At 67.9% G+C, this 55,397-nt stretch carries 57 protein-coding genes and 10 pseudogenes (2 of these 67 running past the window's edge); 32 read left to right on the plus strand and 35 right to left on the minus strand.

The features are described 5' to 3' along the window. Positions 1-21, plus strand: a pseudogene (locus OHB49_RS45660) (transposase) (its annotated part extends 69 nt beyond the left edge of the window); the annotation flags it as partial. Between the two features lie 782 nt (positions 22-803). Here the strand turns inward: OHB49_RS45660 and OHB49_RS00490 are convergent. Together OHB49_RS00490 and OHB49_RS00495 are read right to left on the minus strand one after the other, a co-directional pair. Further along, positions 804-1,460 carry an FMN-dependent NADH-azoreductase gene (locus tag OHB49_RS00490; protein WP_329156953.1) on the minus strand — a complete coding sequence of 219 codons (657 nt, stop codon included), beginning with the start codon at positions 1,458-1,460 and terminating at the stop codon, positions 804-806. A 111-nt stretch (positions 1,461-1,571) separates the two neighbouring features. Next, complete coding sequence (locus OHB49_RS00495) at positions 1,572-2,441, minus strand: DsbA family oxidoreductase (RefSeq protein WP_329156955.1); 870 nt, start codon at positions 2,439-2,441, stop codon at positions 1,572-1,574. Between OHB49_RS00495 and OHB49_RS00500 the strand changes: the two genes are divergently transcribed. Further along, on the plus strand, positions 2,365-2,784 hold the full coding sequence (locus OHB49_RS00500; protein ID WP_443079463.1) for a winged helix-turn-helix transcriptional regulator: 420 nt from the start codon (positions 2,365-2,367) through the stop codon (positions 2,782-2,784). The two genes, OHB49_RS00495 and OHB49_RS00500, sit on opposite strands and share 77 nt — an antisense overlap. Before the next feature lie 490 nt (positions 2,785-3,274). Next, positions 3,275-3,586: a hypothetical protein gene (locus OHB49_RS00505; protein ID WP_329156959.1), complete on the plus strand. Its 312-nt coding sequence runs from the start codon at positions 3,275-3,277 to the stop codon at positions 3,584-3,586. Between the two features lie 220 nt (positions 3,587-3,806). On the opposite strand, the gene OHB49_RS00510 is transcribed toward OHB49_RS00505, so the two are convergent. The 3 genes from OHB49_RS00510 to OHB49_RS00520 form a co-directional block, all read right to left on the minus strand. Next, positions 3,807-4,277, minus strand: coding sequence for a transposase (locus OHB49_RS00510; RefSeq protein ID WP_329156961.1), 471 nt, complete (start codon positions 4,275-4,277; stop codon positions 3,807-3,809). Between the two features lie 15 nt (positions 4,278-4,292). Beyond that, positions 4,293-5,483: an IS110 family transposase gene (locus tag OHB49_RS00515; protein WP_329156964.1), complete on the minus strand. Its 1,191-nt coding sequence runs from the start codon at positions 5,481-5,483 to the stop codon at positions 4,293-4,295. Positions 5,484-5,581: 98 nt separating this feature from the next. Further along, positions 5,582-6,157 carry a transposase gene (locus OHB49_RS00520; RefSeq protein ID WP_329156966.1) on the minus strand — a complete coding sequence of 192 codons (576 nt, stop codon included), beginning with the start codon at positions 6,155-6,157 and terminating at the stop codon, positions 5,582-5,584. Between the two features lie 180 nt (positions 6,158-6,337). Here OHB49_RS00520 and OHB49_RS00525 point away from each other — a divergent pair, with 180 nt between their 5' ends. After that, positions 6,338-7,096, plus strand: coding sequence for a hypothetical protein (locus tag OHB49_RS00525; protein WP_329156969.1), 759 nt, complete (start codon positions 6,338-6,340; stop codon positions 7,094-7,096). Here OHB49_RS00525 and OHB49_RS00530 read toward each other — a convergent pair. Then, positions 7,040-7,285, minus strand: coding sequence for a hypothetical protein (locus OHB49_RS00530; protein WP_329156971.1), 246 nt, complete (start codon positions 7,283-7,285; stop codon positions 7,040-7,042). The two genes, OHB49_RS00525 and OHB49_RS00530, sit on opposite strands and share 57 nt — an antisense overlap. Before the next feature lie 314 nt (positions 7,286-7,599). On the opposite strand from OHB49_RS00530, the gene OHB49_RS00535 reads away from it, so the two are divergent. Next, the gene (locus tag OHB49_RS00535) at positions 7,600-8,640 is read left to right on the plus strand and encodes a restriction endonuclease (RefSeq protein ID WP_329156973.1); all 1,041 of its coding nucleotides are present in this window, start codon (positions 7,600-7,602) and stop codon (positions 8,638-8,640) included. A gap of 36 nt (positions 8,641-8,676) precedes the next feature. Here the strand turns inward: OHB49_RS00535 and OHB49_RS00540 are convergent. Beyond that, positions 8,677-8,889 (minus strand): annotated as a pseudogene (locus tag OHB49_RS00540) (lamin tail domain-containing protein); the annotation flags it as partial. 928 nt (positions 8,890-9,817) lie between these two features. Between OHB49_RS00540 and OHB49_RS00545 the strand changes: the two are divergent. After that, positions 9,818-10,606, plus strand: coding sequence for an SAM-dependent methyltransferase (locus OHB49_RS00545; protein WP_329156974.1), 789 nt, complete (start codon positions 9,818-9,820; stop codon positions 10,604-10,606). 519 nt (positions 10,607-11,125) lie between these two features. Beyond that, positions 11,126-12,189, plus strand: a protein-coding gene (locus OHB49_RS45665) for an IS630 family transposase (RefSeq protein WP_443079464.1) whose coding sequence is annotated in 2 segments (ribosomal slippage) — positions 11,126-11,578 and positions 11,581-12,189 — 1,062 coding nt in all. Because the reading frame shifts where the segments join, the coding sequence is not laid out codon by codon here. A gap of 3 nt (positions 12,190-12,192) precedes the next feature. On the opposite strand, the gene OHB49_RS00560 is transcribed toward OHB49_RS45665, so the two are convergent. Both OHB49_RS00560 and OHB49_RS00565 read right to left on the minus strand, forming a co-directional pair. Beyond that, positions 12,193-12,687, minus strand: coding sequence for a hypothetical protein (locus OHB49_RS00560; RefSeq protein WP_329156976.1), 495 nt, complete (start codon positions 12,685-12,687; stop codon positions 12,193-12,195). Between the two features lie 705 nt (positions 12,688-13,392). Continuing rightward, the gene (locus OHB49_RS00565) at positions 13,393-13,626 is read right to left on the minus strand and encodes a hypothetical protein (protein WP_329156977.1); all 234 of its coding nucleotides are present in this window, start codon (positions 13,624-13,626) and stop codon (positions 13,393-13,395) included. A 784-nt stretch (positions 13,627-14,410) separates the two neighbouring features. On the opposite strand from OHB49_RS00565, the gene OHB49_RS00570 reads away from it, so the two are divergent. The 5 genes from OHB49_RS00570 (at position 14,411) to OHB49_RS00590 (ending at position 19,012) form a co-directional block, all read left to right on the plus strand. After that, positions 14,411-14,656: a helicase associated domain-containing protein gene (locus tag OHB49_RS00570; protein ID WP_443079465.1), complete on the plus strand. Its 246-nt coding sequence runs from the start codon at positions 14,411-14,413 to the stop codon at positions 14,654-14,656. A gap of 347 nt (positions 14,657-15,003) precedes the next feature. Then, a complete protein-coding gene (locus tag OHB49_RS00575) occupies positions 15,004-15,750 on the plus strand; it encodes a response regulator transcription factor (protein ID WP_329156978.1) in 747 nt (248 codons plus the stop codon). Continuing rightward, positions 15,737-17,743: a sensor histidine kinase gene (locus OHB49_RS00580; RefSeq protein WP_329156980.1), complete on the plus strand. Its 2,007-nt coding sequence runs from the start codon at positions 15,737-15,739 to the stop codon at positions 17,741-17,743. The genes OHB49_RS00575 and OHB49_RS00580 overlap by 14 nt, the downstream gene beginning before the upstream one ends. A gap of 141 nt (positions 17,744-17,884) precedes the next feature. Continuing rightward, the gene (locus OHB49_RS00585) at positions 17,885-18,304 is read left to right on the plus strand and encodes a hypothetical protein (protein ID WP_443079466.1); all 420 of its coding nucleotides are present in this window, start codon (positions 17,885-17,887) and stop codon (positions 18,302-18,304) included. Between the two features lie 75 nt (positions 18,305-18,379). Beyond that, positions 18,380-19,012 carry a class F sortase gene (locus tag OHB49_RS00590; protein ID WP_329156984.1) on the plus strand — a complete coding sequence of 211 codons (633 nt, stop codon included), beginning with the start codon at positions 18,380-18,382 and terminating at the stop codon, positions 19,010-19,012. A 610-nt stretch (positions 19,013-19,622) separates the two neighbouring features. Here OHB49_RS00590 and OHB49_RS00595 read toward each other — a convergent pair. The 3 genes from OHB49_RS00595 to OHB49_RS00605 form a co-directional block, all read right to left on the minus strand. Then, the gene (locus tag OHB49_RS00595; RefSeq protein WP_329156986.1) at positions 19,623-20,648 is read right to left on the minus strand and encodes a C40 family peptidase; all 1,026 of its coding nucleotides are present in this window, start codon (positions 20,646-20,648) and stop codon (positions 19,623-19,625) included. A gap of 286 nt (positions 20,649-20,934) precedes the next feature. After that, positions 20,935-21,177 (minus strand): hypothetical protein, encoded by a 243-nt coding sequence (locus OHB49_RS00600; RefSeq protein ID WP_329156987.1) that lies wholly within the window; start codon positions 21,175-21,177, stop codon positions 20,935-20,937. Positions 21,178-21,421: 244 nt separating this feature from the next. After that, positions 21,422-21,643 carry a hypothetical protein gene (locus tag OHB49_RS00605; protein WP_329156988.1) on the minus strand — a complete coding sequence of 74 codons (222 nt, stop codon included), beginning with the start codon at positions 21,641-21,643 and terminating at the stop codon, positions 21,422-21,424. A gap of 322 nt (positions 21,644-21,965) precedes the next feature. On the opposite strand from OHB49_RS00605, the gene OHB49_RS00610 reads away from it, so the two are divergent. Both OHB49_RS00610 and OHB49_RS00615 read left to right on the plus strand, forming a co-directional pair. Beyond that, positions 21,966-22,574 carry an RNA polymerase sigma factor gene (locus tag OHB49_RS00610; RefSeq protein WP_329156990.1) on the plus strand — a complete coding sequence of 203 codons (609 nt, stop codon included), beginning with the start codon at positions 21,966-21,968 and terminating at the stop codon, positions 22,572-22,574. After that, on the plus strand, positions 22,571-23,497 hold the full coding sequence (locus OHB49_RS00615) for a CU044_5270 family protein (protein ID WP_329156992.1): 927 nt from the start codon (positions 22,571-22,573) through the stop codon (positions 23,495-23,497). The genes OHB49_RS00610 and OHB49_RS00615 overlap by 4 nt, the downstream gene beginning before the upstream one ends. Before the next feature lie 146 nt (positions 23,498-23,643). Here the strand turns inward: OHB49_RS00615 and OHB49_RS00620 are convergent. Then, a pseudogene (locus OHB49_RS00620) lies at positions 23,644-23,847 on the minus strand (hypothetical protein); the annotation flags it as partial. A 513-nt stretch (positions 23,848-24,360) separates the two neighbouring features. Next, positions 24,361-25,245 carry a prohibitin family protein gene (locus tag OHB49_RS00625; protein WP_329156994.1) on the minus strand — a complete coding sequence of 295 codons (885 nt, stop codon included), beginning with the start codon at positions 25,243-25,245 and terminating at the stop codon, positions 24,361-24,363. A gap of 455 nt (positions 25,246-25,700) precedes the next feature. Here OHB49_RS00625 and OHB49_RS45670 point away from each other — a divergent pair. After that, positions 25,701-25,991, plus strand: a pseudogene (locus OHB49_RS45670) (transposase domain-containing protein); the annotation flags it as partial. A gap of 62 nt (positions 25,992-26,053) precedes the next feature. Here OHB49_RS45670 and OHB49_RS00630 read toward each other — a convergent pair. Further along, on the minus strand, positions 26,054-26,272 hold the full coding sequence (locus tag OHB49_RS00630) for a hypothetical protein (RefSeq protein WP_329156995.1): 219 nt from the start codon (positions 26,270-26,272) through the stop codon (positions 26,054-26,056). Between the two features lie 59 nt (positions 26,273-26,331). Here OHB49_RS00630 and OHB49_RS00635 point away from each other — a divergent pair, with 59 nt between their 5' ends. Together OHB49_RS00635 and OHB49_RS00640 are read left to right on the plus strand one after the other, a co-directional pair. Next, a complete protein-coding gene (locus OHB49_RS00635; RefSeq protein WP_329156996.1) occupies positions 26,332-27,222 on the plus strand; it encodes a S41 family peptidase in 891 nt (296 codons plus the stop codon). 41 nt (positions 27,223-27,263) lie between these two features. Continuing rightward, positions 27,264-27,512: pseudogene (locus tag OHB49_RS00640) on the plus strand (molybdopterin-dependent oxidoreductase); the annotation flags it as partial. A 133-nt stretch (positions 27,513-27,645) separates the two neighbouring features. Here OHB49_RS00640 and OHB49_RS00645 read toward each other — a convergent pair. The 4 genes from OHB49_RS00645 to OHB49_RS00660 all read right to left on the minus strand — a co-directional run bounded on the left by OHB49_RS00645 (position 27,646) and on the right by OHB49_RS00660 (position 30,997). Continuing rightward, the gene (locus tag OHB49_RS00645; protein WP_329156999.1) at positions 27,646-28,200 is read right to left on the minus strand and encodes a hypothetical protein; all 555 of its coding nucleotides are present in this window, start codon (positions 28,198-28,200) and stop codon (positions 27,646-27,648) included. Between the two features lie 192 nt (positions 28,201-28,392). Beyond that, positions 28,393-28,758 carry a hypothetical protein gene (locus OHB49_RS00650; RefSeq protein WP_329157001.1) on the minus strand — a complete coding sequence of 122 codons (366 nt, stop codon included), beginning with the start codon at positions 28,756-28,758 and terminating at the stop codon, positions 28,393-28,395. A 461-nt stretch (positions 28,759-29,219) separates the two neighbouring features. Next, entirely contained in the window at positions 29,220-29,525 is a 306-nt protein-coding gene (locus OHB49_RS00655; protein WP_329166290.1) for a transposase family protein, read from the minus strand. Between the two features lie 44 nt (positions 29,526-29,569). Next, entirely contained in the window at positions 29,570-30,997 is a 1,428-nt protein-coding gene (locus OHB49_RS00660; protein WP_329157003.1) for a serine hydrolase domain-containing protein, read from the minus strand. A gap of 421 nt (positions 30,998-31,418) precedes the next feature. On the opposite strand from OHB49_RS00660, the gene OHB49_RS00665 reads away from it, so the two are divergent. The 3 genes from OHB49_RS00665 (at position 31,419) to OHB49_RS45675 (ending at position 33,425) form a co-directional block, all read left to right on the plus strand. Beyond that, the gene (locus tag OHB49_RS00665; protein ID WP_329157005.1) at positions 31,419-31,922 is read left to right on the plus strand and encodes a hypothetical protein; all 504 of its coding nucleotides are present in this window, start codon (positions 31,419-31,421) and stop codon (positions 31,920-31,922) included. A 72-nt stretch (positions 31,923-31,994) separates the two neighbouring features. Then, on the plus strand, positions 31,995-32,831 hold the full coding sequence (locus OHB49_RS00670; protein WP_329157007.1) for a transposase family protein: 837 nt from the start codon (positions 31,995-31,997) through the stop codon (positions 32,829-32,831). A 105-nt stretch (positions 32,832-32,936) separates the two neighbouring features. After that, a complete protein-coding gene (locus OHB49_RS45675) occupies positions 32,937-33,425 on the plus strand; it encodes a DUF6368 family protein (protein WP_443079627.1) in 489 nt (162 codons plus the stop codon). Positions 33,426-33,443: 18 nt separating this feature from the next. On the opposite strand, the gene OHB49_RS00680 is transcribed toward OHB49_RS45675, so the two are convergent. Then, positions 33,444-35,042 carry an ISL3 family transposase gene (locus tag OHB49_RS00680; protein WP_443079467.1) on the minus strand — a complete coding sequence of 533 codons (1,599 nt, stop codon included), beginning with the start codon at positions 35,040-35,042 and terminating at the stop codon, positions 33,444-33,446. Positions 35,043-35,281: 239 nt separating this feature from the next. Here OHB49_RS00680 and OHB49_RS00685 point away from each other — a divergent pair, with 239 nt between their 5' ends. Next, positions 35,282-35,425 (plus strand): hypothetical protein, encoded by a 144-nt coding sequence (locus OHB49_RS00685; protein ID WP_329157014.1) that lies wholly within the window; start codon positions 35,282-35,284, stop codon positions 35,423-35,425. A gap of 431 nt (positions 35,426-35,856) precedes the next feature. Here the strand turns inward: OHB49_RS00685 and OHB49_RS00690 are convergent, their stop codons facing one another. Next, positions 35,857-36,162 (minus strand): hypothetical protein, encoded by a 306-nt coding sequence (locus OHB49_RS00690; RefSeq protein WP_329166819.1) that lies wholly within the window; start codon positions 36,160-36,162, stop codon positions 35,857-35,859. Between the two features lie 349 nt (positions 36,163-36,511). Between OHB49_RS00690 and OHB49_RS00695 the strand changes: the two genes are divergently transcribed. Continuing rightward, positions 36,512-37,363: a PHP domain-containing protein gene (locus OHB49_RS00695; RefSeq protein WP_329157016.1), complete on the plus strand. Its 852-nt coding sequence runs from the start codon at positions 36,512-36,514 to the stop codon at positions 37,361-37,363. 177 nt (positions 37,364-37,540) lie between these two features. On the opposite strand, the gene OHB49_RS00700 is transcribed toward OHB49_RS00695, so the two are convergent. From OHB49_RS00700 to OHB49_RS00710, 3 genes are all read right to left on the minus strand, one after another. Beyond that, on the minus strand, positions 37,541-38,128 hold the full coding sequence (locus OHB49_RS00700) for a hypothetical protein (RefSeq protein ID WP_329157018.1): 588 nt from the start codon (positions 38,126-38,128) through the stop codon (positions 37,541-37,543). Positions 38,129-39,305: 1,177 nt separating this feature from the next. Next, complete coding sequence (locus OHB49_RS00705; protein WP_329157020.1) at positions 39,306-40,640, minus strand: RNA polymerase sigma factor; 1,335 nt, start codon at positions 40,638-40,640, stop codon at positions 39,306-39,308. Continuing rightward, entirely contained in the window at positions 40,613-41,032 is a 420-nt protein-coding gene (locus OHB49_RS00710; protein WP_329157023.1) for a YciI family protein, read from the minus strand. Before OHB49_RS00710 ends, OHB49_RS00705 begins: the two co-directional genes overlap by 28 nt. Positions 41,033-41,363: 331 nt before the next feature. Between OHB49_RS00710 and OHB49_RS00715 the strand changes: the two are divergent. Further along, positions 41,364-41,567, plus strand: a pseudogene (locus tag OHB49_RS00715) (DUF5959 family protein); the annotation flags it as partial. 108 nt (positions 41,568-41,675) lie between these two features. On the opposite strand, the gene tpg reads toward OHB49_RS00715, so the two are convergent. Together tpg and tap are read right to left on the minus strand one after the other, a co-directional pair. Continuing rightward, on the minus strand, positions 41,676-42,230 hold the full coding sequence (tpg, locus tag OHB49_RS00720; protein WP_329157024.1) for a telomere-protecting terminal protein Tpg: 555 nt from the start codon (positions 42,228-42,230) through the stop codon (positions 41,676-41,678). A 9-nt stretch (positions 42,231-42,239) separates the two neighbouring features. Further along, complete coding sequence (gene tap / locus OHB49_RS00725; RefSeq protein ID WP_329157026.1) at positions 42,240-44,435, minus strand: telomere-associated protein Tap; 2,196 nt, start codon at positions 44,433-44,435, stop codon at positions 42,240-42,242. Positions 44,436-44,555: 120 nt separating this feature from the next. Here tap and OHB49_RS00730 point away from each other — a divergent pair. Next, positions 44,556-44,837: pseudogene (locus OHB49_RS00730) on the plus strand (hypothetical protein); the annotation flags it as partial. A gap of 142 nt (positions 44,838-44,979) precedes the next feature. On the opposite strand, the pseudogene OHB49_RS00735 reads toward OHB49_RS00730, so the two are convergent. After that, positions 44,980-45,182 (minus strand): annotated as a pseudogene (locus tag OHB49_RS00735) (ABC transporter permease); the annotation flags it as partial. Between OHB49_RS00735 and OHB49_RS00740 the strand changes: the two are divergent. Further along, positions 45,109-45,501 carry a hypothetical protein gene (locus tag OHB49_RS00740; protein WP_329166820.1) on the plus strand — a complete coding sequence of 131 codons (393 nt, stop codon included), beginning with the start codon at positions 45,109-45,111 and terminating at the stop codon, positions 45,499-45,501. The pseudogene OHB49_RS00735 and the gene OHB49_RS00740 sit on opposite strands and share 74 nt — an antisense overlap. Here OHB49_RS00740 and rpsN read toward each other — a convergent pair. Together rpsN and rpmB are read right to left on the minus strand one after the other, a co-directional pair. Further along, positions 45,482-45,787: a 30S ribosomal protein S14 gene (rpsN, locus tag OHB49_RS00745; protein WP_329157028.1), complete on the minus strand. Its 306-nt coding sequence runs from the start codon at positions 45,785-45,787 to the stop codon at positions 45,482-45,484. The two genes, OHB49_RS00740 and rpsN, sit on opposite strands and share 20 nt — an antisense overlap. Continuing rightward, a complete protein-coding gene (rpmB, locus tag OHB49_RS00750; RefSeq protein ID WP_329157030.1) occupies positions 45,787-46,023 on the minus strand; it encodes a 50S ribosomal protein L28 in 237 nt (78 codons plus the stop codon). The genes rpsN and rpmB overlap by 1 nt, the downstream gene beginning before the upstream one ends. Before the next feature lie 67 nt (positions 46,024-46,090). On the opposite strand from rpmB, the gene rpmG reads away from it, so the two are divergent. The 5 genes from rpmG (at position 46,091) to OHB49_RS00775 (ending at position 49,359) form a co-directional block, all read left to right on the plus strand. Continuing rightward, complete coding sequence (rpmG, locus tag OHB49_RS00755) at positions 46,091-46,255, plus strand: 50S ribosomal protein L33 (protein ID WP_329157031.1); 165 nt, start codon at positions 46,091-46,093, stop codon at positions 46,253-46,255. Positions 46,256-46,287: 32 nt separating this feature from the next. Further along, positions 46,288-46,542 carry a type B 50S ribosomal protein L31 gene (locus tag OHB49_RS00760; protein WP_329157032.1) on the plus strand — a complete coding sequence of 85 codons (255 nt, stop codon included), beginning with the start codon at positions 46,288-46,290 and terminating at the stop codon, positions 46,540-46,542. After that, complete coding sequence (locus OHB49_RS00765) at positions 46,542-47,696, plus strand: CobW family GTP-binding protein (RefSeq protein WP_329157033.1); 1,155 nt, start codon at positions 46,542-46,544, stop codon at positions 47,694-47,696. Before OHB49_RS00760 ends, OHB49_RS00765 begins: the two co-directional genes overlap by 1 nt. Before the next feature lie 49 nt (positions 47,697-47,745). Next, a complete protein-coding gene (gene rpsR / locus OHB49_RS00770) occupies positions 47,746-47,994 on the plus strand; it encodes a 30S ribosomal protein S18 (protein WP_329157034.1) in 249 nt (82 codons plus the stop codon). A 411-nt stretch (positions 47,995-48,405) separates the two neighbouring features. Then, the gene (locus OHB49_RS00775; protein WP_329157036.1) at positions 48,406-49,359 is read left to right on the plus strand and encodes a 5'-nucleotidase; all 954 of its coding nucleotides are present in this window, start codon (positions 48,406-48,408) and stop codon (positions 49,357-49,359) included. Positions 49,360-49,658: 299 nt separating this feature from the next. Here OHB49_RS00775 and OHB49_RS00780 read toward each other — a convergent pair whose 3' ends face one another. The 4 genes from OHB49_RS00780 to OHB49_RS00795 form a co-directional block, all read right to left on the minus strand. After that, positions 49,659-49,907 carry a hypothetical protein gene (locus OHB49_RS00780; RefSeq protein WP_329157038.1) on the minus strand — a complete coding sequence of 83 codons (249 nt, stop codon included), beginning with the start codon at positions 49,905-49,907 and terminating at the stop codon, positions 49,659-49,661. 39 nt (positions 49,908-49,946) lie between these two features. After that, on the minus strand, positions 49,947-50,129 hold the full coding sequence (locus OHB49_RS00785; protein WP_329166291.1) for a helicase associated domain-containing protein: 183 nt from the start codon (positions 50,127-50,129) through the stop codon (positions 49,947-49,949). Between the two features lie 61 nt (positions 50,130-50,190). Continuing rightward, the gene (locus OHB49_RS00790) at positions 50,191-50,445 is read right to left on the minus strand and encodes a helicase associated domain-containing protein (RefSeq protein ID WP_329157039.1); all 255 of its coding nucleotides are present in this window, start codon (positions 50,443-50,445) and stop codon (positions 50,191-50,193) included. Between the two features lie 235 nt (positions 50,446-50,680). Next, complete coding sequence (locus OHB49_RS00795; RefSeq protein WP_329166292.1) at positions 50,681-51,691, minus strand: NADP-dependent oxidoreductase; 1,011 nt, start codon at positions 51,689-51,691, stop codon at positions 50,681-50,683. A gap of 111 nt (positions 51,692-51,802) precedes the next feature. Here OHB49_RS00795 and OHB49_RS00800 point away from each other — a divergent pair, with 111 nt between their 5' ends. Next, positions 51,803-52,396 carry a TetR/AcrR family transcriptional regulator gene (locus tag OHB49_RS00800; RefSeq protein ID WP_329157041.1) on the plus strand — a complete coding sequence of 198 codons (594 nt, stop codon included), beginning with the start codon at positions 51,803-51,805 and terminating at the stop codon, positions 52,394-52,396. Between the two features lie 189 nt (positions 52,397-52,585). Here OHB49_RS00800 and OHB49_RS00805 read toward each other — a convergent pair. Continuing rightward, positions 52,586-53,071: pseudogene (locus tag OHB49_RS00805) on the minus strand (hypothetical protein). 24 nt (positions 53,072-53,095) lie between these two features. Continuing rightward, a pseudogene (locus tag OHB49_RS00810) lies at positions 53,096-53,341 on the minus strand (DUF4158 domain-containing protein); the annotation flags it as partial. 284 nt (positions 53,342-53,625) lie between these two features. Between OHB49_RS00810 and OHB49_RS00815 the strand changes: the two are divergent. Further along, positions 53,626-55,397 carry the 5' portion of a SpoIIE family protein phosphatase gene (locus OHB49_RS00815; RefSeq protein WP_329157043.1) on the plus strand. 304 nt of this gene lie beyond the right edge of the window, so only the first 1,772 of its 2,076 coding nucleotides appear in the window; the start codon lies at positions 53,626-53,628; its stop codon lies beyond the right edge, outside the window.

Here is a 55,397-nt window from a genome sequence, read left to right on the forward strand (position 1 = left end):
TGGCCGCGAACGACCGTCCAAATCACGACCACTACGTGCAGGTCCACTGCGATCTTCGATACGGACTCGCACCGCCCTGGAGGCCCTGGGAAGCTTCGACTCGTGGCTCTTCCACGATGCCGGAGACAATCTCGAAGAGTGGGCCCAAGCGCTGACCGAGCGGGCAGCCTGGACAACGATCCACAGACTCACCGTCGGCCCCGATGAGATCGACCAGGCCACCCGCCTTGCGACAGCCCAGCTCAACGCCCGAGCCCGCCCCTGGATCTGGGGCAGACCCACCCCACCCACCCGCCGCTTACGCCACCGCTATGTGTACTGCCTTTGAGGAACTCAGCACTGGGATCAGACACCATCTGATGCCTCGGCAGCTGTTCCCTGCCGGACCAGCGGGTGCCGTTCTCGGAAGTCGGAAGTGCTCACGATGGTGACCGCGGAGCTTGGGCTACGGTCCCGCAGGGTGTGAGCCTTCAGCGGTGAGGCTGATCAGGCCGAGTGCGTGACCTGGGCGTCCGCGGACTGGCTCAGACCGAGTGTGTCGGCCGGGCCAAGAAACCCCCGGTGTCCGAGACCGCCACCAGGACGCGCAGTTCCTGCGGGGCGAGATCGGAGTCGGTCGTGCGGTCCACCGGGCGCTCACCGAGGCGAGGTCCTTGGGCCGAGGCGCGCGAGAGCTTCCGCGGAGTGGCCTCGTGGGCGTCCTCGGGTATCAGCTTGAGGCTCTTTCGCTCAGGAACAGGCCTGGGCGCCGGCACGGGTACCTGTGGCCAGGAGACGGTCAGGCGCCCCTGGCTCGCAGGTGGTCAGATGGCCGCCTTGGCGGCGGTGATCTTGGTGATGTCTTCGGCCTGCTGGCGTGCCCGGGCGTGCGCGTTCTCCAGGGAGGCCTGGTGCAGGGGCAGCAGGTGCCTGAGTGGCTCCATGGTGAGCGCGTAGGTCAGCTCGGGCGTGATGGTGCGGACATCCAGGGCCATCAGGTTCGGGTCGCCAAGGATGGTCTCCAGGGCGGGGACGAGGAAGTCCTTGCCGTGTTGGGGAGAGCCGGGGCCGTAGCCGCCGCCACGGGCGGAGACGATGACGGCGGGACGGCCCGCAGTGGCGGTGGCGTCGCCCAAGCCTATGCTCCGACCGACGATCATGATGTGGTCCAGCCACGCCTTGAAGACCGAGGGCATTGAGTAGTTGTACACCGGCACGGCGAACAGGTAAGCGCTCGCGCCGAGGAACTCCTCAGCCAGTTCGTCCTGCAGGACGGCTGCGGCCTTCTGCTCAGGGGTGTGCTGGTCGGCAGGTGTGGTGCGGGCGGTGATGCCGGCCGCGTCCAGGTGACCGATGGGATTGAGTGCGAGGTCGCGGCGGACGACATCGCCGCTCCAGGCACCGGTGAAGGAATCGGCGACCTGTCGGGAGAAGGAGGCATCGCTAGAGGCAGAGGAGTCGATGCGCAGCAAGTAGGACATGGTGATGGTTCTTTCGTGTCGTTACGGGGCCCTCGCCTGGCAGCGGCGGGGATGCGGGCCCGCCCGCTCGCGCGGGACGGGTCGTCAAGGGGTCCGACTCTGGTCACGCGATCAGCTGGCGCAGCCGCCACCGACTCGGCATTGATCACCCTCGCCAAAGGGCATGCTCAGCACGGGCCGGGTCTCCGCCCATACACGATCCATGGTGCGGACGAGCGCGGGCGTGTCGACTCCTCCTGCGATGCCGTACTTTCCGTCGATCACGATGAACGGCGTGCCGTGCGCGCCCATCTGCTGGGCGCGCACCTGCTCGTCCTCGACCTGGCGCCGGTAGTGACGGGACTCGAGCACAGCACGGGCCTCATCCTGATCCAGGCCGATCTCGCCGGCGAATTCGACCAGCTGCTTCACCGTCCAGAGCTGCCGGTTGGTGCCGAAGTGAGCCTTGAACATGCCGACCCACGCCTCGTGGTGTTTGCCCTGGTCGGTGGCGTAGGCAAGCAGCTCGTGTGTCCGATCGGTCGGCCCGAGCGTGCGGTCGATCGCGTGGTAGTCGCCGAAGCCTTCGGCTTCGGCCGAGATCTCGACCGGTCGCAGGATCGCCTCCATCCGGGCGACCGTCATGCCCGCGTCGCGGCTGAGCTGGGTCTGGGTGATGCCCTCGGGCGGTATCCCCGGGTGGACCTGGAAGGAGCGGTGGATCAGCTCCACCTCGTCGCCGTGGTCGAACTCGGCCACCGCGTTCCGGAGCCGGTGCTGAGTGACCCCGCAGATCGGGCAGACGATGTCCGACCACATCTCGATACGCATGCGCGTTCTCCTCTCACAATTTGTGTGTAGCCACATCATGTGTGAGTATCGAGATCGGTACAAAATGCACATCAATGTGCGTGAAGGAGGCCTCGTGGCAGGTGTACGTTCCGCGGTCCGGCGGGTGCCCGGACCCTGCTCACACTGGGACGACCACGAGGCGGACTTCATCCGCCATGTTCTCGACCGCGTCGGGGACAAATGGAGCGTTCTCGTTGTCGGCACCCTCGATGCCGGCGCGTTGCGTTACTCCGAGCTCTCCCACGCGATCCCCGGGATCTCGCAGCGGATGCTCACCCTCACTCTGCAACAACTGGCGCAGGACGGGATCGTGTCGCGCACCGCCTATCCCGAGGTCCCGCCTCGTGTCGAGTACGAGCTCACACCCCTCGGCCGCAGCCTGCTGCGGGTGGTACTCGACCTGGCAGCCTGGGCGGTGGACAACCACAAGGAGATCCACCACAATCGCACGGTATTTGCCGAAGGTTTGGTCTCTGCGGCAGGCAAGGGCTGAACCTCGACGCCCGATGAACGCACACGGAGCGGTTCTACCGTAGCCATACTCTGCAGGTGAGGCGCTCAGTCCGTCAGAGGTGGGTAATCGGTGTATCCGGTGGCACTGCCGGAGTAGAAGAAGTGCACGAGACCGTGCGCGCCCGCTCCAGCAGTCCGGCGGGCAGACGCAGCTCTGGGCCAGCGCCTCGGTAGCCGCGGCCCGGTCCCGGTATCCGCGCCCGATGTGCGTTCCGTCGGCGTCCACCGCGAAGCGGCTGGCGCCAGCGTGGTTGGCGTGCAGGATCAGATGCTCGGCGCAGCGGCACGGGGTGGGGCCGGTGCCGAATGGAGTTGTTCGACTGGGCTGCCGACCCTGCCCCTGCCGAAAACCTCAGAAGCTGTTGTCTTTCCGTACGTGATCGGTAGGTTTCCGCTGGTCAGGCATAATGTCCGGGATCCTGTGGCAGGGATGGCGTGTCGTGTTGTCCCGGCTTGGAAGGGTGCTGTCGATGCCGTCGGTGATGGGGCTGTTGGAGGACGAGGAGCGTGCCGCCCGGCAGCGGGTGGAGGTATTGCGCGAGCAGACCGACCGTCTGCTTGCCGAGCTGCATGAGGCGGAGACCGACTGGCAGGAACTGGTGATCTCGCAGCGGCGGGTCAGTGGGGTGCTGGCCGGGCAATATCCAACGGAAGGCTCGGAGTTGGCTGCGCCTGTGGTCTCCGTCGCTGAGCCGGGGGTGTCCGACCCGGCCGTGGCGGCGGAAGGGAGGTCGGCGAAGCCAGTGGTGGCGGCGCGGCCGGGATCGATCGTGCCGCGGTAGCGGGCGGGTTTCGACGTTCGTGCGCTGGCGGTGGAGCATCAGCGGATCCTGGCGGTGCTTGCCGAGGCGAGGAGTGCAGGCCAAGAACCCATGGCCTGCAAGGAGATCGCGCAGGCGATGGGGATCGAGCTGACGCCTTCGAAGATCGAGGGGGTGGTGCGCTCGCGGGCCCGTCGGCTGGCGGAGCGGGGCTGGCTGCAGCGCACGCAGTCGGGGAAGTTCAGGCTCGCGGACGGGCCAGCTGCCGCGTCATCAGCCTGATCATCGACCAGTGGACCATCGCTTCGGCGGTGTCGCAGCGGCTCTCGTAGTCCCGGGCGAGCCGACGGGAGTTGAGCAGCCATCCCAGAGTGCGCTCCACCATCCATCGTCTTGGCAACACCACGAACCCCTCCATGTCGTCGGTGCGCTTGACGATCTGCAACGTGAGCTGGAGTTTCCTCTTCGCCCAGGAGACGAGCTCGCCGGTGTATCCGCCGTCGGCCCATACCAGGCTGATCTTCGTGAACCGTGTCCGCAGGCGGGGCAGGAGCAGTCGGGCCGCGTCCCGGTCGGTGACACTGGCCGCGGTCACCCTCACCACCAGGAGCAGGCCGAGGCAATCGGTGACGACGTGCCGCTTCCGGCCGTTGATCTTCTTGCCGCCGTCGTAGCCGCGTGACGCAGCCGCAACAGTCGCCGCCCCCTTCACCTCCTAATGACGTTGTCAAGCCGCGACTGTGACAGGGAGTTCGCTTTGGAAGCACCGTCCGTCACGAATCAAGGCCCACAGCACGTTGACCCGTCGCCGGGCCAGTGCGAGGACGGCCTGGGTGTGCCGCTTGCCCTCGGCGCGCTTGCGTTCGTAGTAGCGGCGGGACGCGTCGCAGCTGCGGATGCTGATGAGCGCGGAGGTGTAGAAGACGCGTTGCAGGCCGCGGTGGTAGCGCCGGGGGCGGTGCAGGTTGCCGATGACGTTGCCCGAGTCGCGGGGCACTGGGGCGACTCCGGCAAGGCTGGCCAGGCGGTCGGCCGTGCCGTAGCGGCTCATGTCGCCGGCGGTGGCGGCGAGGAACTCGGCGCCCAGCAGCGGGCCGATGCCAGGCATGCTGGAGATCACTTCGGCGAGTTCGTGCTCGCGAAACCGGGTCGCAATGAGCTTGTCGATCTCGGTGATCTGCTCGTTGAGACTCATCACCTCCTTCGCCAGGGTGTGGATCACCTGAGCGGTGATCTTCTCCCCGGGGACGGCGGTGTGCTGGCGCTCGGCCGCCTCGACGGCGGTTTCGGCGAGGACTTCGGCCCCGCGGACGGAGCGGTTGCGCAGCCAGGTCTCCAGCCGCTTGCGGCCGGTGCGGCGCAGGGCGCCCGGGGTCTGGTAACCGGTCAGCAGGACCAGCGGGCCGACGTTCCCCAGGTCCAGGACTCGCTCCAACGCCGGGAAGATGCCGGTGAGTTGCCCGCGCAGGCGGTTGATGCGGCGGGTGCGGTCGGCATTGATGTCGGCCCGGCGGTTGGTGAGGACCCGCAGCTCGATGGCGTGCTCGTCGTCCGGGCGCAGGACGGTCAGGTCCCGGCGCATCCGGGCCTGGTCGGCAATGACGGTGGCGTCCTTGGCGTCGGTTTTGCCGGTGCCCCGGTAGCCGGCGGATGCCCGGTTGACCGCGAGGCCGGGGATGTAGAGCAGCTGCTGTCCGTGGTTGAGCAGCACACTGATCAGCAAGGTGGCCATACCGTCGGCGACATCGACCGCCCACACGGCGTCCTCGTCGATGGCCAGCACGTCGGCGAGCAGGGCCAGCAGTTCCGGCTCGTCGTTCAACACGCGGCGCGACAGCAGCCGCGTGCCCTCGGCATTCAGGACCACGCAGTGGTGATGGGTCTTGCCGATGTCCACGCCTGCCCATATCTGGGGCACGGGTTCCTCCGGTTCCGTCGGTGTGCGCTGTTTTCCCGAACGACCTCGCCAGCGTGGTCCTACTCAGCGGTACACCCGCAGGTGCCCGCAGCTCCTAATCAGCGGCCGAGTCGTCGTGAGACACCCGGCGGCCAGGTGACGGGAACCATCGAGGGCAACCAACTGAAAGCCATACCCGGTGTCTCTGGGCCTCTGGACCTTACGACGGCCCGTCCAACCCACCAACAACGTAGGACCGACTGAGAGTCGATGATTCCGGCCGTCGGTTCCGGCGAGCGCCCCTCCTCCTCTCTGACCTTGCCGCGGAGACGGTCGTGGAGTTCGGCGATGAGTCCGCGCTCGCGCCAGCGTCGCAGAAAGGCGTAGACCCGGTCCCAGGGCGGGAAGTCGGCCGGCATCGCCCGCCACTTGATGCCGTTGTCGACGACGTAGAAGATCGCGTCGATCATCTGACGGTGGCAGTACGCCTCGGGTTGCCCGCCCCGGCCCTCCAGCCAGGCCGGGACTGGCAACGCGTCCCGGACCTCGCCCCACTCGGCGTCCGCCATGTCCGTGCCGTACGCCCGAACCCGGTCCGGATGATCGGCCGCATTCCCGAACCGATGCGCGAGACAGTCGCACACCGACGGCATCGAGTTGAACTCGACCGGCGACACAGCGTAGAACTGTGACAACAGGGCCTCCTGGGCGGGTACTTGGGCGTCAGCAACCCTCGTACTGCACCGGAGGCCCTGCCTTCATGCGCCCGCCAGCGAAGATCACCCGGCCCGGCCCGACATTTCGATCACAGTCGCACTCTTGATCGATAGAGATACAGGCGCTTACTGACGCCAGCAGATTGTAGGATCCGCAGGGTGGCAGAACTGATCAAGACCAGTGCGACCCAGCCTGACAATCACTCGGGCCAGCCGACCCGCGACCAGGTCATTGGCCGGATCGCTGACCACCTTGCGGCCCGGGACCCCGGGCATCCGCTGCGGGTCGCGGTGGACGGTATCACCGCCGCAGGGAAGACGACCCTGGCTCGTGCGCTGGCATCTGCGGTCGCCGGTCGCGGCCGACCCGCGATTCACCTGTCCATGGACGGGTTCCACCACCCGCGCGCCCACCGCCACCGGCAGGGCCGAGACTCAGCAGTCGGCTACTACCAGGACGCCTACGACTTTCCCGAGTTCGCACGGACGGTACTCGCACCGCTGGGCCCGGGCGGCGACCGCCGCTACCGCGGTTGCATCATTGACCTGGCCAGCGACCAGCAGATCGACGAACCCCCAGTCACCGCGCCGACCGACGCTGTGCTGATTGTGGACGGCAGCTTCCTCCAGCGCAGCGAACTGGCCCACCTGTGGGACGAGGTCGTATTCGCTGACACCAGCTTCCTCGTCGCCCGCCGGCGCGGCACTACGCGGGACGCCGCGCTCTTCGGTGGACTTGAACAGGCTGAGGATGCCTTCGATAACCGCTACCACGCAGCATGTCGGCAGTACCTGGCCGAGACCGACCCCGCCACGCGAGCAGGCATCGTCATCGGCAACGACGACGTCGCCCACCCTGAACTACGCCGCATCGGCTCTGACGACCTCAGCAGCCTGCACGGCAGTCCAGCCAGCTGATCCTCGAACCGATGTCCCCCCTGATCGGAAAGACAACAGCTTCTTACGCTTGCTGAGTTGACGCTCCAGCACCGACAGTTGTTGGCGCAGGGCGAGGATCTCGATGTCCTCGTCCCTGTCGCTCATCGGCAGCAGGCGCAGCATGGCGAACGTGCTCGTCACACCGAGGTAAGCCAGTCGAAGCAGCACGGTCGATCATGATGCCGCAGTGACCGCCGGCAGCGCGAGAGCCCCTGCTCGAGCGATCGCTGTCGGCATCCCCGAAACCCGGCACACCCACCCCCACCAGGGCGGATGAGGTTATCGGCAAGGGCAAGGCTGAGCAGAGGAAGCGGACCGAAGCACGTGAGAAGGCGGCAGCAGAGAGGCGTGCGAAGCAGGACATGAGCGACCGCCTGCGTCGGGAGGCGACTCTCAAGACAACCGAGGTCGAGACGCAGGTGGATCGCCTGATGTCCGTGCTCCACACACGGCCTGGTGGTCTTCACACGTACCGACTGCGGGTGGAAGAAGCTTTCAGCGAAGGTGGCGCGGATGGCCTGACCGGCTGCGTGGAGGAGACGCTCGGCGCAGTTGGCTACCCCGACGGCCTTCGCGGTGGGCATCGCGCAGCTTTCACGCCAGAGGCGAGGGAGCTGGTCCTGGAAGTCGAACTGCCTGGCCAGGTGGTAGTGCCGGCTGTCACGCAGTACCGGTACAAGGCATCCGCACCTCCGGCAGTGGTGCCGCAGCCACGCAAAGAGGCCGAGCGCAAGGCGATGTACAGAGACCTCGTCGCACAGCTCGCTTTGAGGGCCATCGACGAGGCCTTCGCGGTGACCCCGCCCTCACTGGTCGACGTGGTGGCGTTCAACGGGCACGTCCACGCCAAGAACCGCGCCACCGGGAAAGCCATCCGGCCCTGTCTGATCAGCCTGCGGGCGAGCCGGGACACCTTCGAAGACCTCGTCCTCGACGAGCCGGAACTCGACCCGGTCCAGAGCCTGCACTTCCTCAACGCCATCGTCTCCCAGCACCCCTACGACCTGGAACCCGTCCGGCCCGTGGTCACCTTCGACCTCGCCAAGTACAAATTGGCTCCCGAGCGCGACGTCGTCGCCGGACTGGACAGCCGGCCCGACCTCGTCGCCCTGGATCCCATCGAATTCGAACACCTCATCCGGCGCCTCTTCGAGAAGATCGGCCTCAAGTCCTGGGTCACCCAAGCCTCCCGCGACGACGGAGTCGACGCCGTGGCCGTCAACGAGGAACCCCTCATCGGCGGCCTGTGCATCATCCAGGCCAAACGCACCAAGAACGCCGTGCCCGCCGAAGCCGTACGCGCACTCGCCGACGTCATGCACGACAAAGCCGCCGCCAAAGGCATCGTCGTCACCACCGCATGGTTCGGCAAAGCCAGCTGGGACTTCGCCCACCGCACCGGCCGCATGGAACTCATCGACGGTCGCCACCTCAAAGCCCTCCTCCTCGAACACCTCGACATCGACGCACTCATCGGCCTACCCAAACTGCCACCCGGCTGGGAGACAGGCGACCTCACCTGACACCAACCGGTCGGGGGCAGCCGGGACTATGCGGGTTCAGTGGTAGGTGATGTAACCGTTGCCGTCGCGGTCGTTCTTGCTCTTCGTGTAAGAGTGGACGTCCGCGCGGGTCCCGGAGGGCTTGTAGAGGTAGATCGTGTCCTTGTCGTTGTTCCACATGAAGTTGCAGTTGTCGCGGTAGACGACGTTCTTGGCGTCGGAGTCGATGCCGTTGCCGCCACGGAGTTTGACGTAGTCGCCAAGCGACAGCCACTACTTCACCCCCTGCTCGAGCACTTCCTGCGCTTCCTCTACGACCGGTTCGACGCCCAAGCCAACCTCCACGGTGAGCGCACCGCCTACCTCGGGCCGACGCGCAAGAACGCCGAGGGCACCGTCGTCTCCTGGAACGAGAAGAACCTCCAGGACGACTTCCATCAGCACATCAGCCCTCTCTTTCCACCAGGCAGCGTGGAACGGGAGAAGTGGGACGTCGCCAGCGGGCGCGCAGATGTCATCTACACGCCCGAGCTCGGGAGCCGCTTCGTCGCCGAGATCAAGTGGCGCACCACGCGGTGGAAGAACAACGAAACTGTCGAGCGGGATTACCCCGCTCAGGTCGCCAATTACACCGCCACCGGGCCGCCCTTCGCCCTGCTGCTCGTCGGCGATGCCAGCGACCACCACGGATACCGCGACATCGAAGACAGCATCTGGATCACAAGGCACGCCCGTAGCGCTACAGAAGTCCCACGCCTGATCGTGGCTGGCGTGCTTCCGACCACACGACCGACCCCGCACTCCCTACGCGTAGCACGCTCGTCGCCGCCGCGCTGACGGTGGCCGGGCGCAGCGGCCCCGGCCGACGCGTACCCCCAGCAGCTCGATCTCCGGAGGCATCACCTATACGAGGTGACAGGCCCGTTCCGCGCTACCGCCCAATCACGCCCGAGGTCTGGTACCGCGGCCGCCGAATGCCGTGGGCGACATGCCGGGGCGGTTGGGGCTGACTTCAGCTCCGCCCCAACCATCACGGGTGTCGCCTTCGCTGCTGGCCGGTCGGCCGGCAGCGTCTTCACTGGCTGTCGTCGCAGAAAGTTGCACTATTCAAGTCGCCGCGCACACAAGGCAGATGAGATTTCCGCGTAAGATCATCGCGAACTCGGTCTGTATCTATCACCGGCCCGATGGAGCTGCCATGACGACCAACCCACAGCCGTCTCTGCCGATCGACACCAGCAAGGCACACCCTGCGCGGGTCTATGACTGGCTGCTCGGCGGTAAGGGCAACTACCCGGTCGACGAGGCGGTCGGTGAGAAGCTGCCGCCAGAGGCTAGGGACGCCGCTCGGCAGAACCGACAGTTCATGCACAGGGCGGCCGCGTGGCTCGCCATACAGGGCATCGATCAGTTCCTGGACATAGGTACCGGCATTCCGACCGAGCCGAATCTCCACCAGATCGTGCAGAACATCGTGCCTTCGGCCAAGGTCGTCTACACCGACAACGACCCAATCGTGCTGCGCCACGCCGAGGCCCTGCTGATCAGCGGTCCCGGCGGAGCGACCGACTACATCCAGGCCGATGTGCGCGACCCGGAAGCGATTGTCCAGCATGCCCAACACATCCTGGAGTTCGACCGCCCCATCGCGCTGTCGCTCATCGCGCTGATCCACTTCATCACCGATGAACAGGACGCCCACGGCATCGTCCGTGCCCTGGTCGACACACTGCCGTCGGGCAGCTATCTGATCCTGTCACACGCCGCATCCGACCTGTTCCCGGAACTCGCCGAACTGGTCGTCGACGAGTACGCCAAGGGCGGCATCCAGCTCGCCTTCCGCACACGCGCGGAAGTGGAGCGCTTCTTCGACGGCCTGGATCTCGTGCCACCTGGCTTGGTCACGGCGACGGACTGGTTCGCCTCCACCCGCGCCCCGGAGCCGGAGGACAGCGGCATCTACGCAGGAGTGGCTCGCATCCGCTGAACCAGCTCGTCGCAGTGGGCCTGGAAGTTCTGCCGACCGCCAGGCGGCGCGCAGTCTGGACCGGGTCAACCAGGAACGGGAACTCATGGAGGCTGGCAAACACCTGGCCACTGACGCCGCCGCTGCCCTCATCGCAGCCGACACCGCGGGTGCGGCGCAGGTGGCCATGCGGGCGGTGGCGGGCGTTACTGATCCGCTGCCCGAGACGTACGGGTTCACCGTCGAGGTGCTCCTTCCTGGGCGCTGCGGCGGCCACCGCTCTCTCCACGTCCTCCCAGTGGGGCTGGAGCATCAATACCACGATGGACTGGGGTGTCGGCGACAGGCTGCCCGCGTACCTCGAGCCACGACAACACGGCCTCACGCAGGGGGAGATGCTTGCTCATACGGCCTGAAACTAGCTGCCCCAGTCGCCCGTGGGCAGTAGTTTTCCAACGGCGGAACCAGTACTGAACTTGATCGGGTGATGTCGGGCTGTTCACCAGACAGCGTGAAGGTGGCCTCGGTAGTCCTCGTTCGGTGAGATATCCGCAGGGCGGCGGCTTGACCGACGTCGAGAGAGCCGCGCGGGAGCGGGTGCGGCGCCAGGCCGTGACTCGCTTCGAGGCTGGCGGGAAGACCCGGGAGATCGCTGCCACGCTGCGGGTCTCGGAGCGGTCGGTGGAACGTTGGCGGCGCCAATGGCGCGAGGGCGGCCATGCCGGAGTGGCCTCCAAGGGGTCACCTGGTCGCCCCCGACTATCTGATGCGCAGATGGCCAGGTTGGAGAGGGAGTTGGAGCGCGGTCCGCTGGCACACGGGTGGGCCGACCAGCGGTGGACGCTGGCCCGGGTTAAGACGATGATCGGCCGGCTGTTCCACGTCTCGTACACCGTGGAGGGCACGTGGCGGCTGCTGCGGCGCTATGGCTGGTCCTGGCAGCAGCCGACGCGGCGTGCCATCGAGCGTGACGACGACGCGGTGGAGTTGTGGATAAGAGAGGTGTGGCCGCGGGTAAGAGCACCGCGGCGGCGAACAGCGGTTGGGTGGTCTTCGAAGACGAGGCTGGCCAGTCGATGACGCCGCCGCGTGCCAGGACCTGGGGCCGCAGGGGTAGTACTCCGGTCGTCCGCGTGCGCGGGCGGGGGTCAGGCCGAGTTTCCATGGCGGGGATGACCTGCTATAAGCCGGGTGAGCGGTCCCGTCTGTTCTACGCGATCCGCGAGTACCGGGGCCGCAGGAACGAACCGAAGGGCTTCGGCTGGAAGGACTACCGCGACCTGGTCATCCGCGCCCATACACAGCTCGGCGGCCCGATCGTGCTCGTGTGGGACAACTTGCGCATGCACCTGGTCGCGCCACTGAGGGAGTTCTTCGAGGCCAACGCCTCATGGCTCACCGTGTTCCAGCTGCCGACTTACGCCCCGGACCTCAACCCGCAGGAGGGCATCTGGTCCCTGGTCAAACGCGACATCGGCAACCTGGCCGCCGCCGACCTTGGCCAGGTCACCCGCGCTGTGAAGCGCAAGCTCAAGATGCTGCAGTACAGGCCGGAGGCGATCGACGGATGCCTGGCCGGCACCGGCCTGACCTTGTCGGCGTGATCATCAGAAGATGCCGAAGAAGCGATCCCACCAGCTGGGCCGCTGAACGTGCCAGGGCAGTTGGCTCGGCCCGTCGTAGTCGCTCTCCAGCAGTTCCTCGGCAACCACGACATAGCCAAGCTCGACCAGTGCTCGGTTGACCTTGGCAAGGTCCGCGCCGTCCAGCTCGCCCTCGGCCTGGGCGTCATCCGTTCCGAGGAAGGCGCCCGGGTTGTCGGCGCAGACCAGAGCCAGCGAGCCGAACTTGCTCACGCAGACGACGATCCGGGTGCCGCGTACTGTTGCCTCCCCGGGCACGACGACGCGTCCGTACTCGCTGGAGTCTTGGGTGTCTCGCTCAGCCGTGCAGCGAGCTGCAAAGTCACCTTCGAGCCGGGCCACCAAAACATCGAAGTGGACTGCGGTCTGGCCACGGTCGTAGTGCTGCGGCCTCTCCAGCCACTCCGGGTCATCGAGCTCGCGCAGCAACACCAGCAGATCCGCTTCGCTTTCGGTCATGCGCTCATCTTGGCGCAGCAGCCATCGGCGGAGCAGCTCGGGGCACCACCACACTTACCGTTCCCCGACATCACCCATTCAAGTTCAGTAGCGGCCGGTCGTCCTCGATGTACACGACAAGGGTGACCATGCCGGGCTCGGCATCCGGGCGGCCGGCCCGAAAATGAGGGACGCCGAACGCCTGCCGCCGACAGGCCGGGACCGGCAGCACGCGCCCCAGCGCAGCGCATGCCGCACGGTTGCGGTCATCCACTCCATCGCCTGGGCCTCAGTGGGGTCGGTCACCCGGAAGGTGGCGCTTATCGCACACGTGCCGCCGTTGTGATGGGCGAGGCCGGCCAGGTAGTCCCCGACGAACACACGCGGCTCTTCGCGTCCTAATGCAGGCGGTGGGTCGGCTCCGGTGGAAACTGCTGCCGGACCCAGGCGCGGTCCTGGCTCGCCTGGGCCCTGGCAGGCACGCAGAAGAACGTCATCCCATTCGCCCAGGGGCACGAACTCGAGAATCGCGTCGCGGAACCAGCCGCTCAGGTTCCGGTCGGCGTCCTCAATGCGATCCTGGCCGCCGCCGTCCCCGAACTGGCCGACGATCCGGCCGAGTTGGGCCACCGGCTACGGCCGAACGAGGGACGACGGAGCTCACCCTGCGGCACCAATCACTCGAGGTCTAACGCTTGCTGGGATGCGGCACCGGTGGCACGGGTGTCAGTGCCAGCGGGGAGGGAGTTCCAATGTGACTTCCCCGGCCGTGGTCTTGAGAATGAGCGTGCTCTTACCGAGGCCGATAGCTCGGTCGATCTTCTTGACCTCTGCCCAGGTGAAGCCGAGGCGGCGGTACTTGTTCCGCTGCTTCGGCCGCATGTGCTGGATGTCTTCCTTGGAGGCGGTCGTCATTCCTGGATGCCACGGCCGGGCAGATCCGCTAGTCATCTTCGGCATGAAGATCTCCATTCACCCAGAGCGGCGGTGCGTTGCCGGCGTAGTGTTCCCGCTCTCGCGGCCGGAGCGGAGTGTCTGCCGGGGGGATGAGTGCCCTGGCGGGCTGCTCCGGCGGGGCCAGGACCACCTTGTGCTGCGGCGTGGGAATACGACGGGTTGGCCCGGTCGCTAACTGCTGTTGCAAATAGTCAGGGAGCTCACCGGCGACGATACTCGCGGCACGGGCGCGCGCTGCCGCCTTCGCCGCCGCTTTCCGTGCCCGCTTGGCCTCGCGCGATTCCTTCGGCATCTACGCAGCGTATGACGCGCCAGCCGCTTGCGAAATGGTTTGCCAGCTGGCTCACGGGGCGTGGTCGGCGGGGGCGCCGAAGAAACAGCGTGCAGACGACGGACGACCTCCTTACCGGGGCGTCAACGGCAGCGAACGCGGTCACATCCTCGGCCGGTACGGAGAACAGGTGGACCCCGCTTTGATCCCAGTCAGAGACGACGAGAACCCTCACCGCACGGTGCCCATCAGCAGCCGCACGCAGCGCCGCTCCCCGTTTCGCCAGCAGCCCATTGAAGCCGCTGCCCGAATACACAGGCACGCCGTACGGATCAGCGGCGGCGACAAGCTGCGGAACCATCCCGGCTGTCTCGCAGACGATCTCAAGCCTCACCGGTTGGCCGGCCTGCCGGTCCACCTGAAGGAAGGCGTGGGCACCTTGGCCCGTCTCCGCGCGGTCGCAGAGATCGACGGCGGGGTCACCATCGAGCGGCGAGCGGAGCGGCCGATAGCCCTGTGGACAGAAGCGGGCGAAAACCTCCGCCGAATCGTCCCGCTGCTCATCCCGAACGCGCCGCCTGGGAAGAAGGCCTCACCGCAACCCGCGCATGGGCCACCGAACACGGCCACCTCCTGGCCTCACCCGACGCCACCCACCAGGGCTACAAAGTCGGCACCTGGCTGAAAAACCAACGAGCCGCCGCCAGGCGGAGCGCGGAGCTCGAGCAGCGGCGTACTGAAGGCCTACCGACGAACCCATAGACCCTGTCCGTAGCGGAACCTTCAGCGTCTCGCTGCGGGGGGAAAATGCCCGGATTCATGACCGGCAGGGCATCGACGACAGCCACCGGACCTGGGCCGGCGCAACTACGTGTGGAACAGCGACCACGACACGGCAATGCTGCGCGCGACGACCAGGGCCGGCTCCCGACCGTGGGCAAGCCGCACAACTGGGTGAGCGTCAGCGGGCGGGCGCGCTGGGACCGTCCGGCTACTGCCCTCCGAGAAGTACCCCGTCGACCCGCACGACAACACCCCGCTGGCGGGAGGCATCCCCCGCGCAGGCTCGCCCACCGGACCGCACCCCGCACTCGCCTACGATCGACCTCGTGTGCGCAAACGTGATAGTCGCCGAAGACGATGAGAAGCAAGCCGAACTCGTACGCCGTTACCTCGAACACGAGGGGCACGCGGTCACGGTCGTCGGGGACGGGCTCGCCGCGCTCGACGAGGTGCGGCACAAGGAGCCCGACCTGCTTGTTCTCGATGTGATGATGGAGCGGGCGGACGGTCTGGACGTGCTGCGTGTGCTGCGTGCCGAGCGCCGGGAACTGCCCGTCCTGATGCTGACGGCCCGCACCACCGAGGACGATCTGCTGCTCGGCCTCGACCTCGGCGCCGACGACTACATGACCAAGCCGTACAGCCCGCGTGAGCTGATGGCCCGGGTTCGTACGCTCCTGCGCCGCACCCGCCGGACACCGGATGCGCCCCCCGCCACCGGCGCCACCGGCGCCACCGACGAGATGCTGTCCGTGGGCGCGCTCCGGGTCGACCCCGTCCGGTACGAGGTGTCGGTCGACGGGGCGTACGTGGAGTGCACCCCCGGCGAGTTCCGTATCCTCGCCGCGATGGCCGCCGAGCCCGAGCGGGTCTTCAGCAGACAGCGGCTCCTGGAGGAACTGCACGGCTTCGACCGGTACATCAGCAACCGCACGGTCGACGTGCACATCATGAACCTGCGCAAGAAGATCGAGCCCGCGCCGCGCAAGCCGACCCGGCTGCTCACCGTCTTCGGTGTGGGTTACAAGTTGACCGACCCGGCCGCCAAGAGGGCGCCGCGTGCCTCGTCGTAGCCGGAAGGACCGGCGTGGCCGGCCGTGGGATCCGCAGCGGCTGCCGCTCCGCAAGAGCCTGCTCGGGCGGCTGCTTGCCGTATCGGTACTGGTGGCGGCCTGTTCGGTGGCGGCGACCGCGTGGCTCGCCGTCCAGACCACCTCCGGCGCGATCAAGCAGGAGCAGGGCCAGAACCTGACCGCCGACGCCCGGATCTACAACGAACTGCTCGGCTTCGCGGCGGGCCACCCCCGATGGGACGACGTCGGGGCGACGGTGCGTGATCTGGCCCGTCAGTCGGATCGCCGGATCGCGCTGACCACCCAGAACCGGGAGGTCATCGCCGACTCCGCGGCCGGGTCCTCGCCGCCGGCGTTGCCCACGCAGGCCTCCGCGATCGTCGACCCGCTGTCCGTGGACACCGCGCTCGCGGCGCAGACCGCCGGTAGGAGCGACACAGCGGCGGACCGCGTCGATCCGCGGGCCGTCGGGCCGTTCCGGCTGCCGGCGGCGGAACGTACGCGGTTGCGCCGCGCCGCCGACGAAGTCGTGTCGTGCCTCAATGACGTAGGGATCGCCTCGGACGTCGTCGAGGGGCCGAGCGGGCGCCCTCGCATCCAGATCGTGGGCAACGATCCCGACCGCATCCTGGGCACCAGATGCAGCACCGACGCACTGGACGAGCCCACCAGGACCGAGAAGAAGGCGCTCGGCACGCTCAACAAGCTGGCCAATGCCTGTCTGGACCGGCAGGGCCGGACGGTCGTCCACCTGCGGCTGGACCTCTCCTGGGACCAGGGAAGCAAGCCGGAGCCGAGCGCGGCACCGGTGCGCCGGTCCTCCGCCCCCACACCCGTACCGGCCGTCCGGAGCAGTGACGCCGACCGGGCCATCGCGTCGTGCGTGGGCACCGCCCGCCACGAGCAGTTGAGCTCGTATGTCGCCTCGCCCGCGCTGCTGTTCATCGGGGACGCGAACGGCGCCACTGTGCCCGGTTTCGACCTCTCCCCGGCGAACACTGCTCGGATCGCAGGCGTCGCCGCCCTCGTCCTCGCCCTCACCGTCGGTGCTTCGGTGCTGGCCGGGGCCCGGCTCGTACGTCCGCTGCGGGCGCTCACGGGGGCCGCCCAGCGGATGCGGGACGGTGAGGAATCGGCGGCCGTACTGGTCGCCGATGACAACGAGATCGGGCGCCTGGCCGCGGCCTTCAACGACATGACGGCGCACCGTGCGCGCCTCGAGGAACAGCGGAAGATGATGGTCAGCGATGTCGCCCACGAGCTGCGTACCCCGCTGAGCAACATCCGCGGCTGGCTGGAGGCCGCACAGGACGGTCTGGCCGACCCCGAACCGGCGTTCATCTCCTCGCTCCTGGAGGAAGCGGTCCAGCTGCAGCACATCATCGACGACCTCCAGGACCTGGCCGCGGCCGACGCGGGCGCGCTGCGTCTGCACCCGGAGCCGGTACGGATCCTCGATCTCCTCGGACAGATCACCGCGGCGCACCGGGCCCGGGCCGAAACGGCCGGTGTCACCCTGGTGGTGCGCAAGCCGCTGCCCGGATCCCCGCCCCCCGAACTGACCGCCGACCCGGTGCGACTGCGGCAGGCCATCGACAACCTCGTGTCCAACGCGGTGCGTCACACGCCGTCGGGGGGACGTGTGACCCTGTGCGTGTACGGCACCGAGTCGGATGACGAGGTGGTCGTGGACGTCGCCGACACGGGCACCGGTATCTCGGCCGAGGACCTCCCGTACGTCTTCGACCGCTTCTGGCGAGCCGAGAAGTCCCGGAACCGCCGCACCGGTGGCAGCGGTCTCGGCCTGGCGATCGTCAGGAAGCTCGCCGAGGCGCATGGTGGCGGCGCGAGCGCGGTGAGTACGCAAGGGGAAGGCTCGGTCTTCACGCTACGGCTGCCGGCAGGCCGGGCAGCAAGCGAGCCGGTGCAGGTCCCGGGCCGGCGACCAGAGAGCGCGGACCGTCGGGGATCGTCCACCGGTCATCCGGGCTGATGCGATGACCACAGCGCTCTGACAGCTTCTTCACAAGGTCCCGCCAGGCTGACGGCATGTCCGGCGCCTGGTGCGAATCGGCGTCCAGGCACCACCAAAGCCGGGCTGGAACTGGAGCCACGTATGTCCCACCGTCCCCGAATGTCCTTGCGGACCGCCGTCCTGACCGCTGTCGCGGCGGGCGCGGTACTCGTCCCGTCGGCCACAGCCGTCGCATCGGTCGCCTCCGACGCAAAGCCCAAGCCCTCGGTGGCCGCCACCGAGCGGACCCCGGCGCCCGCCAGGGGAACCGATGCGAGCAAGCCCACCCGGGGCGAGGCGCCGTCGGCGGCGCCCCGTGGCAGCGTGGCCGCGGGCGACCGGCCCAGTGCGGTCCCGGCCCGTCCCTCGAAGCGCGACTCCGCCGAGCCCCGTGGCGCGGTGGCCGCGGGCGAGCGCCCGTTGGGAACGACGAGCGGCAACACCACTGCCCTGGCGGGCTCGGCCGCTGCCGCGTTCGTCCTGGCGGGCGCGGGCACCCTCGTACTGCGCCGCCGCGCGGCCGCGCACCGCAACAGCTGACCACCAGCAGTGGCGCCGCCCTCAGGGGCGGCGCCACTGCCTGTTCCCGCACCTCCTCTCCGCACTGGAACCCACATGCCCCGTACGCACCACTGGCTGCGGCGATCCGCCGCACACCCGACTCACATCTGCCTAGCCCTCGTCCTCGCTCTCGCTCCACTCACCGGCTGCATCACCCACGCCGCGGAGGAACCAGCCCACACCCCCTCGCACCGCTCCGCCACCACACCGTCCGGCTCCTCCGTCACCCCCAGGGCCGAGCAACCCGCGGCTCCCACCCAAGTGGCCATCCCCTCGATCGGCGTGACGAGTTCCCTGATGCGACTCGGCCTCAATGCGGACGGCACCGTAGAAGTCCCACCGGCGGAAAAGGGCATGACAGCAGGCTGGTACACGGGAGGCGCGATCCCCGGCGAGCGCGGAGCAGCCGTGGTCATCGGGCACAACGACACCCGATTCGGCAGGGCCGTCTTCCACGATCTGAAGAAGATCGGCAAGGGCGCGGACATCGTCATCCGCAACGAGCGAGGTCAGGTGGCCCACTTCACCGTCACCGGCACGGAATCCGTGAGCAAGAAGGCGTTCCCCACGAAGAAGGTGTACGGCGCGACCGACGACCGCGTCCTCCGCCTCATCACCTGCGACGGCGCATTCGACGCCCAGGGCCACCCGGTGGACAACCTCATCGTCTACGCGACGCTGCGCTGAGGCGCCTCCACAGCCGTTGGTACGCCGATGGAAGGACTCCCGACATCCAACATCTACCCATGAATAACTCCCGCTGATTTGACGCGTGTTGCCCTCCGCCTACCCGTGCGGTCAAAGAAGCCGCCCCGCATGCGCGCCCGCATGGAGCCACTTCTTCAAACCGAGGCTGGAGCGGCGACAGCGTTCACTCACCCCGCTGACCCTGACCCAGTGGTGGTGGCCTGGGCTACTTCGCCGAGCGTCTCCAAGCCGGTCAGGCCATCGGGGCCACCTTCGCTGAGAGCGGTGGGCTGCTCTGGGGCCGAGAAGGCTGCCCACGTCGGGTACGAGCTGTGCAGCCGGTACATCTCGGTGCAGGACCACAGGCCACTGCCACCACGACCAGGGTCTCCGCAGTGAAGTCGACCCGCTCCAACCGCACATCGATATCCGGGAACAGCGCATCTTCTAGCGAGCAGACCCCCACAGCTGAGAGATCCCCTGGCGAAACGTTCCCGCACACAGTCCACCGACCTGGGGATTCACAGAACTCCGCCCCGCCGGTGACCTGTGGTTTCCGGCGGGGCGGACAGTCAGTGCGGGGCCCGGGAATTCGCCCGTTCGGGCTTGATCAGATGCGCACCGCGGCCTGGAAGCTGCCGATGGTGTTCATCGACTCGTAGCGGACGTAGGCGCCCGGGTGCGGGGCGTGCAGCACGGTGTTGTTGCCCGCGTAGAGGCCCACGTGAGTGGTGTTGTTGAAGAAGACCAGGTCGCCCGGCTTCAGCTGGCTGCGCGCGATCCGGGTGCCCTGGTTGATCTGGGTGTACGTGGTGCGGGTGATCTGGGCGCCGGCCTGGGCGTAGGCCCACTGGGTCAGGCCCGAGCAGTCGAAGGAGCCGGGACCCGTGGCGGAGCGGACATACGGCATACCCACCCGGGTGTCGGCGGCCTGTAGGGCGGCGGCGCCGAGGGCGGAGGCGGGGACCTCGTTGCCCAGATCGACCCGGTCACCGGCAGCGCGGCTGGCACGCAGGTCGTCCTGGCGCATCTTGTTGCGCTCGGCGACGGTGAGAGTATTGAGCACCTCGCGGGCCTCGGCGAGCTTGGCCTGCTGTTTCTTCTTCTTCTCGCCGAGCGTCTTGCGGACGTCCGCGAGGTCGCTCAGCTTGTCCTGGGCTTCCTTGCGCTGCTGCGCGAGGGCCCGCTGCTTCTCCTGGATCTTCTCCAGCGACTCAGCCTGCTTGGCCGTCAACTGATCGAGCGCGGAGGCCTGTTCAAGGAAGCTGTCCGGGTCTGAGGCGAGGAAGAGCTGCACGGAGGGATCGATGCCTCCGGAGCGGTACTGCGCGGCGGCGAGGGAACCGAGGCCGGAGCGGAGGTTGTTGAGTTCCTGCTGACCGCGGGCCACCTTGTCCTGGATCGCGCCGATCTGCTTCTGGAGCTTCTCCTGCTTCTCCTTGGCCAGGCTGTGCTGCTCGGTGGCCTCCTCCGCCTCGTGGTAGAGCTTGTCGACCTTCGCCTTGACCTCGCTCCTGGTCGGCTTGGGGTCGGCGTGGGCGGCCTGGGAGGTCAGGGCAACGGCCGCAGCGGCGGTTGCGGTGAGCACGGTCACGCGGGTACGGCTCGGCTGCTTGGGACGACGGTGGGACGCCACGTAGGCGGGCTCCTTCTTCCTCGAGCCGCCTACCGGGCTATGAGGGGATGTAAATTCCCCGGCTCCGCGCACGTCACGGACTCGGCGGTTCCTTCGCCGCCACCCCGAACGGGTGATCAATCGTGCGAAGGTTCGAGTCCCGACCCTAGTGACCATCTTGTGATCATTCAAATCTTCATGGGAAGAATCTCGTCACAGGAGGTACATCTTTTACTCACATCACACTGGGTGTAGCGGCGACTTGACGGTCCGTTCCGTGATGTCCAGCAAGTCGCAACAAGTCTCGCTAGACGCGCGAACACTGCTTCAGGGGCAAGGCGGTCCGTCTCGAACGCCACCGCGCCGATGGCGAGACCGGCCGCACCGCCAAGGCGGCCACCCGCCGCTTCTTCGGCCCCGATCGCCGGTCCAGCTCGATCTCGGCGGCCTCCAACACCTCAGCCAAGCGGGCGACTTCCTCCCGCAGTCCCTCCACCCGCACACGGGCAACCGTCTCCCGCTCCTTCAGCATTCCCAGCACCGACGCCACCGCGCACCCCCTCGGCCGTGAAGCGGACACCAGATGCCGCACCCCTCCCTCACGTCGAGCGAAACCATGCCTGACCAGCAAGAATCAAACGATCACGTTCGGTTGAGATACGGCTTCTGAGACATCACAGCCTTGAGGTGACAGTCGGACACGCCGACGGCTGCCGGGCCTTCGGTCTGCCCTTCGCCGAGACCACCCTCGGCCTGGGCGCCGCATCGCGCAGCAGACGGCAGCACGTGGTTTCTCAGCCGGACTGCGAGATGCCCTGCACGAGCTGGTGCAGGACACTCAGAATTCCCTGACCAATGCCTGTCGGGGCAATCAACACCCCGAAGGCCAGCACGATGACCACGGTGAACTTCTCGTCCAGTCGGCTTCTGGCCTGTGTCCGACAGCGCAGCCGCAGGACGACAACGACTGCGAACAGTACCGCCACGTTGGTCGCCGGAACCCGACCAGTGGCCACGCTCCGCGGTGTCGGTGCAGGAGCTGAAGTGAAGTCCGTACGCCGGCACCGTTGGCCGTCGCAGTCCAGAAGAACGGTCCGTACCGTTGTCCAGCACGGCGTGCGCACCAGCCACAACTCCATGCTCTCGCCACGCAGTATCAAAGGCGCCGGGGAACACGCCCGAGCGATCAGCGAGATACGGCCGCTGTTGGCTCAGCGGGGATTCCAGGCTCCGCTCGAGAAACGGTGCATGGGCGGGCGGGGAGAAGTCCGAACGCTCCGGCGCTCAGGCGACAAGTACCGGGTGAGACCGCCGACCGGTGGTCGAGAGGGAGGGCCCGTGAGCAAGAACGGGGACACTGGGGACACCCGGGACTTGACCGGGGCGGGGGACGCCGACTCGCTGGCGCGCTCCGCGCTCGACCCGGCCGCTTTCGAGCCGCTGGTAACGCGGCACTCCACCGCCCTGCACGGCTACTTCGCCCGCCGCGCACCCGTCGCCGCCGACGACCTGCTCGCCGAGCTGTGGCTCCAGGCGTACGCCGCTAGACGGAACTTCGATCCGGCGCGCGGCTCGGCCCGTGCCTGGCTGTTCGGTGTGGCCAGGAACGTACTGTCCGCGCACTGGCGCAGGCTCGCCCAGGACCGTCCGGGGCTGCCGCCCGGCGATGCGGACGTCATGGACTGGGCAGCCGTCGACGACCGGCTCGACGCATCCGCACTCGCGCCCGAGCTCCGCCGCGCCATCAGCGGACTGCCCCACGACGAAAAGGAGTTGTTGCTGCTGATCGCCTGGGAGCAGCTCACCCCGACGGAGGCGGCCGCGGTGGTCGGCATCCCCGCGGGCACCGCACGTTCGCGGCTGCACCGTGCCCGCGGCCGACTGCGGGCGCACGCGGCGCTCGCCCCGGCCAAGACCCGCATCCGGCTGACTGGAGACCTGGCATGACCGACAACGCACAGTCCCACGGCTCCATCGACGTGCTCGACTTCCCGGGCGCGGACGACCTGATCGCGGCGGGACGCGTCGAGCCGCCCTCGGCCCAGGTGGTGGAAGCGGCCCGCGCCCAGGTTTCGGCGGGCCCCGTCGTCGTACCCCTACAAGCGCCTCGGTGGAAGCAGTCCCGCAGCCGGCGTCTGCTCGTCGCGGCGGCAGCGGTCGCGGCGATCGCCGCGGGCGCGGTGGCGTATCCGGTGATCGGGGTCGGCGAGAGCAAGCCGCCGGCGTCCGCGTCCGCGGCGGAGTTCCTGAACAGGGTGGCGGCGACGGCCGCGGGCGCGTCGCAGACGGATGCGCCGTACTGGAAGGTGCACGTCGAGGTCGACAACGAGGACGACGGCCAGCGTCAGTCGACTTCGTGGTTCGACCGTGAGGGGCACCTCTGGTTCCGGAACTCCGACGGGAGCATCGAGAAGCCGGGCCCCGGCGGCAAGTTGAAGGCCTGGCCGGTGGGCGACGAGTTCCTCACCTGGAAGCGGCTGGAGAGCCTGCCGACGGACCCGGACGCGCTGGAGAGGCGGCTCGGTGACGATGTCTTCGGCAAGGTGTCGATCCTGCTCCAGGACGCCCCGCTCGCCCCGGAGGTGCGCGCGGCACTCTTCAAGATCATGGCAAGGACCGAGGGTGTGAAGCTCATCGGTCAGGTCGAGGACACCAAGGGCCGCAAGGGGACGGCTGTGGAGTTCACCCGTCGGCCGGGAGGGATGAAGGACCCGGCCACAGGCAGGAGGACCACATTTCCACCCCGTACGACCCGACTCGTGATCGACTCGGAGTCGGGCAAGCTCCTGGAGTCGTACGACACGGCCAAGGGCATGCCGGACTCCCGCGCCACCTACCTGGAAGTCGGCCCGGTCGACAAGATCGACTGAACCACCGGACGGGGCCCGGGGCCCGCGGACGGGAGTGCGTGCACCCGCACCCCGTCCGTGGGGCCCCCGCGGTGCCCATGTCAGGCTGGCCGTAGGGCCAACGCCCCTCCGGGCCATGAGTGCATCGAGGGCGGTGCACTGCATCGTCACCACAGCCACGCATTGGAGTGCCGTACCCGGGACAGGGCGCGCGCATCGCGGCGCACAGCCGCGCTGCCGATGCGGTTCTGCCGGGACCGAGGCCGGCGCGACTGCCCGGCAAAGAAGCGGCGGCGCCCGGCGTCCTGGAGCCGCCGTCGTTGCATACGCAGCTCCTGCTTCCTCTGCGCCTGCGACTTCGGCGGCTTCGGAGGCCGGAGCGGAGGGCACAGGACGAGAGACGGCCCTTGGACGTGGGGGAACTGGAGCAGGTCTGGGGACCACCCTGAGCAGCGGGCGGGGAATTTCGGTTCGGAGAGCCTCAACACCCCGCCCGCACCGCTCCCGCGACACCTGCCACGCTCCACCCCAGCCGCCCCACCGTCCTGTCGTACGGCCTGGGCGCCGACAGCACGGCCGTCCTGCTGATGTTCCTTGCCGATCCGGCCGCGCCCGACGCCGGCTCCCGCATGCCCGTCCGCGCGACGGCGTTCACCCGAAGCATGAGACCGGCGCGCGCGTCGAACGCGGCGGCCCGGCCGCGCTGCGAACGCGCGGCCGGACCGCATCCTTGGTCAGTGCCTGGTCAGCCATCGTGTGCACGCCGGGAATCGGCGTCCGGTGCGGCGCACGGCAGGCGCCGCCACTGCACCGGCCGGGAACCCGGGGAGTGCCGTGCCGAAGGCCGCAAGGCCGCGACGGGGCGAACCGCTGCTGTCCCGGCGCTAGCTCTTGCTGCCGTCAACGATGACCGGCGTACCCCCCGAGTCCGTGCCACAGGGCACCGCGTACACCGGGTGGGACTTCGCGGCCTCCTTGTAGGCGTCCAAACACTGGTTGTAGAGCACCTTGTCGCTCAGCGACCGCTCGATGATCTTGTTGGCGCCGGCGATCCCCTCCGCCTCGATCCGCTTGCGCTCCGCCTCCGCCTTGGCCGTACGCGCCCCCTCGGTCGCGCGCTCAGTGGCCTGCTCCTGCTGGATCTTCTTGTCGATCTGCTCCTGCAGCTTGTCCGACGGCTTCACATTGCGCAGGTTGACGGCCGTGACGTCGATGCCGCGCGGGGCCAGGCGACCCTTGATGAGCGTGTCGATCTCCGAGCCGATCTGCTCCCGGGCCGAGGCGTAGCCCTCCTCGCTGGTGTGCTTCGCGAAGACGTTGCGGATGATCTCGCGGCTGTCCGGCACCACCAGCCGCTCCTGGATGGCCTCTTCGGAGCCTGCCAGCCGGTAGAGCGCGACGGCCTTCGAGGGCACCACGGCCCACTTGATCGTGACGTCCGCGTACAGCACACCTCCCTGCGCGGAGCGGACCTCGACCGTGTCCTTGTCGTGGAGGTCGAGGTCCACCGGGCGGGTGGAGAAGGACGTGACGTCGGTGAACGGCGACTTGAAGTGGACCCCGGAGGTCAGTGGGGTGCCGACACTCCCGAGGGTCACCGGGACCCCTACCTCGTACGCGCTCACGACGTAGAAGCACGCGAAGGCGCCCGCCAGGATGCCGGCGACAGTGCTGAGCGCGGCGCCCAGCTTCCAGCCCCCGGTGCGGCCGCGGCCGACCACGAACAGCACGACTGCCGCAATGAGCAGCAGGATGGCCAGTACGAACACGGTTCTCCCCCTCCGAACGACCGCCGCCGCCTCCGGGCGGCGCGCAGCGCATCGTAACGAGCCTGATGACGGAGCGCGGGGCAGTAATGGTTCCCGGCGAAGAAGACCTCCGCACGGGGCCGGCCGGGGACGTTCTTGACGTCGCGGGCGTTGACCAGCCAGCACTCCAGACCTCGCGATTCGAACCCCGGCCGCGCGTTCGCAGCGCGGCCGGGCCGCTTTTCACCTTGCCCGTCACGGCCTTGACGCAATGCCACTGACGTTAAGTTGATCATGGTGTCTGGTGTGGTCATCTTCCGTGGTTCGGTAGCTTGCTGAGTATGGATCAGGGTGAGCGCGTGGTCCCGAGCGGGCATCTGCCGGACTGGATCGGGCTGGGGGTGCTGGCCGCTGCCGTGCCCCGGGACGCCATCGAAGAGGCGCTGGCCGTGCACTGACGCGGTGTCAAGCGACGCGGTGGGAAGCTGCCACCGCACGTGATGGTCCACTTCGCCATGGGCATGGCCCTGTACGCGGACGCCGATTACGAGGAGATCATCACCGAACTCTCCGACGGTCTGGACCGGCTGGGCTGCTGGGATGCCGACTGGGAAGTCCCCGGCAGCGGTGCGATCACCCGGGCCGCCGGTGCGCCTGGGCGATGCGGTGCTGGCCGATGTGTTCGACGCCGTCGCGCAGCCGGTCGCCGAGCTGCTCACTCCCGGCTCTTTCCTACGACCGCTGGCAGCCGTCGACCGGCACCATGATTCCAAAAGGTGCGCACGCAGCCGGCCGGTCGCACGGCGGATGCGTCTGTCCGTCTGGCCGGTCAGGAGATGTCGTTGTCGGTGAGGCAACCACGGCGCAGTTTGTCATCGACCGTGGTTCCACGTCGTTCAGCCAGCTCGTGGAAGGTGGAGATTTCGCGCTGCCAGGCCAGGGCACGGTCTGCGGCGGCCTGGTGGACAGCCTCAGCCGGATCGGCGACATCGCACGCGCCGCCCTCGTCCTCAACCGAAGCTGGAAATGAACACTGCTGAAGGGGCACTGACAGTCCGTGAATTAATTCGGGTGCCCTTCGCGGCCAGGGGCTTATGCTTCTCAGCCATGCCTACCAACGCAGAGATAGTCGGCCTGGCCCTGGACCGGATCACGGCCGGATACGTCTTCCCCCAGCGAACCGTGGAGATCAACGGCGCGATCCGGAGCCGGCTCGCCGCTGGGGCGTACAACACGCTGAGCGGCCCCGCACTCTGCGCGGCCGTGACCGCCCACCTGCAGGAGGTCTGCCCGGACAAGCATCTGCGGCTGCTCTGGCAGGATGAGCCCCAGTCCACGGATCCGGCGGACGAGGATGAAGGCCGGGCGTCCTTCCTCGCACTGCTAAGGGCCGAGAACCAGGGCATCCGCCGCTTCGAGCACCTCGAGGGCAACATCGGCCATCTCGACATCCGGCGGATCGCCGACGCCGGCGAGGGTGCCCGCGCGATCGGTGCGGCCATGGAACTGGTCGCCCACACCAGTGCGCTCATCCTCGATCTGCGTGAGTGCCGCGGTGGCTCACCCGAGGGCGCCGCCATGTGGTGCAGCTACTTCTTCCCCGACGACCAGGTGCACCTCAACGACATCTACGAGCGCTCCACCGGCTCCACCCGCCAGTACTGGACCGCCTCGCATCTGCCCGCGCCGCGCTACCTCGAGCGCCCGGTGTACGTACTCACCAGTGCCATCACCTTCTCGGGCGGGGAGGACGTGGCGTACACCCTGCAGGCGCACGGACGAGCTGTTCTCGTCGGCGAAACGACCCACGGTGGCGCTCACCCGACCGCCCGGCACCCGGTGACGGAACACATCACCGTCACCGTGCCGACCGCCCGGACGATCAGCACCGTCACCGGGACCAACTGGGAGGGCGTGGGCGTTATGCCGGACCTAGCCACCACCTCAGAGCAGGCCCTCGAGACGGCACACAAGGACGCACTGCGACGCGCAGTGTAGCTGTTCCGACGTAACAGACCAACCAGGGATGACTGGGACTCAGCATCATGGCCACGCACCACAACTACGAGCTCCTCACCGCCGAACACGGCTTCCCACTGCGCCGGATAGCCCCGCACCTCTTCAGCTACAAGGGCCCCAAGTGGCGCCGCGGCATCGAATACATGACAGCTGACCGGCGCGGCTTCTGGGAAGAACGCGGCTACCACAACATCGCCGCCCCCCTGGCGACAGCAGCGCTACCCCTACCAGGAAGAAGGAACGACGGCCCCCACCTGCCTGGCGGATGAGGCAATCAGGGCGCACTTGCCGATCCAGCCGACCGGATAATGCGGCCACCGCAGCGGCCCTGCGACCCGGCCAACCCGATGGGCACGAACCGGGCTGGTCGGGCGTCGGCGTACTTGTCGATGCCGGCTCTCCTCACGACCGCGAGCTCTCCGTGACCGTGAGAAGGACGCTCGTCGTGGGTCGGATGCTGCCCGCCATATCGGCGGGGTTCAGCTGGAGGGCGATGTCGACGATCTCTTCCTGCCCGTCCAGCGCCTCGCGCTGCTTGTCGATGAGGACGGCGGGCGCCTGGATTTGAGCAACATTCCCACACAGCCCGAGACTCGACGGGGCGGCACCGACGTCACCGAGCTCGAACCGTCCGTCGTTGAGGTTGCGCTGCCCCTCCGTCACGATCTTGTTCTCCCGCAAATACGCTTGCATCGCCTGCGAGGTACTGCGGAACGCCACGGCCAGCCGGACACCTCCGGCCGCCGCCGTAGAGTGCGTGACGTAGTGGACATTTTCGGCACCAGCGGGCAGAGCAAGGCGTATGACATCGAGCTCCTGCTGCAGCGGAACATCGCTCCCTTCGCAGGCCCGCGCGTCACCGAACGGATGCCCCTCGTCCGCGAATCCCAGCAAAAGGCCCACGCCCAACGCTGCCAGGACGCACCCGCTCCCGGCCACCCACCACAGCCCACGCATAGGCTCCCCCTTTTACATTCCGGACCGTTCACCGCACCGAAGCGGGCTCTCCCACCAGCCCATGGAAGATCGCGCATGACGATCTCGGCTGACGTTCACCCGACCGTGGCCGCTCACTCAAACCGATGCTCAACATGATCTATAAGGCAACGCGTTCTGAGACCCGCACCAGAGAATCTCTGACTCAGGTCACTAGCGGGTCAGCGCCTCGAAGCCGACACCTCCGCAGTACTGCACGACGCGCCCCTCCGCCTCGGAGTCACTGTTCTTCATCGCCGCCACCGTCGCCTCCGCCAAGGTGCGGCCTCCGCCGACAGGCTCATCCCGGAGCGGTCGCATCGCGAGGAAGGCGTCCTGAGTGACCGCCCCGACAACGTCGTACCCTGACGACTCCGGAGTGTCCGTGGCCGCCGCGTTCCGCGCCTTCTGCCACGCCCCCAGCTGCGTGCAGTAGTTCTCCCGCTGCGCGGTCAGCCGCTCCTCGTCCTCGCCCTCGGACGAGGAACACCCCGCCGCCACCGCCACCAGGGCGAGGACCGCGACTACCGCCTTAAGCACACGCACCACATTGCCCCCGGCTGAAACTGCGCCCGCCCGCCCCTGCCACCCTCAACTCCCGCAGCAGAATACCCGCGCCGGATACCTTGGCCGCCGCAACGGTCGCTGACTGAGCGGCGCAGCGCCCGTACGAAACGCGATGGCAGGCCGTCCTCTACCATGTCGTCGCCCGCGCACAGATGACGATGTAGCCGCCCCTGCCCCAGCGCTGTCAAAACTCGGGTTCTGGCCCACTTTCCGTGGTGCGGGCACGCTGAGTAACCGGTTGGGGATGAGAGCCCTGGCTGACTAGGCTCGCGTCATGAGTGGACCGGTGTTGGTGATTGAGTTGGCGGATCCTGTCCCACCCAAATCAATGAGGAAGTTCCATCGTGATTCGTGCAGGTCACCGGCCCTGGCGTGACGAGTCGTTGGGGTGCTCGCGCAGCTCATCACGGTGATCGTCGCGGGGAGATCATCCGTCACCGCGCCACCTGATGGTGCGTCAGCACCAGCAGGGCCCGCACCAGCGCGGTCGCGTGCCGCGGATGCATGCGCACTTTGCTCAGGATCCGGAAGGTCTTCAGGCTCGCGAAACCGTGCTCGACCGGCGCGCGCAGGCTGCTGATCAGCCGGTTCACGACCTTCTTCGACGAGGACAGGCGCTTGCCGCCGCTCGCCCTGAACCCGGTGATGACCGCCGGCTGTTCCCCCTCGCCGTCGTCCAGGCCGACGAAGCCCAGGTCGGCGACCGCCCCCAGCTCAAGCTCCCGCAGCCTGGCGCACAGCTTCTCGTGGCGGCCTTCGGCAACACCCGCTCGGCCGCCATCTCCTACGCGACGTCAGGTCGTGTCATCAGTGGCGACCGCACGTGCAACTCCAGGCTGGGGCTGGTCAGGGGCACGGTGCTCCATGTCGCCGCCGCGGTCCTCGCCTCGGCGTCGACGACCAGCCGAACGCGGTGCGGGGTGGTGACGACGTAGAGATCGGCGACGAATGTGCTGCCCTGCCAAGCACCGGCCGCGACGACTGGTCGGCCGAGCGGGGAGCTTTCCCTCCAGTCCCCATGGCCGACCTCAACGTCGAGGAGCGACTCGAACCGTACGAGCCATCCGCCGTCGGTGGGATCGACGGTGACCGTCGTTCCGTCGGGCAGGGCCGACCTCTCGGCCGAGGCGTCGAGTTTCGCGCTGACCGCACGCCCCGGGGCGGCCGAACCCAGCACCGGCTGCAGCGACAGTCGCTGCAGCCGATCAGCGAGGATCGCGTCGTCCTGGGTGCTTCCCGCGTGACCCACGCCGGGCAGCAAGCACTCCCAAACTGCGTCGAGCACGTCCTGGGACTCTCCTTGGGCGGTCACGGCGACGACGAGATCGTGGGACGGGACAACCACACACTGCTGCGCATAGGAGCCATGGCCGTGGTAGCCGTGACGCGACATCCAGAACTGATAGCCGTAGCCGTAAGAGAAGTCCGCCTGGTCCGATCCGTCCAGGATCCACTCGCTGTCGATGTGCCGACTGGTCGCCAGCTCCACCCAACCGCGTGGGACGAGTTGTTGGTCGCCCCACATACCTCCGCGCCGCAGCAGTTCGCCGAAGGCGGCGACGCCCTCGGTCGTCAAGTGCAGTCCGTGGAATCCGAAGGCGGCGCCACTGGCCACCCGGTCCCACTCGGCGTGGTCGATGCCCATCGGCGTAAACAGGCGCACGTCGAGGAACTCCGGAAGACCGCGGCCCGTGACCCGCTCCACCATCCGGGCCAGGATGTAGGTGGTCGAGTTGTCGTAGACGTGCCGCGTTCCCTCGGCCGCGGCGAACGGCAGGCTCAAGAAGCCCTTCACCAAGTCGTCGGGTTCCCGCTCCCACGCCTCGGCGAGGCTGTCGGTGGGGTGCCCGGACGTCATGGACAGCAGGTGGTGAACGGTGATGCGGCGCCCCTGCTCCGAGACGTCGGCCGGGACGCGGTCGGGCAGCACGTCCACCACACGGTCGTCCAGCGAGAGCAGCCCGTCGCCGACCGCGAGCCCCACGGCGATCGACGTGAACGACTTGGTCAGCGAGTAGAGAAGGTGCGGGCGGTCGGCCGAGTACGGCGCCCACCAGCCTTCGGCCACGACGTGACCGCGGTGCACGACCATAATCGAGTGGCTCTCGCCTGATCGCGCTTCGAGCCTGTCCAGCATCGCGGAGATCGAACGGGACGAGATTCCCGAGGCGGCCGGCGCCGAACGTGGAAGCAGGGTGCGTTGAGAAGACATTCTGACTCCCTGACAGATGCACGCGGATCTGGTTCGACCTTGAGTCGGAGGTGGATCGAGGACAGCGATGTGCATGAAGCAGGGGCTGTCAGCCTGGGTATTTTACGACCAGGTCGAATCGCGGTTCCATGGGGTTTTTCTTCATGGGCCGATGGCGGTGTCGGACAGCTCTGCGCACGAGGGGTCGAGCGGCGGGTGCGGGCTTGTGGGCGCCACCGTTGATCTGGCCGGCAAGCAGCAACACCAGTCGGCCTGGCGTGAGTAGTCGTTGGGGTGCTCGCGCAGCTCGTCACGGTGATCGTGGCGGGGAGATCATCCGTCGCTCTGCGCCGGGTCGTCTTCCTGGATCTCCTGCACGCTGCGCACTCGTCCCCCTACCCTGCGAGCAGGGCTGCGACGGCGGGCTTGCGAGAGAGGGGACATGGTCCAGAACCTGATGGTGTGGCTGCTGGAGCGCCGCGTCGTGCTGAGTGAACGCGCCGAGCGGCTGCGCAAGCAGTTGGCCGATGTGGAGGCCGAGGTGGCCCGGCTGGAGATGGCCGAGATCGTCTACCGGCAGTATCAGGAGGATGCCGACGCGGGGCATCCCGATGCCGCGGCCTGGGAGCAGGCCCTGGAGGAGGCCACCGGCGGTGCCCCGGCCGTGCCCGCGCAGAGTGCCGGCGCGACGCCGGGCGCCGCGGGCCAGCTGCTGTTCGGCCCGCGCGGCTCCGAGAGCCGGATCGAGGACCTGCCCGCCGACTATCGGGCGATCATGGAGGTCGTCGTGGGCGGCGGCGGCCCGTTGCAGGCCAAGGACGTGGCCCGCGAGCTGGGGCTGGATCTGCTGCCGGCGAAGGTGGAGCCGGTGCGCGGGAAGCTGCGCAAGCTGGCCGAGCGTGGCTGGATCACCCGCACGTCCGCCGGGCGCTACCTGCCCCGGTAGCCCGCGACCTGTCTCGTGCAAGGGCTGGTTCCGGCCGTAACGCGTGTGCCCCCGGCGGGAGTTGGGCAACGTGTGAAGAAGAACACCAGCCCCGCCGGGGGCGACATCAGCCTTGTCTACTCCGTCCACCTGCCGCTGTCCGGCGCCACCGTCAACCATGTGGCCTCGCTGATCCGCGCCCACCGCAAGAAGATCCGCTCGCGGTGGCGCGCCCTGAACGACGGGCGGATCGCCGTGATCGTGCTCGCCCACCTGCGCAACGACGAGCGGCTGGCCGACCTGGCCGGCGGCACCGGCGTGTCGGCCTCCACGGTGCGGCGCTGGGTGCTGGAAGTGATCGGCCTGCTGGCCGCCCGCTCCCCGCGCCTGGACCGCGCGCTGGCGAAGGTGGCCAAGGACAGCGGGTGCGTGGTACTGCTGGACGGCACGCTGATCCGCACCCGGCGACGGACTGGTCAGGCGAACCGGAAGAACTACTCGGGCAAGCACAAGGCGCACGGCCTGCTCTTCCTCGCCCTGACCGATGCGAAGGGGCGGCTGCTGTGGATCTCCTCGGCCCGCCGCGGCGCGTGCAGCGAGATCACAGCAGCCCGCTACGAGAAGCTGTGCGCGCGGCTGCGCGAGTTTGAGCTGGGAGCGGTCGCCGACCTGGGCTTCGTCGGCCTGGACGACGGCGACGGGGAACAGCCGGCGGTCATCATCGGGTTCAAGGCGAGCGGCGGCAAGCGCCTGTTCTCGCCGAAGAAGGTTGTGAACCGGCTGATCAGCAGCCTCCGGGCCCCCGTCGAGCACGGCTTCGCGAGCCTGAAGACCTTCCGGATCCTGACCAAAGTGCGCATGCACCCGAGGCACGCGACCGCGCTGGTACGGGCCCTGCTGGTGCTGACGCACCACCAGGTGGCACGGTGACGGACGATCTCCTCGCCACGATCACCGTGATGAGCTGCCCGAGCACCCCAACGACTCGTCACACCAGGCCCGCTGACATGCACGAATCACGATGAAACCTCCTCAATCCAGCGGCTCCGGGAACTCCTTGTCCGCTCCTCATCTCACTTTGAAGAGAAACGGGCCGGCGAGTATGACCTGAACATTCACGCGGAGAGCCTCGGCATAACGGACACGGGCGGCGTCGACGGGCTTCGACCTGTCATGGTCTCTCTCAAGGGACCCGGCATCGGCGACGAGGCCATCTTCATGGCCGAGCATGCCGACGAAGTCGACCAGGAGCCCCTCATCGGCTTCACCCCGACCCACGCAGTCGACGTCATAGCGTTCTGCAACAGGCCCGTCGACCACGTCGTCACGGCCCTGCTGACCGCTGCCGTCATGGACGTGATCGGCGGTGTCGCCAACGCCGAACTTCATGAGGATCAAGTGCCGATCGTGGCTGGCCTTCCGGGTATCGTCGCGACGATGAAAGATCCGTGGCCTGCTGCGTATGGTTCAGCAGAATTCCTAAGAGCGTGGGCTCGACAGCCCGGTTTCCGGCTCGTGAAGTAGCTGTAGGCCAGCCAGTTTTTAGGCCAGGAGTACACGCTTGCGTAACAGCGTGAAGCCGGCGCGGCCGAACATTTGGCGCTTGAGCATCTTGATCCGGTTGACGTGTCCTTCGACGACGCCGGAGTTCCAGGGCAGGGTGAGGCCGGCCGCGACGGCATCACGGTCGCGGTCGATGCCTGCGGCCAGGCTGTGGATGGGTGGCAGATCGTCTTGCCGGACGGCGTCGAGCCAGTCGGGTAGGCGTTCGCCTGTGCGCTCGGTGAGCATCCGGGCGAAGGAGCGGACGTGCCGGGTGAGGGCGTCCAGTTCCGGGCACCGGGCCAGCACCGCCTTGAGCCGGAGTTGTTCGCTCGCTGCGAGGCTGTCGGGGTGCCGCAGGATCCACCCGGAGACCGTCCGCGGGGTTGGCGGCCGGGCGGAAACCGGTCCAGGTGAGAGGCGTTTCTCCCGCAGGTAGGCGCGAACTCGCTGGTAGCTGCCCTTGTAGCCGAACGGCACGATCTCCTCCCACAATGCCCAGGCATTGGTGCAGCCCTGGTTCCAGCGGTCGTCCAGGTAGGACTTGTACTCGTCGAGGACCGTGGGGCGGTTTTGCCATTGCCCCTGGAAGAGGTCTTCGGGAGTGGCTGCGTCGGCCAGGCGCTTGACGGTGCGGTGGGTCATGTGGAGCTGGCGGCCAATCGAGCGTCGGCTGTGGCCGGACGCCAGCAGTGTGTGGACGATGGCGTGCCTGTCGCGGATGCGGTCGGCGAAACGGTGCCCTGTTGGCCATGGCGAGCCGGTCATCTGCTCGGACGGTGGAGCCGCGACCGCAGATTCGGCTGGCTCACGAGCCAGGACCCCAAGGCAGCTGCGGTGCTGGGCGACGCATCGCTCGGCGGCCTCACTGAGGTTGTGCCACAAGTGCCACCTGTCTGCGACTTGAATCGCCTGGGGTGCCCCGATGGTGGCTCCTTCCGCGAAGAACGAAGCGCGGTCGCGGCAGACGACCTCGATGCTGGGGCGTTCAGCCAGCCACGCGGCCAGACTGGATGCTTCCCGGTCAGGAAGCATGTCCACTGGTCTACAGGTCTCGACGTCAACCAGCACGGTCCCGTAGAAACGGCCTTTGCGCGTCGCGTACTCGTCGACCCCGAGCACCCGCGGCACTGCTACTTCAGGATCGGGCAGGGCCTCGACCAGTCGTAAAACGGTGCTGCGGCTGACAGCAACCCCGAAGACACCGGCCATGCGGGCGCCTGCCCGGCCGGCGAGCGCGAGGCCGACCGCGGCGAGCGTCGATCGCAGGCGCTCGGTCCACCGACCATACCTCCGGGTCAGCCCGGCTATCTGTTCGACGAAGGTCCGCCGTTCGCACAACGTGTTTTCGCAGATGAACCGGCGGACCCACAGGCACAGCCGAACCCGTTTCCCCGCACTGGGAACGTCAGCGGGATACCGCAGGTAGGAGCTGTGAACCCGCTCCGACCAACCCCTGCACCCAATGCAGTCGGCCCCGGCCATCGTGCACCGGGCCTCTATCAGTACCGCCTCATCGTTCACGTCCACCGACAGCACCGCGATATCCGCGATCGACGGGAACAACAGCTCCTCCAGCCGGAGCACTATCTCTTCCACGGACCCGAACTGTCAGCCCATCCAAGATCGCCACGGTTGATTTTCAGGCAACTTCACGACGACCAAAGCGGCCTCCAACCGTCACTCACGGTGCACGCTTCACGGAAAGTGGGCCAGAACCAAAACTCGTGAACATCACCCGACCGTGGATCTGGGTGCCTCCCAAACCCGTGAACAACCGACGGCACTACTCGTGAATAAAGCCAGAGAAGAATGGTGGGGGCATGAACGCTCGGCGCGTGAACTGGCAACGCTTCCTCAAGTCTGCCGTTGGCCAGTTCGCCGTGGTCACGCTGCTCGTCCTAGCGCTGTTCGCGTTGGTCGGCCTCGGCTTCTCATATGTTCTGGGGGCCCTTTTCGGGGGCAGTTGGTTCGTTTTCTGACCACTGCGGCAGGGATGCTAGCCGTCAGGACGTCACCCGTCTTCTGACGGAGGCGCCGTGATCCGCACACCGGCCAACACTGCGTGGTGCCACTACCAGTTGCCCGCTCGATCACCGGTTGTGCTCGCCTCCCTCGAAGCCTCGTCCGTGGTCGTCGGTGCCGTCACCGGCGCTGGGGGCAGCGGCGCTCGGACTGAGGGGCCATTGGCCAGGCGCTGCCCAGGCGGCAGCATGCCCTCCTTCATGGCTCAGCCCCATCACTTGCCTCGTCCGCAGAGGGTGGCCCGTCTCGCGCTACAGGCCGGTGCCCCGCCTCCGCCCGGACCGATGGAACCTGCAGGTGTTCGGCGCCGATCGCTGTCGTTCGCGCCTGTTGGTGTCAGTCATTGGTGTCAGCACTTCAGCTGGCCACTCTGGCGCTCAGCCACCCATCACGGGCCCAGCGGAGGCAGCTTGCGGCGCTTCCGGCCACCGCGGTGGAGGGTGTCGCGGTCGCACGCCACCAGAATGAAGCCGCCAAGGCAGAACGCTGCAAAGCAGACGGCGAGGATGAAGCCGAGCGGCTGCCGGCTCCCAGACAAGGAACTGGCTGCGCGAAAGAACTGCCCCAACCCGATCGCCGTGGCGCCCCATCCCGCACGGGTGCTGGCGCGCCCGCGGTGCTGTCGCCCGACGAACCACACGCCAAGAGACACGCAGATGAGACCACCACCGCCGAATATCACTGCATCGAACATCCCCACCTCCGCGGGAAGCGTACCGATCGCGATGGGGCCCGGCCCCCTGCCCCGAGCAACGCGAATGCCTCGCTGCCGTGCGGCCAACTGTGATGCTTCGAGTGGTCAACTAGTGTCTCGGCTGACATCGTTGGCCCGCTAATCGACGTGCCGTCCGGTGGTCAGCAGACTGTTTCCAGGACCTGATCTTGGAGGTGGTCGTGGAGCGTCGACCGAGTGTGTTCGTCTGGCCGGTCAGCATGGAGGAGGGCAGCCCCTTGCAGCGGATCAGCCGGACCGCGGAGGCCCCGGTGGGGCTGCGGCGGACGGGCGTGGTGCTGGTTGATGCACTTGGGGAACGGGGGGACTCGTGACGTTGCCCACGGACAGTCACGTGCACAGCGAGTGGTCCTGGGACGCACCGATGGGCTCGATGGAGCTCTCCTGCGCGCAGGCGCTGGACCTGAGTCTGCCGGCGATCGCCTTCACCGAACATCTCGACCACACCGTCTGGACCGTCGCCCTCGACGGCCCCCACGCCAGCGACCATCTCGCTGCCCTGGCCACGCCGGACGGGCAGCTGACTCCCCCGAAATTCGACGCCTCCGGGTATCTGGAGGCGATCGAGGAGTGCCGCGAACGGTTCCCGGAGCTTCGGATCCTCAGCGGCCTGGAGATGGGAGAACCGCATTGGCACGCTGCGGCCATCGCGAAGGTGCTCGGCGCTGGCCGGTTCGACCGGGTGCTCGGCTCCCTGCACTGCCTTCCACTTCCGGGTGGGGACGGGTTCGCCGAGCCGCCGGGCCTGTACGAGCATCGGGAGGCGGCGGAGGTCGTTCGGGAGTACCTGGCTGAAGTGGCCAGGCTGGTAAGCGAAAGCGACGCGTTCTCCGTGCTGGCCCACATCGACTACCCGATCCGCTACTGGCCGCAGCAGAAGGCCGGGCCGTTCGAACTTTCAGCATTCGAGGACGAGTTCCGCTACGCGCTGCGGGCGACTGCCCAGTCGGGCAGGGCGCTGGAGATCAGCACCCGCGTACCGCTGCACGCGACCATCCTGCGGTGGTGGCACGAAGAAGGCGGAGACGCGGTGACGTTCGGAAGCGATGCCCACGAACCCTCAGCCATCGCCCGCGGCTTCTGTGAGGCGGCACAGATGGCAGAGGCTCATGGGTTCCGCCCCGGGTCGAACCCGTACGACCTCTGGGGACGCGTGGACTGACCTCGCCTGCGTCAGCCACCCCGCAAAACCCTGCATCAGGTGGGCCAGTGTCCTGTGCCAGAGATCCGTCCGCAGAAGCGGGCGAGGGAGTCGAGGATCTCTTCGGCAGCCGCCTGATCACCCACCGACAACTCGGCTCACTGTGTGAGCCGTTGTGAGGTCGCGACGCCAGTCCGGTTACTTCCAGACGGTGAAGTAGTCCTTGGTGGGGAAGGTGAGTTTGAATACCATCCCGTACTCGCGACGCAGATCAGCCACGCTGGTGGAGGTCGGCTCGTGCAGACACCGCCGCACCGGCGGATCATGGAGTGCGCACGGGCGCGGCTCTTCGATCAGTTCACGCGTGTCTCTGGTGTGCACCTGATCCCAGTTGAGAGTGATCGTGCCTGCGCTGAACAACTCCTTCGGTTCGCCGGTCCCCGGCCCTTGCGGGTCGCCCACCTTCCCCCGGTAGTAGTCGACGACTGTGCGCGCGTACTGGAAGTCGTGGCCGAAAGGGATGGGGGATCCGGTGTGGTCCCCTGCGGTGAGGACACCGTCGACAGTGTCGGCCACACGGCGGGGGTCGGCGCCGAAGTAGGCAGGGACGTACATCGTGCAGCGGATCTTGTACCGGTCGTCACCCGTTTGGAAGAACCACTCCTTCGCTTGCCCGCCAGCGCACGCATCCTCCAGAACGACCAGACCGAGCGTGAGCGGGGTATCGGTGTCCCAGACGGCGATGGTGTCCCGGCTCGCAGACTCGGCTTCCTGCCGTGCCTTCACTGCTTCTGGGTTGCCAGCGAGTCTGCGCACGGTCTTCTCGCTGGTCGCGCGACCGCACGCTGCGAGAGCAAGCACCAGGACGACACTGAGAGGTAAGAAGAGGACGCGGCGCATGCGGGACCTCTGCTGCTGGCGTGGAGCTAAGGAGCCGGGCCAGGCCGCAACAACAGAAGCCAAAAGAACAGCTGGGACGAGCATCACGATCCACGAGGTGGTGGTCATGACGGCCATCATTTGTTGACTGTATGGACCGCTGCTACCCGTACAGATACTCAAAGAGCCTGGGGCTGATAAGGATTCGCGAAAATGGTTCTGACCGCAGTTCCGTGATGGCCCAGGCCAGGGACGGCATGCCGGAACGTTCCTGCTCAAGCGAGCCATGTATGGCCGGGCCTCGTTCGAGCTCCTCCGGACCCGCATCCTCATCCAGCCATGATCTGGGCCACGAAAACCGTCTCGTCAACCGCCATAATGCCCAGGTACGTTCACCTCGTGTGCTACTACGCCGAGAGGCCCTACAAGCTGCACTACGCGTGCGTGCCCTGCCGTGTCGCGTTCAAGCGGCATCCGGGGCCCGGCGAGCACCGATGCCCCCGATGCTCAGAACCAATGGTCTGTGCTGGCCACGACTTCGCGGCTCCACGGCGCCGAGACACCAAGGCATGGACCGTCGTGGCTGCCGTGCTGAACGCCGGACTGCGTTACGAGGGCCGCGAACCCTGCGGCTGCGGCAAGGACCCAATTTTCCGTCCCCGTACCCGAGCCCAGCTGCGAGTACGACGAATCGCAGCAGCCCGAACCGGCACCCCCCTTGCCGACATGCTGGAAAGCGCAGATCCGCAGGCATCCGCATGACCTGACCGAGTGGCGCACAGGCGTCGCATGATCCGCCATCTCGTCCACAAGATCATTCACGGAACTGCGGTCAGAGCCGCAAAAATCCCCATGCATGCTCTTCGCTCCCCAGTTGAGTGCATGTGCATCGGCTGCTCGTCGCGGCCCGAAGGGGGCTGGCTGACGGGCGACTCCGGAGGTCTGACTCTCCGTCGCAGCTCAGCGTGGGGCTGTTAAGGCAGCGGGCCGATGGCTGGCTTCGGACCCGCCACCACCACACTGTCGATCGCCCGGCTGGCCGGCCGGGGCGAGGCGGCCAGCCGGGCGGGTGGGTGGGTGGGCGTCACTCCAACGCTGCCGCCTTGTGCAGCAGCACCGTCCGCTCGCGGGCGTTGCGGCACAACCGGGCGGCGAGTTCCAGCTCGGCCCGGGCCTCGGTGGTCCGGCCGAGCCGGACCAGCAGTTCGCCGCGCACGCTCGGGAGCAGGTACGACCCCGACAGGCGGCCGGAGGCGACCAGTTCGTCGACCATGGACAGCGCCTGCTGCGGTCCGCTCGCCATCGCGACGGCCACAGCCCTGTTGAGCTCGACGACAGGGGAGGGAGCCAGGCGGCTGAGCGCCTCATACAGGAGCACGACCCGCTCCCAGTCGGTCTCCTGCACCGAGGGCGCCGTCGCATGGCAGGCGGCAATCGCAGCCTGCAGACCGTACGGTCCAAGGCCCCGCCCGGCGGCCGAGGCCCGGCCGAGCGCGGCCAGGCCTCGACGGATCGCCGACCGATCCCACCGGCGCCGGTCCTGATCCTCCAGGAGCACCGCCTCCCCGTCGGGCCCGGTGCGTGCCGGAAAGCGCGCGGCGGTGAGCTCGAACAGGGCGAGCAGCCCGCACACCTCCGGCTCACCGGGCAGCAGGGCGGCCAGCATCCGGGCCAACCGAAGAGCCTCATAGGCGAGATCGGAACGCAGCAGGCGGTCGCCGGTTGTCGCCGTCGAGCCCTCTGTGAAGATCACGTACAGGACGCTCAGGACCCCGCCGAGCCGCCCTGGCCGCTCCTCGGACGGCGGCAGCTCGAACGGCACTCGCGCCGCGGCGATCGTCTTCTTCGCCCGGGTGATCCGGGCCTGGACGGTCGCAGTGGGCACGAGGAACGCCCGGGCGATCTCCTCACTGGACAGGCCGCCCACCACGCGCAGCGTGAGCGCCACCCGGGCCTCGGGCGAGAGCACCGGATGGCAGGCGGTGAACATCAGCGCGAGAACATCGTCGTCGACCCGGTCGGGATCCCATGGCAGGTCGTCCGACCGGCCCGGCGCGGCGGTCACCGCGCCCGAGCTGAACTCACCGTCAGCCAGCTGGCCCGCAAGTGTGGCGTACCGCTCGTCGAGTGCCGACTTGCGGCGGAAGCCGTCGATGGCCCGCCGCCGGGCAGTCGCCAGCAACCAGCCCACAGGGCTGGTCGGCGCACCGTCGCGCGACCAGGTGACCAGTGCCTCCGCCAGAGCCTCCTGCGCGACATCCTCGGCGAGCGCGAAGTCCCCGGTGTAGCGGGCCAGCGCACCGACGATCCGTGCCGATTCGATCCGCCAGACCGCCTCGACGGCCCGCCGCGCCGAGGCGTCGCTCGGCGGGCCGCCATCGGCCGCGGGCGTCAGATCTGGCCGGTCCGCTCGCGCCACGCCCGCTCCTTGGTGATCCACTCGTTGTCCTGCGGGAACTCGTCGATGCCCGGAACACGGCGGATCTCGCACTTCGAGCCAGGGAAGGCCGGAAGCCGCTTGGCCCACTCGACCGCATCCTCCTTCGACGCGACATCGATCACGTAGAAGCCGCCGAACAGCTCCTTCGTCTCACCGTAGGGGCCGTCGGTGACCACCGGGGTCTCCGCGCTGAAGTCGACCACCACGCCCTGGGAAGGGTCGTCCAAACCCTCGGCAGCGACGAGCACGCCTGCCCGGATCATCTCCTCGTTGAAGCGGCCCACCGTCTCGAGCATCTCCTCGAAAGGAGTCTCCATCATCTTCGCGACGGATTCGTCCGTGCCTCGCATGATCAGCATGTACTTCGCCATCTTCCGTCTCCTTGGTCGGGGGTCGCTTCTCGACCCTCTCTATCTCAGGTCGAACGGCGCAGCCGCAAATCGACACGGCAGACTCACATGGACCATATTCTTTTCGACAGACGCCTTCGTCTCACACCGGGGCGAGCATGTCCTCGATCGTGGCCCGAAGCTCCGCGCCCTCGGGGCCGGCCGCACCGTTGGACCCGGCAGCACGGCAGCACGGCAGCACGGCAGCAATGGAAGACGAGAGGAAGTGGCGTGCGGAGTGCGGGGAATCGAGGCGAGCAGGTCTGTCCACCCCTGAGCACCGGGAGGGGACTATCAGCGAGCGTCATCAACGGCGGACTGGCCCCAATCGGGCCGCACTGCCTACCTCCGCGCCATCGCCGACGACCCCTACGTGGTCGAAGTCCACGACGGGGCCAGCACCCAGATCGTCGTCTCGGTGCCTCTCGACATGAGCGACGAGTGGACAGTCGAGTCCCGAGAGCGTCTCGCGGCGGCCCGAGCCGCTCTTGGCGTTGGCACAGAGGGATCACCATGAGGGTACTGACCGCGAGCTCCGCCTCCCGCACCCCACTCCGACTGCTTGACAACAACGATTGGGAATCAGTCACAGGGCGCTGCCCCGGCCAACCGGCTACAAGCAGGTTCAGAAGTCGAGTTCGACGTAGTCGATGTCGGTGAACTCCACCACGAGTCCGTCGGCACGGCGGCCGCGGTCTTTGAAGTACTGCTCCTGGAGTCCTTCTGCGATCACTGCCTGGAGCTGCTGTTCGGAGGCTCCGGCGGTCCGTGCGTCGAAGAGGCGGGCCGCGTACTGGGGCGGGAGGTGCTGGGTGATCAGCCGGATACGTCCGTCGTCCGTGGTGCCCGGTGCGGCGGTGAATCCGAACCGCGCCCTGGTTTCCACGACGATGCCGGTGGAGGTGGCGGCGTTCTTCTTCGCTTTCTCCTTCACCCGTGGCTGCCAGCGGTTGCGGACCTCACCTGTGAGCCGGGCCGCAAGGTCCGGGCGTGGTTTTTTGATCTGGTCCTTGACGTACCGTTCGACCGTGCGCTGGGTAATGCCCAGGAGGTCGGCAACGGCTCTGGTGCCTTTGAACTGCCTGACCAGGAACCGCATCTGCGCGCCTGCGGTCTTGGGGATCGGGCGGGTGGCCGTGCTCGCCGCGGCCCTGTCGAGACTGTCTCCAAGGATGCCCATGAGGTGGTCCTACTCCCCGCTGTCTTCGGTGTCGCCCTTGATGTGCCGGGCCGGGTTGTGCCCTTCATCGAGCATCGCGACGGCCCAGAGCAGGTCCTGGGTGCCCTCGTGCTTGACCATCCCTGGTGACACACCGAGCCGGAACGTGCCCGGGGCCGGCTTTCCGTCCGCGGTGCGCGGCAGCACGTCCAACGGGCTCGGCCCGTCGGACAGGTAGACGGCGCAGTCGGAGAGCAGCGCGATCGGGATCAGTGCGTCCTCGCCGAAGGTCAGGGTGCCGGCCGGGGGCGGGGCGGTCTGGGTGGCTGCGGCTGTTTTGAGGATCTTGCGGTGCATGTTGATGCGGGCGGCGGAAATGACGGCTGCGCGGATGTCGGGGCGCCAGGTCGGGCGCTCCAATGCGGGCCAGCGTTCGCCGAACTTGTAGCCGGTGCCTTGCGGGCGCTCGCGGAGCTTGCCGATGCCGCCCTTGACCGTCGACTTGATGGCCGAGAGCACGGCCGCCATGCCGGGGTCGGTCTGCTTGTGGTGCTCCATGACGGTGAGAAAGTCGGCCTCGGACAGACCGGAGGTGACGCCGAGGTCGGCCATCGTCTGCTTGTACGCCTCGCTGAGGTGCTTGTACCAGGGGTCCAGGTAAGGGCCGGACTCGGTGCGGATCCATGCCTCCACCGGTCGGAGGGTGACCGGAAGGTGGTAGGTGTCGATGAGTTCCTGGGCGTAGGCGACGGTCGGTGTCGCGTACCAGGACGGGCCCTCGGGCCGTACTCCGTGGGGCGTGAACGGGTTCGGCATCCTCGGGTCCAGCTCGATGCCGGACAGGTCGACCAGCCAACTGCCGGGTGTCTTCTTGTCGAACGCCGGATCCTTGACATGGACGGGGGCGCCCAGGCCGACGACGAGCCGGTTCGCGGCGGCGAGGAACGCCGTGTTCACGTCAATGCCGACCGCGAACGCCCCGGTGCATTCGGTGTCGGTGAGCAGCTGCGGGTCACGGGCCCACTCATAGGCTTCTTCGTCCAGGACTTCGGCCGGGGTGCGCTGGTGGGTGCGTGGGTAGAGGGCGGCGACAACCGGGTGTTCGTCCGGTGCCTCGACCGGCGCCGGGTCAACAGGCTCGGCCAGCGAGCCGGGCACGGGCCCGGACACCCAGGCGCCGCTGCTCTCGTCCTTCACGGCCCGGGTCGGCGGCCGCAGCGCGGTCATCGTTTCCAGGCCCGAGACGGCGGTGGAGCCGCGGGGGGTGATGACGCGGGTCGCGTAGGTGCCCAGTACATCGGCGATGCCGGCCGGGTGCAGGTGGTCGGTGGTTCCCCAGGAGCGGGAGTCGAGTGCGCCCCAGGGCAGGACGGCAAACTGGACGCACTGGCGTCGCCCGCCCTGTGCGGGTCGGTAGACGCGGGCCCAGGGACCGAAGCCACGGCGGGTGAGTTTCCACTTCGCCTTCGTGATCTGCTGTACGACCTTGTGGTCGTCCGGCAGGCGCAGGCGTCGCCGGTCCTCGAGCCGTTCGGGCAGTCCGAGACGTTCGGCGGCCGTGGTGGTCAGCACGATCAGGGGGTCGAAGTCCTTGCCGGACGGATGCAGACGCGGAGCGCCGAGCTGCGCCTCGGCAAGAACCCATTCGACCAGCCCGGGAAGGGACTTGGCAGGACAGTCCAGCACCGTGCCGCCGACGCAGTACAGCAAGCCGTCGCCATCCAGCACACCGAGCGGCCCATGCGCGAATCGCGGGTCAGCAGCCACGGAAGAGGAACCGCGCGCGGTCTCCTTTACGGCGGGGCGTCGCCCTGCGGGGGGCGTGGCCGAGGGTGCTGATCGCACTGGCGTCGTCGGGGCGCTGGACGACGCCGGGGCTGGCGCAGGCGCGGGTTCGAAGGTGGTCTCGGGCGCGGTGGGCACCCGCGGCACCAATGCCGTGGCTGATGGCTCGGAGGCCGTGGCGGGTGCCGGCTCTGGGGTGTCGGCGGGGTAGAGCTCGGCGAGCTGTGCAAGCAGGCGTGCGTACGCCTCACGCTGAGGCGGCCGCGGCTCCGTCTTCCCACTCTCCCACGACACCACCGTCGCACGACGGACCTTCAACGCGTTGGCCACCTGCTCCTGCGTCAAACCATGCGCCCTACGCAGCCGTTCCCGTTCAGCCGGAGGGGGCAGCGGGGACGCAGATGCGATCAGGGCGTCGACCGCGTCAAACAACTCGGACATGGCACCTCCTCCCCTTCAGTGTAACAATGACCGCTTATTCTGCGTACATTCACCGCTCGAATTGCGTACACCACATACAAGTCCAACGAGCGGTGGTGGCAGGGTGCGCAGCCCCATCGGCGCTCCGTGACCGACGAGCAGTGGCGGCAGGCCGAACACCTCCAAAAACCCAGGGCGAGCGAGGTGACCTCCTCCGGCCTGCCGCGACGGGTGCCCACGGCCAATCTGGTCGAGCAGGCCGGCGCACCGACCCCGAGGGGCCCACAGATCTCCCGCGCCCCCGAAGAAGTAAGGGGCAGGCCGAGCAACCTGCGCCGCGGCGTCCAGCGGGGACGCAACGCAGGCAGTGACACGAACGGCCAGGGCTTCGGTCCTGACAGCTCCTACAACCAGGAGCGTTAGCGCTGAGCCCTGGCGGCGCCTCGTCGGCGGAGGTGCCCGAAGACGATCCAAGCCGTGAAATCGCACAACTCTGCCCCTCCGTGACGCCCCCTGAGGCTGCGAGCGGCGGCCCACAAGCTGCCGACCGGTCCTTCTCTCGCCACTTCGGGTCACAGTTGAAAGCAACGGGGACCAGAAGTAACCGAGCACGGTCAGCCCCAGGCACCAGACCACGGCCAGCCACCCGTTGTGCCCGATCTCGCTGCCCAGCAGCAGCCCGCGCAGCGTCTCGATGGCCGGAGTGAACGGCTGGTACCCGGCCATCGGCTGGAACCAGCCCGGCATCGCGTCGAGCGGTGCGGCGGCGAGTATCCGGGTTCCCGAACCGCCGGGTCGCGGCCAGCGGGGGCGACGGCTGGGCGGACGCGCCACCCGGTCCTTCGGCACGGTGCTCATGCCGGCCCTGGCCCTGGCCCCGATGCCGGGCCGGCCCGGCTGGTCGCCGCTGGCGCTTGCGGAGCAGTCCGGCGACCACCCTCCTCGAGATCTGAACCGTGGCCCCGTGGCCGGAGACTCCCTCATCCACGTGGGAGCCGATGGGCTGCCTGCCGTGACTCCGCCGAGTCAGGGCCAGCAGCAGCCGATCCGTCGCCAGGGCGGGACAGTCACCAGGACGACTTGGTGACTCCGGGGAGGAATCCGGCGTGGGCCTGCTCGCGCATACGGACGCGGGACAGCCCGAACTGCCGCAGGTGTCCCCGGGGCCGGCCGTCCACGCTGTCCCGGTTGCGTACCCGGGTCGCGCTGGCATCGCGTGGCTGGCGCCGAAGCTCCGCCAGAGCAGCGGCCCGCTCCGGCTCCGGGGTGCCCGGGCGGCGGATGATCTCCTTCAACTCAGCGCGCCGGGCCTGGTACCGCTCGACGGTTGCCTTGCGCTTCTCGTTCTTCGTGATCTTGCTCTGCTTGGCCATCAGACCTTCCCCCCGCGAGCGCGGATGCGGGCCACGGCCGCCTCGATACCGGTGATGTCGATCGTCTTGATCGCCTTGGCGCTGAGCGTCAGGCGTAGATGCCTGCCCTCGCTGGGCAGCCAGTAGCGCTTGCGTTGGATGTTGGGGTCGAAGCGCCGGGATGTACGTCGGTGCGAGTGGGAGATGTTGTTGCCGAAGCCCGGCTGGGCGCCGGTCAGTTGGCAGTGGGCGGACAAGGTGTTACCTGCCTCTCTTCAAGACGACTCCATTTGAAAATGGAAACCATTGTCATATACTAGCCCCATGGCTCGCCCCGAAGTACGCCCGATCATCAAGCTCCACTCCACCGCAGGGACCGGCTACACCTACGTCACCCGCAAGATCCGGCGGAACGATCCCGACCGCATGGTCCTGCGCAAGTTCGACCCGATCGCCCGCAAGCACGTCGACTTCCGCGAAGAACGCTGACCCCACACCCTCCTGCGCTGAAGGACCACGCCATGAAGCCCGCAATCCACCCCCCGTACGGCCCCGCCGTCTTCCGCGACAAGGCTGCCGGCTCCGCCTTCCTCACCCGTTCCACCGCCACCAGCGACAAGACCATCGAGTGGGAGGACGGCAACACCTACCCTGTCGTCGACGTCGAGATCTCGAACGTGAGCCACCCCTTCTACACCGGCAGCGCCCGCGTCCTGGACACCGCCGGCCGCGTCGAGCGGTTCGAGCGCCGCTACGGCCGGCGCGAGGCGAACTGATGCAGAACCAGCCCCGACTGCCCGTCGTGATCGTCGGCGGGCTCCACTGCGACGCCCGCAGGGAAGTCGTCGACCGCCTCCTGCGAACCGTCCCCGGCAGCGTCGCCCTCCACCATGACCTGGCCACAGCGGCCGAAGGCACCCTGCGGCGCCTGGTGCGCGACTCCTCGGGCGAGCTGTCGTACGGCGATGCCCCGCTCGTCAACGACTGCGCCTGCTGCGCGCTGCGCGAAGACCTGGTCCCCGAGCTGGAGCGCCTGGCCGCCGGCGGTCTGACCCGACTCGCGATCGTCGAACTGTGGGACTCCGTCGAACCCAAGGCCATGGCAGAGGTCGTCGCCGCGCACGGCGGCGACGCCCTCGATCTCACCAACGTGATGACCGCCGTCGACCCCGCGCTCGTGCTGCCCTACCTCGCCAACGGCGACGACCTGGCCGAGGTCGGTCTCGCCGCCGCCACCACCGATCAGCGCACGGTCGGCGACACCTGGGCCCGGCAGCTGGAGTACGCGGCCGTGCTCGCTCTCGTCGACAGCGATGAGGCCGACGACGAGGACCGCGCCCTCCTTGCCCAGCTCCACCCGACCGCCCGCCGGGTGTCCGCCGGATCAGGCGAACTCGCCCAACTGGCCTTCGCCGGCTTCGACGTGGAAGCGGCGGCCGTCGCCCAGCACCCGGCCTGCGCACGGCTGCCCCAGGAAGCGGACGAAGCCGGGGTCGCCACCCTCGTCTGGCACCGCCGCCGCCCCTTCCACCCCGAACGCCTCTACCAGGCGCTGGAAGACCTCTGCTGCAGCGCCGCCCGCAGCCGCGGCCGGTTCTGGCTCGCCGACCGCCCCGACACCCTGCTCGCCTGGGACGCCGCAGGAGGCGCGCTGTGCGTGGAGAACGCCGGCCCGTGGCTGGCTTCCCTGCCGGACGCCGCATGGGACATGGTGTCCCCGATGCGCCGGGCGGCTGCCGCCCTGGACTGGCACCCCGAGCACGGCGACTGCTGCCAGCACCTCGTCTTCACCTCTCCCGGCCTCGACCGCGACGGCCTGGCACAGCTACTCGAATCCTGCCTGCTCACCGACGACGAGTACGCCGCCGGTCCCGAGGCGTGGAAGCACCTGCCGGCCGCGTTCGACTCCCTCCTCGACCCCGTCTCGTAGCCCTGGCATCAGACACCAAGCCGAAATCAGAACCGACGAAGGAACTCTCATGGCCCGCCGTCACGACCCCCGCAAGCCGCTCAAGCCTCGCCCCACCCCCCTCGAAGCCGCCGATATCACGTACATCGACTACAAGGACACCGACCTGCTGCGGAAGTTCATCTCCGACCGCGGGAAGATCCGCAGCCGCCGCGTCACTCGCTCCACCGCCCAGCAGCAGCGGCAGGTCGCCGCAGCGATCAAGAACGCCCGGGAGATGGCGCTCCTGCCGTACGCCGCCCGCGTCGGGGCGCAGTAAGCCGGCGATGCTGCGCGGCAGGGCGGTCCTGCCGCAGCCCGACGGCCCAGGACGGCGGCCAGGAGCTGCATTCACGCGAGGCCGTGGTCGTCGGGCGCGGTAGCGAAACCGCCGGGCGGCTCCTTGTGCAGCTCCCCTTATGCAGGCGGGGTTCATCGGTTGTCCGGCCGCCGGGCGTCGGACGGACTCGTTGCTGCCTGTGTCCGAGCCGGCGGCCTGGATCGCGAGCGGCTCCGGCGCCGTAGTGGAACTACGCACGCTGTCAGGGCCCGGCCAACGGCCCAGCGCAGGGCCTGTGAGAAGCCAGGCCGTGCTCGCCCTGACCCGCCGGCGTCACGGCCCGCGAAGATAAAATGGCCGTCACGACCGAGGGGACCACGTACTCCCTCCGGGACACGACAGGGAGAGACTGTGCCGCCTTACAGCCTCGAAAACCGGCTGGTCATTGGAATCGCCTCCAGCGCCCTCTTCGACCTGAAGGAATCCGATGCCGTTTTCCGGGAGAAGGGCGAGGAAAGCTACCGCCGTTATCAGCGGACCAAGTTGGACGAGACGTTGCAGCCGGGAGTCGCCTTCCCCTTCATCCGCAGGCTGCTGTCACTGAATGATCTGAACCCTGACGGTGACCCGCTGGTCGAGGTCATCATTCTCTCCCGCAACGACCCCGACACCGGGCTTCGGGTCATGCGATCCATCAGGTCTCATGGCCTGCCCATAACTCGCGCGGTTTTCATGCAGGGACGCTCGCCGTACAAGTTCATGCGCGCGCTGCACATGTCGCTGTTTCTGTCCGCCGACGACGGCGACGTCCGCGAGGCTACGGGCGCTGGGCTGCCGGCAGGCCGTGTCCTTGGCTCTGCCGTCGCCGACGATCCTGACGACAAGGATCTGCGGATCGCCTTCGACTTCGACGGGGTTCTCGCCAGCGACGAGTCGGAGCGCGTGTTCCAGCAGGACGGCATAGAAAGCTTCCGTAATCATGAGATCCTGAACGTTGCCACGCCTCACGACGCGGGTCCGCTCCGGGAGTTCCTCCGGAAGGTGAACACGCTGCAGCGCCGAGAGGAGGAACGGCGCAAGAAAGACCCGGACTACGCGATCCGCGTCCACGTGTCCATCGTCACGGCCCGCAATGCGCCCGCGCACGAGCGGGCCGTCATGAGCCTGAACCAATGGGGCGTCACGGTCAACGACGCCTTCTTCCTCGGCGGAATCGACAAGAGCTCGATCATGGAAGTGCTCAAGCCGCACATCTTCTTCGACGACCAGGAAAGCCATCTCCAAGGCACATCGCGGACGACACCGAGCGTCCATATCCCGTTCGGAGTGGTGAACCAGGAAGCCCCGCAGACTGATGCGAAGTAGCCTCCCCCGCTCAACTGTCTGCCGATGCGGGCGGCGTCATCCCGGGCGGCAATGAGCGCCCAGGCCCCGGGCACCTCCGCGTCCTGCTGCACGGACCGCCTTCCCACGCGAAGCGGCCGCATTGCCCACCGGCCCGGCACCCGATACTCCGGTGCCGAAGCGGGTCCTCTGTGCTTCTCCACAGCGCTGTGGCTCGACGGCGCGCCGCGCCCGCCAGAGGGGAACCCCCATGTGCCGTGCACAGCAACTGGCAGCCGGTGGGTGTGCTTCGACAAGGTGACCCCCACCATGTCCTGTGGTCAGTCGGGCAGGACAATGCCCTGCTCGTTGAGGTGCCGTGCTGCCTTGTCCTGGGTCTTGAGCCGGTGGCGGCAGACCCTCCTGTACCGCACGAGGGCGCCCGAAGGTTCGCGGAGTACAGCCTCGGCAACCAGGGGTCGCCGGCATGCCTTCCAGCCATGGGCGCTGCAGACGGCGTCGGACTTCGGCGCGAGGGTGGCGGGGAACGGCTGGATGGACTCGATGTCGGAGAGCATGGGTGCCGTCATGCCGGTCGAGCATACGGAAAGCACGGCCAGGGAGTGTGGCTACCAGCGCATGCTCAGGGCATCGAGTGCGCGGACACGGTCGGCGGCAAGACGCTCTTTGCGACGGCGGGCGTTGCTGATCCATTGCCCGAGGCGTACGGGTCCGCCGTCGAGGACTTCGATGTGCCGCTGCGCAACGTAGAGGCGCCCTTCACAGTGGTGAAAGGCACGCGCGGCAGCCAGACCCCTGTCCCAGCTCCGGGCGGCCGGTCTGCCTGTGTCAGGGGCTGTTCAGCGGATCGGATCAGGCCGAGACCGTCGAGCAGGCGCCGTTGCACGGGGCCAGGCGTTCGGGGCAGAGGCGTTGGGTGCGGAGCCACTCCCCCAGGCGGTGTCCGTCGTCGGTGGTGCAGTCCCTGGGCACGTCGGTCAGTGAGTGGCCGGCTTCTTGATGCCGGCGGGCGGCGTGGAAGGCGCGTTGCCAGGTCAGGGGCCAAGGCGGGTTCCAGTGTTCCCTCCCGATTCTGACCTCGTGGCCCTTTCCGCGCACGTCCCGCACCGCTCATCGTGTCGCTGTGCCCTCTCGGCGGGCCGGAATCATTGAGCACTCTCAGCGACCGTCTCGGCGATCTCCTGCGGCGAACCGAGCCGACCGCACGGGTCCGCTCGGTTCGCCGCAGCGAGCATCGCGGCCGCTGGTCGCCGAACGTGCCCCAAGCTCTGCGCATCGGCGTCTCGTTGGCCACCGGGGCCGCGCGGACGAGCGCGGGACGCGTCGGTGAAACGGCTCGTTCCTAAGCGACCGTGAGCACGATCTTGCCCTGGATGTGTCCTCGGGCGGCGCGTTCGTGCGCGGCTCGGGCATCCGCGAGCGCGAACGTGCTGTCGATCGCGACGCGGACCGTGCCCGCGTCGAGCAGGCGTCCCAGTTCGGCAAGCTGCGCGCCGTTCGAGCGGACCGTGGTGCCCGTGACGGTGACGCCCAGCTTCGCGGTCTCTTCTTCGTCGAACTCTCCGAAGAACACGGGGAACTGGGAGCCGCCGCGCTTGAGGGTGCGCAGGAAGCGCTTGCTGTCGGGGCCACCGACGGCGTCGAGAACGAGGTCGACGTCGTGCACGAGTTCCTCGGGACGGCTCTTCGTGTAGTCGATGAACTCGTCGGCGCCGAGCTCACTCAGGAACGATTCATGCGCGCCCGACGCCACCGCGATGACCCGTGCACCCTTCCATTTCGCCAGCTGCAGCGCGAAGTGCCCCACGCCGCCCGCGGCGCCGTTGACGAGCACCGTCTTGTGGGCGTCGAGTGGCACCGGACGATGCTGCGCCGCCTGGAAGCCCGAGGGGTGATCGTGTCCGACCTCGATCAGGAACTGCCACGCGGTGAGCCCGGACATGGGCGCCCCGGCGGCGTGCACGTGATCGATGCCGGCCGGCTTGAGTGCGAGGTCCGCCGCGGGCGCGGCCACGTACTCGGCATAGGTGCTGCCATCGAAGCTGGGGAAGCGAAGGAGACCGAAGACTTCATCACCGACGCAGAAACGGTCCACATCCGCGGCGACGGCCTCGACGACGCCCGACAGGTCCGTCCCCGGGATCGCGGGCAAGCTGAACTTCGGCCGCGCCTCCACAGGCAGGTTGGACATCCCGTCGCGCAGGTACCAGTCGGGAGGGTTGACGCCGACCGCGTGCACGCGAACGAGCACCTCACCCGGCCCCAGCTCGGGAATCAGCACCTCGTCGTAACGCAGAACTTCAGGACCGCCGTGCTCATGGAGCCGGACCGCCCTCATCGTGTGTATCGGCATCGTTTTCTCCTGCCCGCGCTGCGGGATAGACTTATTCGGATCAGCGATCCACATAAACGGACCACTGATCCGAATATATGGACCACTGATCCGAATAGTCAAGAGGGACAGATGCGCGCCGACGCCAGGAAGAACCGCGACCACCTGCTCGCAGTAGCGGGCACCGCCATCACCGAGCAAGGCGTCGACGTGTCACTGCGTGACATCGCGCGCAGGGCCGATGTCGGACTCGCGACGCTGCTGCGTCACTTCCCGACGCGCGAGGCGCTGCTCGATGCCCTGCTCCGCACGAGCTTCGACGAGCTGACCGCTAAGGCAGGCGCCCTCGAAACGTCCAGCTCGCCCGACGACGCGCTCGTCTCGTGGCTCCGCGACTGCGTCGCGTGGACAACCGAGTATCGGGGCGCGATCGTGCTGATGGCAGCCGCCATCGAGGACACCGAGTCCGCACTCCACGCCTCATGCGTCACCCTGCGCGCGGCCGGTGCGCGGCTCCTCATCCGTGCCCAGGCCGCGGGCATGGCGCGGACCGACATTGATGGCGCCGATTTGTTCGCGCTGGTAACGGCGCTCGCCTGGCTCGGCGATCAACGCTCGCTCGCGCCACGCGCCGATCACCTCTTCGACGTTGTCGCAAGCGCGATCCTGACCAGCACAGCGAACAGCGGCGCCGAGGGGGAACGCCGCCCTCGCATCCGTAGCTGAGATCTGCGCGCACGCGGACCGGCGAACCCGCCCGCACGCTCGGCAAGAGCGGATCGACGCCGAGTGCGCCAAGGCGGCCAAGGTCACCGGCATCGAGCCGCGCGCTCCCCGGGAACGGACTGCGACCGAGCACCTTCCCGACTGCCGGCCGCCTCGCCGCCTTCTACGAACCTCAGCCGTCGTTCTCAGTCACCTGACCAGCGGCTCTGCGAGGAGAACGACTCGATCCGCCTCGACGTCGAAGCCGAGCACCGGATGGCCATAGTCGCCTTCCGGGTCCATCAGCACCGGCTTGCCCAACCGCCGTCCGATCTCCCGGAGGAAGCCGCAGAACACATCCAGTCGCTCCTGGCCCTGCAACTACCGCAGGTCGACGTCGAAGTCGACTTCATCGTCGGCATGGAAACGGAAGTTCGCCAACACATCGGCCGCTGGCCAGACCCGCAGGTCCGGGCACTCGGCATCCGCCAGGCGGGACAGCACAGCCTCCGCCCGGGGCACCGGAAGCACCATCTCTCCCTCGGAGTACTGGCACTTCCAGCCCTTCTCCGCGACAAGATTGAGGACCGCCTGCCAGTCCTCCACCGAGGCATTCGGGAGACGCACGTCCGGCAACGACCCCATCAAGTCCGGGTCGAAGAAGCACTTCACGTCATCCCACAGCAGGTCGGTCACCTCGCCATGCTGCCCGGCTCGCCAACCCAACGCACCCCCGACTCCCTTGACCAAAGACATAGGGGCACCCCCCAGGAACGTGCCGATGTACCGCACGGTGCAGATCTGGATCGCCATGCCGAGGCGATGCCCGTCGGACCTTCGCAGCGCGATCAAGTCGCGGTCGTCGTCATCGAGGAAGAAGAACCGCTCCAGCTCGGGACGCGTGGGCGTCTCCCCGAAGGCCCCGTAGCCAGCGGCTTGCTCATCAGTCAGAAATTCCACCGGCACAGCCGGACCGTAGCCGCGCTCCATGTCCGCTCAGCGATCTTTCCCGGAAGCTCTCTCTCCCCCGGGGAGGGCTGTGGTAACCGACCATGATCAATCTCGACGCTACTTCCTGTACCTCAACGACTCACACCCGGTGACCACATGTTCTCGCCCGGCACTGTGCGTCGTCGGTCGTGTCAAGAGACTATGGAAGCACCAGAAAGGAACGAAAAACATCCCAGCGCTGCAGCTCCAGGGCCTGCGCTGGGTGCGCGACGCCCTGGCAGGTGGAAGGAGCACCTGGGATGAGTGAAGCGGAATCTTTGAGTGCCGACAGCGGCTCGTCCGACCTCCGGCTGGAGCTGCCGAGCGGGATGCTGGATGCGCTCGGTGTGGCGGTGGTGGCGCTGGATACCGCCGGGCGGTTCGTGTTGTGGAGCCCGCAGGCCGAGGAGCTGTTCGGTTACTCCGCGCAGGAAGTGCTGGGCCAGCACGCGGCTCAGCTGTTGGTCCATGACCCGTACGTGGACCTGGTGGCCGGTAAGTGCGAGCAGATGATGGAGACCGGCGAGAGCTGGGCCGGGCTCATTCCCGTCCGGAACAAGGACGGCAGTACGCGACTGGTGGAATTCCGCTACAACCGTCTGCCGGACAAGCAGGGCGACTTCTACGCTCTGGGTATCGCCACCGATGCGTCGATGTTGCGCAAGGTGGAGCAGGACTTGGCGTTGTCCACGCAGCTGATCGCCCAGTCGCCGGTCGCGCTGGAGGTTCTGGACACCGATCTGCGTTATGTGGCCGTCAATCCGGCGATGGAACGGATACACGGCCTGTCTGCCGAGGACCACCTCGGTCGGGGTTTCCGCGAGGTTCTGCCCTGCGTCAGTGTCGACGCGTCCGAGGCCGCAGTCAGAGAAGTGCTCGAGACCGGACGCCCTCAGGTTGACAGGTACACCATTGGCCGCACCCCGGCCGACCCTGACAACGATCATGCCTGGTCTGTCTCCGTCTACCGGTTGGAGGATCCAGGCGGTCAGGTTCTTGGTGTCGCCACGTCGGTGGTGGATGTCACCGATCGGCACGGCGCGATCACAGCGGCGGCCCAGGCCCGGCAGCGCCTGGCCCAGATCGCCGAGGGCTCCGCCCGTATCGGTACCACCTTGGACATGAAACAGACCGCCCGCGAGCTGGCTGACGTCGCAGTGCCCGAGCTCGCCGACGTCGCGGTCGTAGACGTACTCGACTCCGCCCTGGACGATCGCCGCCCCGCGACACCTGACAGCGGCCCGGCGCTCTTTCGCACCCTCGCTGTGAAGGCCGCCTACCTCGCCGACGCGGCCGGCGCCGCCGGCACGGCGGACCAACCGGTCAGTTATGACGCCGACCGACTGCCCACCCAATGCGTACGGACCGGTCAGCCGATCATGGTGACTCGCGTGGACGAGTGGGATCTGGCGCGCATCGCCCGTGACGCCGGAGCTGCCGCTGTCCTGGCCAGTGTCGGCATCCATTCCTATCTCGCGATACCGCTGGCCGTCCAGGGCCGGGCACTCGGCGTCCTGGGGCTGATGCGCGGACGCAATCAACTGCCCTTCAACGCGGACGACGTCACCCTGGCCGCTGAGCTCGCCGGCCGAACTGCAGTGTCCCTCGACAACGCGCGCCTGCACCAAAGCGTCCGCAACACTGCGGTGACGCTCCAGCGCAGCCTGCTGCCGCAGCCGACGCCACCTGAGAGTCTGGAGGTCGCTACTCGCTACCAACCCGCCGGAACCTCTATCGAAGTCGGTGGCGACTGGTTCGACGTCCTCCCCCTCGCGCAGGACAAGACCGCGCTCGTGGTGGGCGACGTGATGGGCAGCGGCATCGATGCGGCCGCCACGATGGGCCGCCTGCGCACCGCCACCGCGACCCTGGCTGACCTCGACCTCCCGCCCGCCCAGGTGCTGCAACGCCTCGACAAGATCACCGCTGGCCTGGACCCCTACATCGCCACCTGCATCTACGCCGAATACGACCCGCACAGCGACCGGTGCCGAATCGCTGTAGCCGGACACCTGCCCCCCGCACTGACACC

Origin of the sequence: Streptomyces sp. NBC_01717 (assembly GCF_036248255.1) — a bacterium.
Taxonomy (GTDB): domain Bacteria; phylum Actinomycetota; class Actinomycetes; order Streptomycetales; family Streptomycetaceae; genus Streptomyces.

What these genes read in the sequence shown, in the direction of transcription:
- OHB49_RS00490 (WP_329156953.1), bottom strand. Translation starts at nt 1,460, where the DNA reads ATGTCCTACTTGCTGCGCATCGACTCCTCTGCCTCTAGCGATGCCTCC.
- OHB49_RS00495 (WP_329156955.1), bottom strand. Translation starts at nt 2,441, where the DNA reads ATGAAGTCCGCCTCGTGGTCGTCCCAGTGTGAGCAGGGTCCGGGCACC.
- OHB49_RS00505 (WP_329156959.1), top strand. Translation starts at nt 3,275, where the DNA reads ATGCCGTCGGTGATGGGGCTGTTGGAGGACGAGGAGCGTGCCGCCCGG.
- OHB49_RS00545 (WP_329156974.1), top strand. Translation starts at nt 9,818, where the DNA reads ATGACGACCAACCCACAGCCGTCTCTGCCGATCGACACCAGCAAGGCA.
- OHB49_RS00560 (WP_329156976.1), bottom strand. Translation starts at nt 12,687, where the DNA reads ATGACCGAAAGCGAAGCGGATCTGCTGGTGTTGCTGCGCGAGCTCGAT.
- OHB49_RS00565 (WP_329156977.1), bottom strand. Translation starts at nt 13,626, where the DNA reads ATGCCGAAGATGACTAGCGGATCTGCCCGGCCGTGGCATCCAGGAATG.
- OHB49_RS00585 (WP_443079466.1), top strand. Translation starts at nt 17,885, where the DNA reads ATGTCCTTGCGGACCGCCGTCCTGACCGCTGTCGCGGCGGGCGCGGTA.
- OHB49_RS00590 (WP_329156984.1), top strand. Translation starts at nt 18,380, where the DNA reads ATGCCCCGTACGCACCACTGGCTGCGGCGATCCGCCGCACACCCGACT.
- OHB49_RS00615 (WP_329156992.1), top strand. Translation starts at nt 22,571, where the DNA reads ATGACCGACAACGCACAGTCCCACGGCTCCATCGACGTGCTCGACTTC.
- OHB49_RS00635 (WP_329156996.1), top strand. Translation starts at nt 26,332, where the DNA reads ATGCCTACCAACGCAGAGATAGTCGGCCTGGCCCTGGACCGGATCACG.
- OHB49_RS00645 (WP_329156999.1), bottom strand. Translation starts at nt 28,200, where the DNA reads ATGCGTGGGCTGTGGTGGGTGGCCGGGAGCGGGTGCGTCCTGGCAGCG.
- OHB49_RS00660 (WP_329157003.1), bottom strand. Translation starts at nt 30,997, where the DNA reads ATGTCTTCTCAACGCACCCTGCTTCCACGTTCGGCGCCGGCCGCCTCG.
- OHB49_RS00665 (WP_329157005.1), top strand. Translation starts at nt 31,419, where the DNA reads ATGGTCCAGAACCTGATGGTGTGGCTGCTGGAGCGCCGCGTCGTGCTG.
- OHB49_RS00690 (WP_329166819.1), bottom strand. Translation starts at nt 36,162, where the DNA reads ATGTTCGATGCAGTGATATTCGGCGGTGGTGGTCTCATCTGCGTGTCT.
- OHB49_RS00710 (WP_329157023.1), bottom strand. Translation starts at nt 41,032, where the DNA reads ATGGCGAAGTACATGCTGATCATGCGAGGCACGGACGAATCCGTCGCG.
- tpg (WP_329157024.1), bottom strand. Translation starts at nt 42,230, where the DNA reads ATGGGCATCCTTGGAGACAGTCTCGACAGGGCCGCGGCGAGCACGGCC.
- tap (WP_329157026.1), bottom strand. Translation starts at nt 44,435, where the DNA reads ATGTCCGAGTTGTTTGACGCGGTCGACGCCCTGATCGCATCTGCGTCC.
- OHB49_RS00740 (WP_329166820.1), top strand. Translation starts at nt 45,109, where the DNA reads ATGGCCGGAGTGAACGGCTGGTACCCGGCCATCGGCTGGAACCAGCCC.
- rpsN (WP_329157028.1), bottom strand. Translation starts at nt 45,787, where the DNA reads ATGGCCAAGCAGAGCAAGATCACGAAGAACGAGAAGCGCAAGGCAACC.
- rpmG (WP_329157031.1), top strand. Translation starts at nt 46,091, where the DNA reads ATGGCTCGCCCCGAAGTACGCCCGATCATCAAGCTCCACTCCACCGCA.
- OHB49_RS00760 (WP_329157032.1), top strand. Translation starts at nt 46,288, where the DNA reads ATGAAGCCCGCAATCCACCCCCCGTACGGCCCCGCCGTCTTCCGCGAC.
- OHB49_RS00765 (WP_329157033.1), top strand. Translation starts at nt 46,542, where the DNA reads ATGCAGAACCAGCCCCGACTGCCCGTCGTGATCGTCGGCGGGCTCCAC.
- rpsR (WP_329157034.1), top strand. Translation starts at nt 47,746, where the DNA reads ATGGCCCGCCGTCACGACCCCCGCAAGCCGCTCAAGCCTCGCCCCACC.
- OHB49_RS00780 (WP_329157038.1), bottom strand. Translation starts at nt 49,907, where the DNA reads ATGACGGCACCCATGCTCTCCGACATCGAGTCCATCCAGCCGTTCCCC.
- OHB49_RS00795 (WP_329166292.1), bottom strand. Translation starts at nt 51,691, where the DNA reads ATGCCGATACACACGATGAGGGCGGTCCGGCTCCATGAGCACGGCGGT.
- OHB49_RS00800 (WP_329157041.1), top strand. Translation starts at nt 51,803, where the DNA reads ATGCGCGCCGACGCCAGGAAGAACCGCGACCACCTGCTCGCAGTAGCG.